General features: G+C 71.5%; 36 protein-coding genes. 22 read left to right on the top strand and 14 right to left on the bottom strand.

What is annotated here, in order from left to right:
* Positions 1-470: 470 nt before the first annotated feature.
* Complete coding sequence (locus Apa02nite_RS23670; protein WP_203826935.1) at positions 471-719, bottom strand: hypothetical protein; 249 nt, start codon at positions 717-719, stop codon at positions 471-473.
* 23 nt (positions 720-742) lie between these two features.
* Between Apa02nite_RS23670 and Apa02nite_RS23665 the strand changes: the two genes are divergently transcribed.
* Positions 743-1,501 carry a hypothetical protein gene (locus Apa02nite_RS23665; protein WP_203826934.1) on the top strand — a complete coding sequence of 253 codons (759 nt, stop codon included), beginning with the start codon at positions 743-745 and terminating at the stop codon, positions 1,499-1,501.
* Between the two features lie 18 nt (positions 1,502-1,519).
* On the opposite strand, the gene Apa02nite_RS23660 is transcribed toward Apa02nite_RS23665, so the two are convergent.
* Together Apa02nite_RS23660 and Apa02nite_RS23655 are read right to left on the bottom strand one after the other, a co-directional pair.
* Positions 1,520-2,023 (bottom strand): NUDIX domain-containing protein, encoded by a 504-nt coding sequence (locus Apa02nite_RS23660; RefSeq protein WP_203826933.1) that lies wholly within the window; start codon positions 2,021-2,023, stop codon positions 1,520-1,522.
* Positions 2,020-2,802 (bottom strand): Rv1486c family protein, encoded by a 783-nt coding sequence (locus tag Apa02nite_RS23655; RefSeq protein ID WP_203826932.1) that lies wholly within the window; start codon positions 2,800-2,802, stop codon positions 2,020-2,022. The genes Apa02nite_RS23660 and Apa02nite_RS23655 overlap by 4 nt, the downstream gene beginning before the upstream one ends.
* Before the next feature lie 89 nt (positions 2,803-2,891).
* On the opposite strand from Apa02nite_RS23655, the gene Apa02nite_RS23650 reads away from it, so the two are divergent.
* Entirely contained in the window at positions 2,892-3,698 is an 807-nt protein-coding gene (locus tag Apa02nite_RS23650) for a DUF3097 domain-containing protein (protein ID WP_203826931.1), read from the top strand.
* Here the strand turns inward: Apa02nite_RS23650 and pdxR are convergent.
* On the bottom strand, positions 3,649-5,172 hold the full coding sequence (pdxR, locus tag Apa02nite_RS23645; RefSeq protein ID WP_239164511.1) for a MocR-like pyridoxine biosynthesis transcription factor PdxR: 1,524 nt from the start codon (positions 5,170-5,172) through the stop codon (positions 3,649-3,651). The two genes, Apa02nite_RS23650 and pdxR, sit on opposite strands and share 50 nt — an antisense overlap.
* On the opposite strand from pdxR, the gene Apa02nite_RS23640 reads away from it, so the two are divergent.
* Positions 5,171-6,064: a DMT family transporter gene (locus Apa02nite_RS23640; RefSeq protein ID WP_239164510.1), complete on the top strand. Its 894-nt coding sequence runs from the start codon at positions 5,171-5,173 to the stop codon at positions 6,062-6,064. The two genes, pdxR and Apa02nite_RS23640, sit on opposite strands and share 2 nt — an antisense overlap.
* 436 nt (positions 6,065-6,500) lie before the next feature.
* On the opposite strand, the gene Apa02nite_RS23635 is transcribed toward Apa02nite_RS23640, so the two are convergent.
* A complete protein-coding gene (locus Apa02nite_RS23635; RefSeq protein WP_203826929.1) occupies positions 6,501-7,811 on the bottom strand; it encodes a serine hydrolase domain-containing protein in 1,311 nt (436 codons plus the stop codon).
* Positions 7,812-7,921: 110 nt separating this feature from the next.
* On the opposite strand from Apa02nite_RS23635, the gene Apa02nite_RS23630 reads away from it, so the two are divergent.
* The 7 genes from Apa02nite_RS23630 (at position 7,922) to Apa02nite_RS23600 (ending at position 14,514) form a co-directional block, all read left to right on the top strand.
* A complete protein-coding gene (locus tag Apa02nite_RS23630) occupies positions 7,922-8,371 on the top strand; it encodes an NfeD family protein (RefSeq protein ID WP_203826928.1) in 450 nt (149 codons plus the stop codon).
* A 48-nt stretch (positions 8,372-8,419) separates the two neighbouring features.
* Positions 8,420-9,538: an SPFH domain-containing protein gene (locus Apa02nite_RS23625; RefSeq protein ID WP_203826927.1), complete on the top strand. Its 1,119-nt coding sequence runs from the start codon at positions 8,420-8,422 to the stop codon at positions 9,536-9,538.
* 167 nt (positions 9,539-9,705) lie between these two features.
* On the top strand, positions 9,706-10,383 hold the full coding sequence (locus Apa02nite_RS23620) for a hypothetical protein (RefSeq protein ID WP_203826926.1): 678 nt from the start codon (positions 9,706-9,708) through the stop codon (positions 10,381-10,383).
* 54 nt (positions 10,384-10,437) lie between these two features.
* Positions 10,438-10,638: a DUF5708 family protein gene (locus Apa02nite_RS23615; protein WP_203826925.1), complete on the top strand. Its 201-nt coding sequence runs from the start codon at positions 10,438-10,440 to the stop codon at positions 10,636-10,638.
* 153 nt (positions 10,639-10,791) lie between these two features.
* Positions 10,792-11,604 (top strand): TrmH family RNA methyltransferase, encoded by an 813-nt coding sequence (locus tag Apa02nite_RS23610; protein WP_198171357.1) that lies wholly within the window; start codon positions 10,792-10,794, stop codon positions 11,602-11,604.
* Complete coding sequence (locus Apa02nite_RS23605) at positions 11,594-12,127, top strand: GNAT family N-acetyltransferase (protein WP_203826924.1); 534 nt, start codon at positions 11,594-11,596, stop codon at positions 12,125-12,127. The genes Apa02nite_RS23610 and Apa02nite_RS23605 overlap by 11 nt, the downstream gene beginning before the upstream one ends.
* 197 nt (positions 12,128-12,324) lie before the next feature.
* Positions 12,325-14,514 carry a hypothetical protein gene (locus Apa02nite_RS23600; protein ID WP_275412511.1) on the top strand — a complete coding sequence of 730 codons (2,190 nt, stop codon included), beginning with the start codon at positions 12,325-12,327 and terminating at the stop codon, positions 14,512-14,514.
* 3 nt (positions 14,515-14,517) lie between these two features.
* Here the strand turns inward: Apa02nite_RS23600 and Apa02nite_RS23595 are convergent, their stop codons facing one another.
* Both Apa02nite_RS23595 and Apa02nite_RS23590 read right to left on the bottom strand, forming a co-directional pair.
* Positions 14,518-14,883: a cupin domain-containing protein gene (locus tag Apa02nite_RS23595; RefSeq protein WP_203826923.1), complete on the bottom strand. Its 366-nt coding sequence runs from the start codon at positions 14,881-14,883 to the stop codon at positions 14,518-14,520.
* A 3-nt stretch (positions 14,884-14,886) separates the two neighbouring features.
* Positions 14,887-16,170: a MurL-like N-terminal domain-containing gene (locus Apa02nite_RS23590; RefSeq protein ID WP_203826937.1), complete on the bottom strand. Its 1,284-nt coding sequence runs from the start codon at positions 16,168-16,170 to the stop codon at positions 14,887-14,889.
* Positions 16,171-16,259: 89 nt separating this feature from the next.
* Between Apa02nite_RS23590 and murD the strand changes: the two genes are divergently transcribed.
* The 8 genes from murD to Apa02nite_RS23550 all read left to right on the top strand — a co-directional run bounded on the left by murD (position 16,260) and on the right by Apa02nite_RS23550 (position 26,097).
* Positions 16,260-17,603, top strand: a complete 1,344-nt coding sequence (gene murD, locus Apa02nite_RS23585; protein WP_203826922.1) for a UDP-N-acetylmuramoyl-L-alanine--D-glutamate ligase — start codon at positions 16,260-16,262, stop codon at positions 17,601-17,603.
* Positions 17,604-18,297: 694 nt separating this feature from the next.
* On the top strand, positions 18,298-19,446 hold the full coding sequence (locus Apa02nite_RS23580) for a MurR/RpiR family transcriptional regulator (RefSeq protein ID WP_203826921.1): 1,149 nt from the start codon (positions 18,298-18,300) through the stop codon (positions 19,444-19,446).
* A 49-nt stretch (positions 19,447-19,495) separates the two neighbouring features.
* Positions 19,496-20,800, top strand: a complete 1,305-nt coding sequence (locus Apa02nite_RS23575; RefSeq protein WP_067708025.1) for an extracellular solute-binding protein — start codon at positions 19,496-19,498, stop codon at positions 20,798-20,800.
* Between the two features lie 81 nt (positions 20,801-20,881).
* Entirely contained in the window at positions 20,882-21,871 is a 990-nt protein-coding gene (locus Apa02nite_RS23570; protein WP_203826920.1) for a carbohydrate ABC transporter permease, read from the top strand.
* The gene (locus Apa02nite_RS23565; RefSeq protein WP_067708016.1) at positions 21,871-22,770 is read left to right on the top strand and encodes a carbohydrate ABC transporter permease; all 900 of its coding nucleotides are present in this window, start codon (positions 21,871-21,873) and stop codon (positions 22,768-22,770) included. The genes Apa02nite_RS23570 and Apa02nite_RS23565 overlap by 1 nt, the downstream gene beginning before the upstream one ends.
* 34 nt (positions 22,771-22,804) lie before the next feature.
* Positions 22,805-24,238, top strand: a complete 1,434-nt coding sequence (gene ngcE / locus Apa02nite_RS23560; RefSeq protein WP_203826919.1) for an N-acetylglucosamine/diacetylchitobiose ABC transporter substrate-binding protein — start codon at positions 22,805-22,807, stop codon at positions 24,236-24,238.
* Between the two features lie 31 nt (positions 24,239-24,269).
* Positions 24,270-25,175 (top strand): carbohydrate ABC transporter permease, encoded by a 906-nt coding sequence (locus tag Apa02nite_RS23555; protein ID WP_203826918.1) that lies wholly within the window; start codon positions 24,270-24,272, stop codon positions 25,173-25,175.
* Positions 25,176-25,191: 16 nt separating this feature from the next.
* The gene (locus Apa02nite_RS23550; RefSeq protein ID WP_203826917.1) at positions 25,192-26,097 is read left to right on the top strand and encodes a carbohydrate ABC transporter permease; all 906 of its coding nucleotides are present in this window, start codon (positions 25,192-25,194) and stop codon (positions 26,095-26,097) included.
* A gap of 3 nt (positions 26,098-26,100) precedes the next feature.
* On the opposite strand, the gene fxsT is transcribed toward Apa02nite_RS23550, so the two are convergent.
* The 5 genes from fxsT to Apa02nite_RS23525 form a co-directional block, all read right to left on the bottom strand.
* Positions 26,101-29,868, bottom strand: coding sequence for an FxSxx-COOH system tetratricopeptide repeat protein (fxsT, locus tag Apa02nite_RS23545; protein ID WP_203826916.1), 3,768 nt, complete (start codon positions 29,866-29,868; stop codon positions 26,101-26,103).
* A complete protein-coding gene (locus Apa02nite_RS23540) occupies positions 29,865-31,904 on the bottom strand; it encodes a VMAP-C domain-containing protein (RefSeq protein ID WP_203826915.1) in 2,040 nt (679 codons plus the stop codon). The genes fxsT and Apa02nite_RS23540 overlap by 4 nt, the downstream gene beginning before the upstream one ends.
* Before the next feature lie 16 nt (positions 31,905-31,920).
* Positions 31,921-32,319, bottom strand: coding sequence for a hypothetical protein (locus tag Apa02nite_RS23535; RefSeq protein ID WP_203826914.1), 399 nt, complete (start codon positions 32,317-32,319; stop codon positions 31,921-31,923).
* A 235-nt stretch (positions 32,320-32,554) separates the two neighbouring features.
* Positions 32,555-34,378 (bottom strand): HEXXH motif domain-containing protein, encoded by a 1,824-nt coding sequence (locus Apa02nite_RS23530; protein WP_203826913.1) that lies wholly within the window; start codon positions 34,376-34,378, stop codon positions 32,555-32,557.
* 58 nt (positions 34,379-34,436) lie between these two features.
* Entirely contained in the window at positions 34,437-34,622 is a 186-nt protein-coding gene (locus tag Apa02nite_RS23525) for a hypothetical protein (RefSeq protein WP_067707996.1), read from the bottom strand.
* A 227-nt stretch (positions 34,623-34,849) separates the two neighbouring features.
* On the opposite strand from Apa02nite_RS23525, the gene Apa02nite_RS23520 reads away from it, so the two are divergent.
* The 3 genes from Apa02nite_RS23520 (at position 34,850) to Apa02nite_RS23510 (ending at position 40,786) form a co-directional block, all read left to right on the top strand.
* Complete coding sequence (locus tag Apa02nite_RS23520; RefSeq protein ID WP_203826912.1) at positions 34,850-36,547, top strand: bifunctional 3'-5' exonuclease/DNA polymerase; 1,698 nt, start codon at positions 34,850-34,852, stop codon at positions 36,545-36,547.
* A 119-nt stretch (positions 36,548-36,666) separates the two neighbouring features.
* Entirely contained in the window at positions 36,667-40,284 is a 3,618-nt protein-coding gene (gene metH, locus Apa02nite_RS23515) for a methionine synthase (protein ID WP_203826911.1), read from the top strand.
* Positions 40,285-40,297: 13 nt separating this feature from the next.
* Positions 40,298-40,786: a gluconokinase gene (locus tag Apa02nite_RS23510; protein ID WP_203826910.1), complete on the top strand. Its 489-nt coding sequence runs from the start codon at positions 40,298-40,300 to the stop codon at positions 40,784-40,786.
* Between the two features lie 44 nt (positions 40,787-40,830).
* Here the strand turns inward: Apa02nite_RS23510 and Apa02nite_RS23505 are convergent, their stop codons facing one another.
* A complete protein-coding gene (locus Apa02nite_RS23505) occupies positions 40,831-41,655 on the bottom strand; it encodes a metal-dependent hydrolase (RefSeq protein ID WP_203826909.1) in 825 nt (274 codons plus the stop codon).
* A 110-nt stretch (positions 41,656-41,765) separates the two neighbouring features.
* On the bottom strand, positions 41,766-42,212 hold the full coding sequence (locus Apa02nite_RS23500; RefSeq protein ID WP_203826908.1) for a DUF1707 SHOCT-like domain-containing protein: 447 nt from the start codon (positions 42,210-42,212) through the stop codon (positions 41,766-41,768).
* 350 nt (positions 42,213-42,562) lie between these two features.
* Here Apa02nite_RS23500 and Apa02nite_RS23495 point away from each other — a divergent pair.
* On the top strand, positions 42,563-44,257 hold a 1,695-nt coding region (locus Apa02nite_RS23495; protein ID WP_239164509.1), incomplete at its 3' end, for a sensor histidine kinase.

Raw genomic sequence — 44,257 nt, 5'->3', positions numbered from 1 at the left:
CCACCGCCCCGAACCCGCCCCACCGCGGGCTGCCGCCGCCCCTTCGGTGCCGAGCGCGGGCCCCTGCCGCCCCTTCGGTGCTGAGTGCGGGCCCCTGCCGCCCCCTCGGTTCCGAGCGTGGGCTGCCGCCGCCCCTTCGGTGCCGAGTGCGGACTTCTACCGCCCCGCCGGCATCGATCACCCACGCCGACCCGCCGAAGGGCCACTGAGCGACCGACCATCCCGGCCCGCGAAGACACGCCCCCCACCCACCTGCACCCGAACACCTCGGGCAAGGCCGCAGACCCCCACCGAGATCACAATGGGCAAGCGGCGCGGCTGGTGCCGGCGGTCTTGATACCACCATGGGCACCAGCTGTGGTGACGACCTCAGGACGAGCTTGCCGCGGCTGGTCCGCAGGGGTGTCTCGAAGGGCCGGAGGCACCCCTGCGGACCAGCCGCGGGCCGGGAGCGCGCCGCGGCCGCGGGGCTAGGACGGGCTGACGGTGGCGGCGGTGAGGAGGACGACGCCCTTCGGGTTGCCGCACTGGACTCGGATCGTCAGCTGTTCCACGCCCTCGACCGCGCCGGTCAGCGGCTTCGGGCTGGTCACCGAGGCGGTCTGCTGGCGTCCGGCCTCGGTGGTGGAGAGCGTGCCGTCCTTCTGCCGGGTGCCGGCCACCGCGAACACGTAGGTCGCCCCGCCCGTGTCGCTATGGTGCCCGTGACCTTCGGTCATTGATCACAGAGGATTCGGTAAGCGTGAGCCACGATAACCCGTTCCCGCAGGATCCGACGACGACGCTTCCACCAGCCAAGACACCCCGGAAGGGCTCGGGGTTCGCCACCTTCCTCGCCCTGGTCGCCGTGCTGCTCGCGGCCGGCGCGGTCGCGCTCGCCTGGCACGCCGGCTCCGTGGCCTCGGACGCCGCCGACAGGGTGGACGCTCTGGCCGCGAAGCAGGTGCCGGCCGCCGGTCAGCCGGCGACCACGCCCGCGGACGCGCCGGCGCAGCCCACGACGACCGCACCGGCCGAGCCCACTACGGAGTCGACTCCGGCCGCGGACGGGTCGCCTCCGGCGCTGACCGAGACGACCCAGTTCACCCAGAAGTACGTGGAGCAGAACCTCGGCGTTCCGTCCGACTGCAACAGCTCCGTCTACATCGACCTGGACGAGCCGAAGGTGCAGGCCGATTCGGCGGTGTCCGAGCTGAGCTACTACAACCCGTGCGACGCGGGGACCACTCCGTACCTCTCCCTGCAGTCCGGGGTGACCGGGACCACCTTCGAGTCGGAGACGTTCCAGCCGGGTGCATGCGTGGGCCAGATCCCGCTCAAGCCGCTCGCCAAGGAGGGTCGTCTGCCGGTCCGTCAGGGCCAGGTGTACTGCCTGATCACGTCGGTCGCCGAGGCGCGGAAGGCCGCGGTGCCCCAGCGGCTGGTGGCCCTCACGGTCGCCGGTGTCGCGAAGGACGGTGCGCTGGCGCTCAAGGCCACCGCCTGGGACGCCCCGAACTGACCAGGTGGCCGGCCGGGGTCAGCCCCGGTCGGCCCGGCCGGCCTCGGCGAACCACCGGTTCGCCACCTGGGTGTGCAGGCTGAAACCCAGCTCGGCCGGCCCGGTGAGCACCTCGAGCCCCAGGGTCTCGCCACCCGCGGGCGCCGTGGGCAGGTCAGCAGCCGGCGGCAGCAGTCCGAAAACGAGCAGCGTGCCATCCGGGGCGCTGTGTGTGTCGAACAGTCGTACCTCTAAAGGGTCTGCTTTAAGCCCGGTCTCCTCGCCCAGCTCGCGCGTCGCAGCGGCCTGCCACGTCTCGCCCACCTCGATGAAGCCGCCCGGCAGGGCGAGCGTGCCCGCCGCCGGGGCAATACCGCGCCGCACCACCAGCAGACCGGAACCGATCGGCTGCAGGGCGACCGCGACCGGGGTCGGATTCCGGTACGTCGTCTCGCCGCACGCCGCGCACCGCCGCGGCCAGGGCTGATCGGGGATGAACCGCGCGCCGCAGAACGTGCAGTGCGCGTGCCGGTCGGGCGTCACGCGTGCAGCGGGGCGTTGCACGCGGCGACCAGCGCCTGCCGGCACGCCGCGGTCAGTGGCCGCAACGCCTCGTCACGCTGCTGCGCCTCGTAGCCGTTGATCGCGCCACCCGGCGCGTTCGTCTCGGCGAGCGCGAGCACCTGGTCGAGCACGCTGGCCCGGGCGAACAGCCGCCGCGAGCGCGGGTCGAAGCCGGGTGGCAGGGTGGCCGTGCTCTCCGGGCGGCGCAGCGCCTGCAACGCGCCGGCCAGCTCGGGTTTCCACTGCGCCACGTCCAGTTTGGCGAGCCTGGCGGTGACCTCGCCGAGCGTCGCGGTCAGCTCGGCCTCGGCCTCGGCCGCGCCGATCTGGAAGCCCGGGCGGTGCTCGGGGGCCGGCAGCACCCGCCAGACCACGGTCTCGAACTCCACTCCGGAGCCGGACGTGTGCCGCCGCACCTCGGGCACCACACCGAACTCGGGGGTGATCAGCGCCTCGCCGGCCAGCAGCGCGGCCCCGGTCAGCGGGCCCGGGCCGGGCAGGCCGCGCGGGTCGCCGGGCACCGGGAGGACCAGCTTGATGTCGTCCGGATGCAGCTTCGCGAAGATCGGCAGGCCCTGGCCGAGCGGCACGTCGGTCCAGGTGCCGGGTGCGTCGGCGACGAGGTGCTCCTCGTCGGCGGCGATCTCGTCGGCCAGGTCGTCGAACGGAACCAGTCCGGCGCGCCAGGCCCGCACCCAGGCCACGAATCGGGTGGACCGGCGGGCGGTGCGGGTGGCCGCATCTGCTGCGGGTGACATGCGAGCAAGGGTACGTGCCATCCCAAGACCTTGTCTCGGCTCGGAGCGTCACCCCGGCGTGTCCGGACGGACGGGTTACCGTGCGATTCATGTATGGGGAGGACGTGCTTTCCGGCAATTGGCGGCGCCGCAAGGTGATTCCGGAGGTGGACGCCGAGCCGGACCTGGTGGTCGAGGACGCCGACTCGGGCTTCTGCGGCGCGGTGATCGGGTTCGAGTTCGGCGCGGTGGTGCTCGAGGACCGGCACGGCAAGCGCCGCAACTTCCCGCTCGCCCCGGCCGCGTTCCTGCTCGACGGGAAGCCGGTCACGCTGCGCCGCCCGGCCGGTCAGGCGGCGCCGGAGCAGCGGAAGATCACCGCTTCGGGTTCGGTCGCGGTCGCCGGGGTGACCGCCCAGGTGGCCAAGGCCAGCCGGATCTGGGTGGAGGGCATCCACGACGCCGCGCTGGTCGAGCGGATCTGGGGCGACGACCTGCGGATCGAGGGTGTGGTGGTGGAGCCGCTGGACGGCATCGACGACCTGGCCGCGGCGGTCCGCGCGTTCCGGCCCGGTCCGCAGCGGCGGCTCGGCGTGCTCGTCGACCACCTGGTGCCGGGCTCGAAGGAGAGCCGGATCGTGGCCGCCGTGGACCACCCGGACGTGTTGATCACCGGGCATCCGTACGTTGACGTGTGGCAGGCCGTGAAGCCCCAGCGGGTGGGCCTGAGCAAGTGGCCGGTCATCCCGCCGGGCCGGCCGTGGAAGGAGGGCGTCTGCGCGGCGATCGGGGTGCGCCAGCCGGCCGACATGTGGCGCCGGATCCTGTCCTCGGTGAACAGCTACAAGGACGTCGAGACCCCGCTGATCAACTCGATGGAGCGCTTGATCGACCATGTAACGGTGCTGCCGGAATAAGAGCCCCGATCCGGGCGGCGGCCTCGGTGAGGCGGTCCGGTGGGTGCGCGGCGTAGCCCAGGACCAGGCCGGGCGGTCCGGGCAGCAGGCGGTGCCAGCTGAGTGGATGGACCAGCACCCCGGCGTCCCGGATCCGCTCGGCGAGTGCCACGTCGTCGCCGTCCGGCAGCTCGACCAGCAGGTGCAGCCCGGCCGCCACGCCGCGGACCCGGGCCTGCGGCAGGTGCGCGCGCAGCCCGGCGAGCAGCGCGTCCCGGCGGGCCCGCTGCCGGGTCCGCACCGAGCGCAGGTGCCGTTCGTAGTCGCCGGAGGCCAGCAGCTCGGCGAGCACCAGCTGGGGGAGCGCGGAGCAGCCCAGGTCGCTCGCGTGCTTCGCGGCGAGCAGGGCGGCCTGCATCCGGCGGGGCGCGATCAGCCAGCCCAGCCGCATCCCCGGCGCCAGGGACTTGGAGACGCTGCCCAGGTAGGCGACCCGTTCCGGCGCGGAGCCCTGCAGGGCGGCGACCGGGGCGCGGTCGTACCGGTGCTCGGCGTCGTAGTCGTCCTCGATCACCAGGTGCTCGCCGGCGCCGGCCCAGTCGAGCAGCTCGCGGCGGCGGTCCGGCCCCAGCACCACGCCGGTCGGGAACTGGTGCGCCGGGGTGAGCAGCACGGTGGACGCGCCGCTCGCCCGTAACGGCGCGACCAGCAGGCCGTTCTCGTCGATCGGGATCGGTTCCGGGCGGACACCCCAGTGCGCCATCTGGTCACGGGCGCCGCGCGAGCCGGGATCCTCGACCGCCCACACCCCCTCGCCTGCGGCGGTGCGGATCTGCGCCAGGAGGGCGAGACCTTGCGCGACGCCGCCGCACACCAGGACGTCGTCCGCTTCGGCCACAACTCCGCGGGTACGACGGAGCCAGGCGACCAGCTCGGCCCTCAGGCGCGGAATGCCACCCGGGTCGCCGTACCCGAGGTCGGCCGCCGTGACCCGGTCCAGCACCGCGCGTTCCGCACGCAGCCACGCGGCCCGGGGGAACGCGGACAGGTCCGGCACGCCGGGGGACAGGTTGAGGTCGATGCCGTCCGGGGTGGAGAGTGGCAGCCGCAGCTCGTGCAGGGTGCGCCGGCGGTCGGCGGGTGGCCGTGGGGCGACCGCGGCGTCCCGGGTCACCACGGTGCCCGACCCGGTCCGCGCCCCGGCCAGCCCCTCGTCGGCCAGCCGCTGGTAGGCCTGCACCACCACGCCCCGGGAGACGCCGAGTTCGGCGGCGAGCAGCCGGGTGGCCGGCAGCCGGGCGCCGGGCGCGAGACGCCCGGCCGTGATCGCGCCGCGCAGCCCGTCGGTGAGCCAGCCGGTCAGCCCCTTGCCCGGTGCGTCCGCCGCGCGCAGCTGCAGGAAGTCCGATCCGCCCTCGGGTCGCAATTGGTCCTCCACATCGCCCCGTGATTGGTCCTCGAACCGGACCATACCCGCCGGGAGCATGAGACGCATGAAGGTGTCATCGATCCTCGCCGGCACGGCCGGCATGGTTTTCGTCGGCGGCAGCGTCGCGGTCTCCGGTCACCTCGCGGACGCGCCGAACCTCACCGTCCAGGCTCTCCGGTACGCGGTGGCCTGCCTGCTGCTGCTCGCCTGGGCCCGCTGGACCCGCACACCACTGCACCGCCCGCGCGGCGCCGAACGGCTCTGGCTGCTCGGGGTGACCGTGGCCGGCCTGCTGGTCTTCAACATCGCCCTGGTGCACGGCGCTCAGCACGCCGAGCCGGCGGTCCTCGGCGTCGCGGTCGCCTGCGTGCCGATCCTGCTCGCCGCCGGTGGCCCGATGCTCGAGGGTCGCGGGCCGGCGCCGCGGGTGCTGGTCGCCGCGGCCGTGGTCACCCTCGGCGCGATCCTGGTCGAGGGCCTCGGCCGTACCGACGCGACCGGGGTGTTCTGGGCCGTGGTGACGTTCGTCTGTGAGGCGCTGTTCACCCTGCTCGCCGTGCCGGTCCTCGGGCGGCACGGCCCGCTCGGGGTCTCGGTGCACACGACCGGGATCGCCACCGGGCTGTTCGGGGTGCTCGGCCTGATCGTCGAGGGCCCGGCCGCGGTCACCCGGCTGCGCCCCGACGACGTGCTGGCCGGCGCGTATCTCGCGGTCGCGGTGACCGCTGTCGCGTTCCTGCTCTGGTACACCTGCGTCACCCGGATCGGGGCCGGCCGCGCCGGGCTGCTGACCGGCGTCGCACCGATCTCGGCCGCGCTGACCGGAATGGCCCTGGGCGCCCCACCCCCGCAACCCCTGGTCTGGCTCGGCATCACCACCGTCACCGCCGGCCTGGCCCTGGGCCTGACCACCCAGCCCGAACTCCCCACGCAAGCCACAGCGCCGACATCCGTGTGAAGTCGCGGTGCGCAGCGCGCCGAAACTCCCCACACAAGCTGCAGTGCCGGCGTGTGTGTGAAGTTGCGGTGCGCTGCGCGCCGAAACTCCCCACGCAAGGTGAAGTGCCGGCGTGTGTGTGAAGTTGCGGTGCGCAGCGCACCGCAACTCCCCACGCAAGGTGGGGAGCGGCGCGAGACCGCTGCCACTCCGGGCCGCAGCGCGCCGCGCGGTCTCTGGCTGGCTCTCAGGGGTGTCTCGGGGGCGTTGACACACCCCTGAGAACCAGCCGGGGTCCGGCGGCGCGGCACGGTCCGGGGTGGCAGCGGTCTGGCGTTTCGCTGCGCGCCGCGGGAGGCGCGTCGCGGTCCGGAGCGGGCGGGCGTGGCGCGGGACCGGCCCGGGGCGTGGCTCGTAGCCTGCGGCGGGGCGCTCGGTAGGCGTACCGGAAAAGGAATTAAGCGAGGTCGCGGGGATCTCGGCTGTAGACGAACGTCGCGATTTCGATCTTGGTGGTGGTGCCGTCCGCGGCTCGGAGGACGGTCAGCACCTCACCCTCGTCGTCGCCCTCGGTGCCGCGCCAGCGGTCCGGTGCCTCGCGGCGGAAGCGGGTTCGGTGACCGATCCTGGTCATCACGAGGCCGTCGCCTTCCGGGGTGATGTCGTATTCGCGGCCCATCCACCACCAGCGGCCGCAGATCTCGGCGGCCTCGCCCAGCGGCTGGGCCGGCGGCTGCCAGGCGGTGACCGGGGCGGCCGGCTCGCTGTCCAGGACGGTGGTCAGCGTGCGCAGGCTGAGGCCCTTGATCCGCTCGTCGCCGGCCAGGCCGTAGGCGTTGGCGAACACCACCACGCCGGTGCGGCTGCGGCGGTGGACCGCGAGGTGGGCGACGTAGCCCGGCATCGAGCCGGCGTGGCCGACGTAGACGCGCTCGCCGACCCGGAACAGCTGCGGGCCCAGGCCGTGCCCGGAGGTCCACGACTCCAGGTCGTCGATGGTCACCGGGCTGCACATCTCGTCGACGGTCTCCCGGGACAGCACGGCCGGCGCCGGGTCGGCCAGGAAACCGGCCCACTTGGCCAGGTCGGTGACCGTGGACCAGAGCTGCCCGGCCGGCGCCATCGCGCCGCTGTCCGGGCGTGGCTCCTCGTGCAGCGCGCCGCCCAGCGAGTGCACCACGTAGCCGCGGGCGAACGGCTCCATCGGGTGGTAGCTGGTCCGCTTCATGCCCAGCGGCTCCAGCACCCGCTTGGCCGCGAGTTCGGTCCAGCTCTGCCCGGTGACCCGGGTGAGCACCGCGCCGAGCAGGCCGTAGGCCAGGTTCGAGTAGCGGTAGCGGCGGAACGGCGGCCCGGTCAGCTTCTCGTAGGTCAGCCCGGCCAGCAGCTGGTTCACGTCACCGCCGGCCCGGCGCTCCCACCACGGGCCGTCCGGCTCGCGCTGCAGGCCGGAGACGTGCCCGAGCAGCTGGCGCAGTGTCACCCCGCCGATCGGGGTGCCCGGCAGGTGCCGGTAGAGCAGGTCGTCGAGGGCGAAGAAGCCCTCGTCCCGCAGCTGCATGACCAGCGTCGCGGTGATCGTCTTGGTGATCGAACCGATCCGGTACTGGGTCTTCGGGTCGGGCGGCGGGTTCTCCCCGGCGCCGGCGAAGTGCAGCACCGCCCGGTCCCGGACGACGGCCAGGGCGAGCGACGGCACCCGGCCGGCGGACTGTGCCCGGGCGGCGATCTCGTCGATCCGCCGGGTGGTCTCCGGAAGCAGTGTCACGGTGGGGGTCCTCCTGCTGTGCGACTGACAGGTCTAACTGCCCGGGGGCGGTTCGGCTACGCGAGACCGTGGCATCGCCGGGAGTGCGCGGACGTGACACGATCGTGGGTGTGGAAGCCGTACTCTGGATCGTTCTCGCCATCGCCCTCGCGATCGCCGAGGCCTTCACCGCGACCATTCTGATCATCTTCTTCGCGGCGGGTGCCGCGGCGGCGGCGCTGGCTGCCGCTCTCGGCGCCAATCTGCTTCTTCAAGTCATCGTGTTCGCGCTGGTCTCCGGCCTCTCGGTGGCCGCGATCCGGCCGGTGATCATGCGGCACGCGCGTTCGGCGCTGGAGACCGGTGACACGCCGTTCGGCATCGAGGCCATGGAGGGCCAGCACGGCACCGTGCTCGAGGACGTCGACGCCGACCACGGCCAGATCCGGATCGACGGCGAGATCTGGCAGGCCCGGTCGTTCGACGGCAAGGAGAGCTTCCCGGCCGGTCATCGGGTCCGGGTGGTCAAGATCCGTGGTGCTACCGCGCTGGTCTGGCACGACGACCTGCCGGACACCTGACCCACCTGTTCGTACACAAAAGGGTTTTGCGTTTTTTAGAGAGGCGCCATGGAAGCTGTCATCGCCATCCTGGTCATAGTCATCGCGATCTTCGCGGTGACCACCATCATCCGATCCATCCGGATCGTCCCGCAGCAGCGGATGGACGTCGTCGAGCGGCTGGGCCGGTACAAGCGGACCCTGAGCCCCGGGCTGAACCTGCTGGTCCCCTTCGTCGACGCGGTGCGCAGCAAGGTCGACATGCGGGAGCAGGTGGTCTCCTTCCCGCCGCAGCCCGTGATCACCTCGGACAACCTGGTCGTCTCGATCGACACGGTGCTGTACTTCAAGGTCGTCGACCCGGTGCGCGCCACCTACGAGATCTCCAACTTCCTCCAGGCGATCGAACAGCTCACCGTCACCACCCTGCGTAACGTGATCGGCTCGCTGGACCTGGAGCGCGCGCTGACCAGCCGCGACCAGATCAACAAGCACCTCTCCAGCGTGCTGGACGAGACCACCGGCCGGTGGGGCATCAAGGTCACCCGCGTCGAGATCAAGGCGATCGAGCCGCCGCCGAGCATCCGCGACTCGATGGAGAAGCAGATGCGCGCCGAGCGGGAGCGTCGCGCGACGATCCTGAACGCCGAGGGCCACAAGGCCGCGCAGATCCTCACCGCGGAGGGTGAGAAGCAGGCCGCGGTGCTCCGCGCCGACGGTGACCGGCAGTCCCGGATCCTGCAGGCCGAGGGCCAGGCCAAGGCCATTCGTACGGTCTTCAACGCGATCCACGAGGCGAACCCGTCGCAGAAGGTGCTGGCCTACCAGTACCTCCAGGCCCTGCCGCAGATCGCGAACGGCACCGCCAACAAGGTGTGGATCGTGCCGACCGAGCTGACCAAGGCCCTCGAGGGCATGGGTGGCGCGCTCGGTGGCCTGGCGAACATGGTCGGCGACCTCCCGACGACGACTGTCGACGCGGCCGCGGTCGAGCGCGAGGCGGCGGAGGCGGCCCGGGCCGCGGCCGTCGAGGCCCAGCGGGTGACCGCCGAGGTGCGTGAGGCCGAGGCGCAGGTCACCAGCGGCGCCACCGGTACCGCCGCGCTGCCGGTGGCCCCGGACGTCGAGCCGCCGACCGAGGCGATCGGCGGAGCCGACTACGACGGGATCAACCAGTCCCGCGCGTGACATCGTTTTTCGGACGGCAGGCCTGCTATCGGGCCTGCCGTCCGGCATTTCTGGGCATTTCCTGAGATGTCCCTCACAAGTTCCTGCTGATTTGGCATGCTTCGTCTCGGATTCCCGACCGGTTCCTCGGCCGCTCGGTGTGTTGCCCCTGCGAGCGAGGCGGAGCCATGAGCATCAGCCATCGTCAGACCGCGAGCGGCCGGCCGTTGCGGGTCGCCCCGGCCTGGGTCGGCGCCGCGACCCCGACCGCCGACTCACCAGCGGACCACTATCTGCTTCCGGTGCGCGACGCCGTCTGGATCTGGTCGGTCCGGCGGTTCGCCCGGCTGGCCCTCTGGGCGCTGCCGGCCGCGGCCGTGCTCTACGGCTGGTTCACCCTGGGCGTGAACGTCCCGCCCGGCCCGCTCCCGGTCGGCCTGCTGGCCGCCTGGCTGGCCGCCGTCTCGCTGATCGCCCTCGCCGGGCTGCTCGCCGGGTCGCGCACCCGGCGGATCGCGCTGACCGGCCTGCTGGTCACCCTGGCCGGGGCCACCCTGCTGGTGCCGCTCGCCGTGCTGCCCGAGGAGATCGCCGGTGAGGCTTTCGCGATGGCTCCCGGCCAGGTGCACACCCTGATCGAGGCGGCCTGCGCGTTCACCGGGACCGGGGTGCTGCTGCTCGGCTGGGCGGTGTTCCGCTCCAAGCTGGTCAACCCGGCCGACGGCGTGCTGCTGATGCTCGCCGCCGTCGCCCTGGGCGCGGGGTCGCACGCGGTGAAGCCGCTGCCGACGGTCGGTGCGCTGCTGATGCTGGCGGCCGGGATGGGCCTGGCGTGGACCGGCGGCCGGCTGGTCCCGCGGTCCTGACCCCCTACTTTGGTCGGAAGCGCCGCTCTCGGCCCGGCCGATACGTTCGAGGGCATGACAGCGAAGCTCCTGGCCGGGTCGGCGACGTTCGTGGTGGGTCTGCTGCTGTGGCTGTTCGCCGGCGACGTCGAGATCCCGGTCTTCACCCTGACCAAGGTCGGCGTGGTGCTGATGGTGGTCGGCGCGCTCGAGATCTGTTACGGGTGGTACTCCGGGCTCTCGAGGGGAGACACACATGGCACGGGTGATCGCTGACATCTCGATGTCACCGGTGCTGCTGGGCGCGGGAACCCCGCTGTTCGCCGCCGGGCCGCCTCATGGTCGCGGCTTCGCCAGATTTCGGTACGGCCGTCGTCACCGGCGACCCACCTGACATAGCTGGTCGAGTGATCTGGTCGACTTGGTGGTGTGCCCGACGTTCAACTGATCACCGACCCGGACGACGAGCGGCTCGGCGACTATCGCGCGCTGACCGACCTCGAGCTGCGCATCAAGTGGGAGCCGCCGAACGGACTGTTCATCGCCGAGGGTGAGCTGGTGCTGCGGCGGGCGCTGCGTGCCGGGTACCGCCCGCGGTCGTACCTGATCGACGTCAAGCGGGTCGCCCAGCTCGACGACGTGCCGGACGGCGCCCCGATCTACGCGGCCACCCCCGACGTGCTGGAACGCGCCACCGGATTCCACGTGCACCGGGGCGTGCTGGCCTCGTTCCACCGCGAGGAGCTGCGCAGCGCCGACGAGGTGCTGGCCACCGCCCGCCGGGTCGCGATCCTGGAGGACGTCAACAACCACACCAACATCGGCGCGGTGTTCCGGGGCGCTGCCGCGCTCGGCATCGACGCCGTGCTGCTGTCGCCGACCTGCGCCGACCCGCTCTACCGGCGCGCCGTCCGGGTGAGCATGGGCGAGGTGTTCGCCGTGCCGTACGCCCGGCTGGAGCCGTGGCCGGACGCGCTGGGCCGGGTGCGGGAGGCCGGGTTCACCGTGCTCGCGCTGACCCCGGACCCGGAGGCGGTGCCGTTGCAGCGCCTGGCGCCGGAGCAGCGGCGCCGGACCGCCCTGCTGCTCGGCGCGGAGGGGCCGGGGCTGTCCCGGCACGCGATGGCCGCGAGTGACGTACCGGTCAAGATTCCGATGCGGCGCAACGTGGACTCGCTCAACGTCGCGGCGGCGGCCGCCGTCGCGTTCTGGGAACTGGGACGGGACGACGATGACATCTGAGCTGGTCACCGAGCGGCTCCGGCTGCGGCAGTGGACCGATGACGATCTGGCCGGCTGGGTCGCGATGAACGCCGATCCGCGGGTCCGGGAGTTCTTCCCCGAGGTGCTCACCGCCGAGCAGGCCGCGGCGTCGCTCGACGCGTTCCGCCGTGACCTGGAGGCGCGCGGCTGGGGGTGGTGGGCCGTCGAGGTGACCGCGACCGGTGAGTTCATCGGCATGGCCGGGCTCGATCCGGTCGACGAGGAGGCGCCGGTGACCGGCGTCGAGGCCGGCTGGCGGCTGGCGGCGACGGCGTGGGGCCACGGGTACGCGACCGAGGCGGCCCGGGCCGTACTCGAATACGGCTTCCACGAGCTGGGCCTGCCCGAGATCCTGGCGATCACGGTGACCGGGAACGCCCGGTCCCGCGCGGTGATGGACCGGCTCGGGATGACCTACGACCCGGCCGCCGACTTCGACGACCTGACCGCCCCGCCGGGCCCGCTGCGCCCGTCGGTGGTGTACCGGCTGACCGCTCTCTAGGGCCGCGGCGAGCGCCCGTGGTGGTTTCGCGGCCGGAACGGGCGGAACCGCAGGCCGGGACGTGCCGATGCTTGCCGAGTGGGTGTCGATGGGCGATCCGTGCGGGAAGATGGGTGCCGGGGCCGGTTCTGCTGTTGCTTCTCGGGGGGTGTCGGTTGTCGTCTGGTCCGGGATCAGATCCGCATCTGCTCGCCCTGTTGCGGGCCATCCGGCTTCGCCAGAGCGCTCCCGACGCGGCCGCCGCCGGTGCCGCCGACGCGGCCGCCGCGCTGTCCGAGATGTCCGCCGGGCGTGCGAAACCCGGGCCTGAGCCGCAGGACGCCGAGCCGGAGCCGCGTGCCACCCCGGAAACCCCGCCCCGGGCGACCGGCTCGCCCGCCGGTGGTTTCCCGCCGGGTACCGGATATCCCGTCCTGCGCTCCGGCTCCGTCGGACCGGCCCCGGCGCCCGGCGGGGGCGCGGCCGCAGGCCGAGGTCCGGCTTCGGGAGACGATGCGGCTGCGGGCCGTGGTGCGGAGAGCGACGGTACGAGTGAGCCCACCACCCCGGCCGGACCACCCGGACCACCCGGGGCCGGAGGGGCCGGCGGCGTCGGCGGCGCCGGTGCGGCGGGCCGCGCGGCGTCGAGTGCGGAGGCCCAGCGCGGCCGGGCGTTCTGGCAGAACGTGCAGAAGGGCGGCCCGGTCACCCGCCCCGAGCAGCCCGGCACCGGCGCGACCGGCTCGGGTGGGACCGGTCAGAGCGCGCCTGGTCAGGGCGGGACCGGCCGGGGCGGGACCGGGCGAGGTGGCGGAGTGGGCCCCGGCGCCGGCTCGGAGCTGCTCTGGCGCGGTGACCAGGGCGCGGCACTGGGCCGCGCCGGGATGGACGCCGGCGACCGGCGACCAGGCGCCACCCCGCAGCCGGGATCACCCGGCCACCCGGCCACCGCCGGCCAGCCGGCGAATTCCGCACGGCCAGGAGACCCGGCACGGCCAGGAGACCCGGCACGGCCAGGAGACCCGGCACGGGCGGGAACCGCCGGGCGGCCGGAGCGGGGCGGGATCGGGCGCGATTACGGCGTACCGATGAATCGGGTCAATCCCATCACCGGGATCAACCCGGCCGGACCAGCGGCGCCGGTCACCGCGATCCCCGGGATAGCGCCGCCGCGCTCGATCGGCCCTACCGGCACCGAGTTCCCCTCGGTGACCCCCGCCGAATACGCGGCGCATGTCGCCCCCCGGACCACCAAGCACACCGGCCCGGCGGACGGCATGGACCCGGGCGACATGATGGCGTTGCGCGACACGCAGCGGCTGCTCAGCACGAGTCTGACCTTCGCCGGTGGGGTGGCCGAGGTGTCCGACCGGCTGTGGACCGCGCTGCTGCAGGCCCAGCCGGACCTGCTGACCGTGCTGCCCGGCACCCCGGCCTCACAGCGCGACCAGCTCGGCCGGGCGATCACCTGGCTCGTGCACCGGCTCGACGATCCGCCCGCGGTGGTGGCCGGGTGTGCGCAGCTGGGCGCGGCGCTGGCCGAGTGCGGCCTGCAGTGGAACCAGCTGCAGCTGGTCGGCGCGGCGCTCGCCGAGGCGATGCGGGCCGGTATGACACCGGGCACCTGGCGGCAGGACTTCGACCAGGCCTGGCGCTGGACGTGGCAGCACGTCTACGAGTGGATCGTGCACGGCGGCACCCTGATCACCTACCAGCCGACGATCTGGGACACCGAGGTGATCGGCCACGAGCTGCGCCGCGACGATCTCGCCGTGGTGCGGCTCCGCCCGTTTCTGCCGCTGCCGTACCGGCCGGGGCAGTTCGCCCGGGTCGAGGTCGACGGCGTGCCCGGGGTCTGGCGGCCGTATTCGCTGGCCGGCGCCCCGCACCGGGACGACGTGATCGAGCTGCACGTGCGGGCCAAGTCCGAGGCCGGGGTGAGCGGCACGCTGGTGCACCACACCCGGGTCGGTGACCGGATCCGGGTCAGCCGCGCCGAGGGCGGGATGGGCCTGCCCGCCGAACCGGGCCGCGGCATGCTGATGATCGCCGGGGACACCGGGGTGGCGCCGATGAAGGCGATGCTCGCCCAGCTGGCCGCGACCCAGGATCCGCGCCCCGCGGTGCTGTTCTGGGGCGTGCGGACCCTCGACGAGCTCTACGACATCGACGACCTGGTGACGATCGCCCGGCAGGCGCCCCGGGCCACCGTCATCCCGGTGGTCTCCGAGGGCGATCCCGGGCCGTACCCGTTCGGGCTGGTCACCGACGCGGTGGCGGCCTACGGCGAGTGGAGCCGGGACGAGGTCTATCTGGCCGGGCCGCCGCTGATGCTGGTGGCCACCAGGATCGCGCTGCGCGAGCTGGGCGTGTCACCGCGGCGGATCCACCACGACATCCCGGAGTGATCTTTACCGGGCGCCTACCGCATAGCCCGCGACCGACGGCCAGCGGACGGTGAGCACGACGGTCTCCTCGGGCGAATACCAGGAGTGGTCGACCCCGTGCCCCCACACCACGTAGTCGCCCTGCTCGGCGAGGACCACGGTGCGCTCCGGGAACTCCATGTGGAAGCAGCCGCTGATCAGCACGAGCAGCGCGGTCCGTTGCTCACCGCGGACCCACTCGGCCCGCCGGTCACCGGCCGGGTGCCGGCCCCATTTGATCTCGACGTCCGCGCTGTGCCGCGGGTCGCCCTCGGGTTTGAAGTGGCCCAGCAGCCAGCCCCGCTCCGCGAGGGCGTCCGGGCCGGCGTTCCCGGTATAGATCAGGTCCATCGGTCAGAGGGCATCGTTCAAGATCTTTTGGTACGCCGGGGGAACGTGGTGCGGCCCGCCCGGCGTGAACACGTTGCTGTGCGAGACGGTGTCCCAGGCCGACGCCGGCACGGCGGCGCGCAGGGCGACCAGCACCGGCGCGTCATCGGTCAGCATCGACAGCGCCACCAGGCACTCCTCGGCCTCGCCGACACACTCGAACGGCTTGTGCCCGTCGACGCCGAGCAGCTCCAGGAAGCCCGGCACCTGTGCCTCGGCGGCGAACAGGTCGTGCCCGAAGATGTGCGCGAGCCGCTCGCGGGGCATGTGCGGGGCCATCGCCAGGAAGACGAACCGGCACTTCGGGCAGTCACCGCACCAGCGCGCCGTGGGGTCGTGCAGCTTGAAAGCCTTGTTACAGCTTGTCACAACGTCATCGTACGCAGTGTGACCGGCGAACAGCTGCGCGATGTGCAGCTCGGAGAGCGTGCGCAGCAGCGAGAAATACGGGTCGACGAGGCCGGTGTGCGCCGCGACGGCGGACCGCAGCAGCCCCTCGGCGAGCACGCCCTTGGACCACTGGTGGTTGACCTCGTGACCGTTCCAGACCAGGTTCGGGTCGGAGGCGGACCGCTCGTTCGACATGATCACCGGGCCCAGCCCGTGCCAGACCGCGGTGGCGACCGCGATCAGCGAGTTGATCGCGGTGACCGGGATGTGGCCGTTCAGCGCGCCGGCCTTGTTCAGCTCGAACAGCAGCGGGTCGAGCTTGCGGCGGGCGGCCAGGGCGGTCAGGCCGGAGGCGGCGTTCACGTTCACGATCACCGGGTTCGGGTTGACCGAGAACGGCACCGGGTCGAGCCCGGCCGCGCGGAGGATCTCCAGCGTGACGATGGAGTCCTTGCCGCCGCCGACCGCGGAGAGCGGCCGTCCGGTGACCTCGACCGGCGTGGCCGGCGCGAGCACACCCGGCGTCTCGACGGTCAGCTCCAGCACGTGCGGGAGCTGGTTGCGGTACGCGTACTCGGCCAGGCCGTCGGTGTAGATCCGGGTGAACCAGGCGGCCACCTCGGGGGCCACCGGCAGCGGCGCGAGCACCCGCGGCGGGGCGCCGACCTTGTAGTAGCTCACCCCGGCGACCACGTGCAGCAGCTCGAGCACCCGGTGCAGGGTCTCGAGGTCGTGACCCTCGGCCGGCACCGGAAGGGTGATCGTCTCGGTGAACCGCAGCGGCTCCGGCCCGTCGAGCAGGTAATCGAACGTGGCGATCCCCGTCGTCGGGTCGAACGCGTACGAGGGGAAGCGCATGACGTCGAACTGCACCCGGAAGCTCCTGTCTTTGGGCCGACGGGCAATATTAGTTCGGTCCCGCGAAAAAACGACTTGGGGAGACGACCGTGCGCCTGGCAGACCTGCGTGACCGATCGGTGGCGGTCTGGGGAACCGGCCGCGAGGGACGAGCCGCGGTGACCGCGATCGCCGCGCACGCCCCGTCCCGGCTGATCGCGGTGAACGACGGAGCCGGCTACCTCGACGACCCCTGGGACGGCACGCTCGCCCCGCTGGCCGGCGGCGAGCACGCCTTCGCGGCGCTGGCCAGCGCGGACGTCGTGGTGCGCTCGCCCGGTGTGCCGTCCACCCACCCGTTCATGGCCGAGCTGCGGTCCCGCGGCGTCACGGTCACCGGCGGCAGCGCCCTCTGGATGGCCGACCACGCCGAGCAGACCGTCGGCGTCACCGGCAGCAAGGGCAAGAGCACCACGTCCAGCCTGATCAGCCACCTGCTGGCGGCGGTCGGGAAGCCCAACGCGTACGGCGGCAACATCGGCGTCCCGCTGCTCGACCTGCCGCCCGCCGAGCTGTACGTGCTGGAGCTCTCCAGCTACCAGTGCGCCGACCTGACCGACTCGCCCCGGGTCGCGGTGGTCACCTCGCTCTTCCCGGAGCACCTGGACGCGCACGGCGGCGAGCGTGAGTACTACCGCGACAAGCTGAACCTCCTGCAGTACGGACCGGAACTGATCGTCGTGAACGGCACCGACGAGCGCCTGCGCGACGAGATCCGTACCGTCCACGACCGCAACGGGTTCCCGCCGGTGCCGGTCGCCGCCGAGGACTCCCGTTTCCGGGTCACCGACGGCGTGTTCTTCTGCAGCGACGAGCCGCTGTTCGAGCGGGCCGCGCTGCGGCTCAAGGGCGGCCACAACGAGCGGAACCTGTGCGTGGCGCTGGCCGTCCTGGACGGCATGGGCGTCGACGTGGTCGGGCTGCGCACCGAGCTGGCCGCGGCGGTCCGGTCCTTCGAGGGGCTGCCGCACCGGCTCACCGAGATCGAGGACCCGTCCGGTCTCACGTTCGTCGACGACACCCTGTCGACGTCGCCGTACGCCACGATGCACGCCGTCGAGGCCTACGAGAACCGTGCACTCACCGTGTTGGTCGGCGGCACCGACCGGGGCCTTGACTACGCTCCGTTGCGAGAATTCCTCGCCTCCCGCGAACTCACCGTGATCGGCATGCCGGACAGCGGCCCGCGGATCCTGGCCGAGCTGGCCGGCCTCCCGAAGGTCACCACGATCACGTCCGAGGATCTCGCCGACGCGGTCCGGCTGGCCCGCGAGGTCACCCCGGCGGGCGGCGTGGTGCTGCTGTCACCGGCCGCGCCGAGCTACGGCCGCTTCCGCAACTTCGAACACCGCTCCGAAGCGTTCATCGAGGCGATCCACGCCACGGAGAAGTAGCCGCGAGGCCGAGGGCGGGCTGCGGCCCGCTGAGGACGAGCCTCCGGGCCTTTCCCCCCAAAACACCGTGAGCACCCGCCAGGTCCGCCCGGCTGGTGCTCACGGTCGTCTCACGGGTGGTGAGGGAGCCGCCAGCACCAGCCGGGCCCGCGAGGCGTCCGCGGCATCCGCGGCGGCTGGTGCTCACGGTCGTCTCGCCGGCGTCGAGGCAGCCGCCGGCGCCAGCCGGTCCGTGTCCCGCTCAGCGGGATCGGGACGTGCGGCGGGGCGGGGTGGCCGGGTGGCACGGGGGTGGGCGGCCGTGGCCGGAGAGGCCTGGTGCTGCGGCGGAGCGGTTCGCCGGCACCCGCCCCGGCCGGCCCGAGAATTTTTTTGATCTTGTTTCGTGCGTAACGGGCAGGTTTCGTGGCGTGACGGTAACCGCCCGATCGGACGATGCGCCAGCAACCGATCGTCCCTGCTCAGGCCACCGAAAGGGCTAGCCCAAAACGGGCGTTACACGGTCATGTGATGGCGGACACATCGTAAGGGTTATTTCCGGATCGATGGCTGTCATCCGACCCCGACGAAACATCAGTTCATTAGCCCAGGTCAGGTAACGGTTTGAAAACTTCGCCCACAGTCTTGACACAAGGGGGCGATTAGTAAGAACTTTTACCGCGACAGTAAACAGTCCTTCCTGAAAGGGTGTCCGATGGCTGAGCCGGAGATGGACGGCACCGCGTCGACCGCGGTCGCCCACTCGCTGGTTCGCGACCAGGCTGCCCCGAGCGGGAGCGACTTCGCTGCTCCGAGCGGGAGCGACAGCGTTTTCCCCAGGGGGAGCGACCCGATCGGCAGTGACTCCGCGTCACACGATCGGCTCGAGCAGGGCCTCTGGGTTCGCGGCGAGCCCCGTCCCCGCGCCGTCAACGGACGTACCGAATCCGCCCGTACCGAAAAATTTGCGAACAGCGATCGGGACCACCCGCCTTCCGACGGTGTCCTGGTCCGGGTCCGGACGCTGCTGCCGGAGTTCACCGGCGCCCTGCAGCGCGTCGCCGAGCAGGTCCTCGCCGACCCCGCAGCGGCCTCCCGGGCCACCATCGTCGAGCTCGCCGAGCGCAGCGGGACCTCGCCGGCCACCGTCACCCGGTTCTGCCGGGCGCTCGGCTTCGACGGCTACGCGGATCTCCGGCTGGGCATCGCCGCCGAGACCGGGCGCGCCCGGTCGGCCGGCTGGACGGTGGACATCGGCCGGGAGATCCAGCCCAACGACCCCCTGGCACGCGTGCTCGGCCAGATCATGGCCGCCGACACCAGGGCCATGCACGACACCGCCTCGCTGCTGGACCTGGCCGAGGTGGAGCGGGCCGCGGTGGCGATCGCCGCCGCTCCGCGGGTGAACATCTTCGGCGCCAGCGGAAGCGCGCTGGTCGGCGAGGAGATGCAGTTCAGTTTGCACCGCATCGGCATCCCGGTGTGGGCCTGGACCGACGTGCACAACGGTCTGGCCAGCGCCGCTCTGTCGAGGTCCGGCGACGTCGCACTCGGTATCTCGCACAGTGGCGAGACCGGCGAGACGATCGAGCTGCTCGCGGAGGCGAGCAGCCGGGGCGCCACCACCATCGCGCTCACCAGTTTCCCCCGTTCCCCGCTGGCCGAGCTCGCCGACATCGTCCTGCTCACCGCCACCCAGGCGACCACCTTCCGGCCGGACGCGCTGTCCGCACGGCATCCGCAGCTGGTGGTCCTCGATCTTCTCTACGTCGCCGTCGCGCAGCGGACGCATGAACGCTCGCACGCCGCTTTCCAGCGCACCGCTCAAGCGGTGCACGGTCACAAAGCGGTGAAAGACGCCTGAACAGCACCATCACCCACCCCTTAGTGAAAAAACCCCTTGTGGAGGAAAAGTGAAGCGCAAGTTCGCGGTCGCCGCGGCGCTCGCTGCGACGCTGGTCGGTACCGCCGCGTGTGGTGGCAACAGCGACGACAGCAGCACCTCGGCCAACGGCGCGGTCGACGGCAAGGGCAAGACCATCAAGGTCTGGCTCATGGTCGACGCCCAGAGCGGCTGGAAGGACGTCGTCGACGACGCCAGCAAGCGGTTCACCACGGCCACCGGCGCCAACGTCACGGTCGAGTACCAGCAGTGGGCGAACGTGCTCACCAAGCTGGACGCCTCGCTGGCCGGCACCGACGTGCCGGACGTGGTGGAGCTCGGCAACACCCAGTTCCCGAAGTACGTCGACGCCGGCGCGTTCGGCGAGCTGGACAAGAAGTCCTTCGAGAACTCGGACACCTGGCTCCCGGGTCTCTCCGGCGCCTGCGAGGCGGACGGCAAGACCTACTGCGTGCCCTACTACGCGGGCGCCCGGGTCCTGATCTACCGCAAGGACCTGTTCGAGAAGGCCGGTGTCACCACCGCGCCGAAGACCTACGACGAGTTCCTCGCGGACGCCGACAAGGTCGCGGCCGGTAACAAGGACTCGAAGTTCGGCGCGATCTACATGCCGGGCCGCTACTGGTACGCCGCGATGTCGTGGGTCAAGGCCAACGGCGGCGACATCGCCAAGAAGGACGGCGACAAGTGGGCCGGCGCGCTCTCCTCGCCGGAGTCGCAGGCCGGTCTGCAGAAGTGGGTCGACCTGGTCAAGAAGTACTCGAAGGCGGACGTCACCAAGGACGAGTCCGACCAGTACCTGGTGTTCAGCCAGGGCAACGCCGGCGCCTTCTACGGCAACGGCTGGGAGCAGGGTTCGGCCGAGGAGGTCCGCAAGGACCCGAACGACCCGGCCTCCGCGCTGGTCCCCACCAAGGTCAAGGGCAAGCTGGCCGCCGCGCCGATGCCGGGCATCCCGTCGCTGCTCGGTGGCTCCAACGTCGGTGTCCCGCTGAAGAGCAAGAACGCCGACCTGGCCGCTCAGTGGATCAAGTACTTCACCGACAGCACCTCGATGAAGGGCCTGGTCAAGGCGAGCGCGCTGCCGAACGCCACCGCGCTGCTGGACGCCGCGGCCTCCGACAACCCGAAGCTCGCGGTCGGCGCCGAGGCGGCCAAGAACAGCTGGGCCGTGCCGGCCTCCGGCAAGTGGGCCGACGTGGAGAAGGCCAACATCCTGCAGAACATGCTGTCGGACATCCTGACCGGCAAGAAGTCGCTCGCGGACGCCACCACGGCGGCTGACGAGCAGATCGCCAAGACGCTCAACGGCTGATCCGGGTCGCGCCGCCCGCCCGTCGCGAGACGGGCGGGCGGCACACCACACCGCACGTAATCCGGTGAGAGAGGAAAGCTGATGTACGCCGTCGACTCCCCGACGACCCCCGCGCACCGCGCGCCCGTCGGACCCGGCGCCAACGAGCCGGCGCCCCGCCGGCGCAAGCGGCGCGGCAAGGGCGATGACGTCGTCCTCCCGTGGGTGCTCTCCGGCCCGGCGCTGCTGCTCCTGGCGATCCTGCTGGCCTACCCGGTCGGCCGGATGCTCGTACTGTCGTTCCAGAAGTTCGAGCTCAAGGAGCTGTGGACCGGCGCCACGCCGAAGTGGGTCGGTTTCGACAACTACACCGCCGTGCTGTCCGACAGCGCCTTCTGGTCGGTCGTGCAGCGTACGGTCCTCTTCACCGCGGCGTCGGTGGTCCTGACGGTGCTGCTGGGCCTGGGCGTGGCACTGCTGATGCGCCGGGTCGGCCGGGTCGTGCGGATGGCCATGATCATTGCGATGATGTTCGTCTGGGCGCTGCCCGCGCTGGTGCAGGCGCAGGTCTTCAAGATGATGACCGACTCCGACGTCGGCGTGCTGAACTACCTGATCGACAAGCTGCCGGGGGTCGAGTTCCAGAACCACTCCTGGTTCTACACGCCGACACAGGGCTGGATCGTGATCACCTCCTGCGTGGTGTGGGCCGGCATCCCGTTCCTGGCGATCACCCTGAACGCCGGTCTGACCCAGGTCCCGAAGGAGCTGATGGAGGCCGCGACGGTCGACGGCGCCAACGGCTGGCAGTCGTTCCGGAACATCACCCTGCCGATCCTCAAGCCGCTGCTCGTGATCGTGACGACGCTGTCGGTGATCTGGAACTTCGGGCTGTTCACCCAGAACTGGGTGATGCGGGACGGTAAACCGGAGCCGGAGTTCCAGACGCTCGCCACGTACTCGTACGTGCAGGCGTTCGGGCAGAACAAGTACGGTCTCGGCTCGGCGATCGCGGTGCTCACCGTGATCCTGCTGCTGGGCGCGATGGCGGTGTACATCCGTCAGATGTTCAAGATCGGTGAGGTGGACTGATGGCCGTCGTTACCGCCACGGCGCCCCGGCGTCGTAAGCCCAACCCGGCCGCCGACGGCACGATGACCGTCGGCCGTACCCGCACCGGCAACCTGGTGGCGAACGCGGCCGGGGTGATCTTCTCGATCGTGATGTTCTTCCCGGTCTACTGGGTGCTCATCACGTCGTTCAAGCCGCAGACCGAGTGGTCCAGCTTCGACCCGACGTTCATCCCGGACGCGCCGACGCTCGACAACTTCAAGTCCGCGTTCAACGCCCCGCTGTTCAAGCAGTCGCTGGTCAACGGCATCGTGATCACCGCGGTCGCGGTGCTGGCGGCGCTCGTGGTCGGCTTCCTGGCCGCCCTGGCCGTCGCCCGGTTCCGGTTCTACGGCCGGCGGGCGATCATCCTGGTGGTCCTGGCGGTTCAGCTGGTACCTTTCATCGCCCTGCTGATCCCGATCTTCCTGATGCTGCAGAAAGCCGAACTGACCGGTAGCAGCATCGTCGGCGTGACCCTGGTGTACGTGGTGCTTCTCCTGCCGTACACCGTGTGGACGCTGCGTGGTTTCATCGCCGGCATCCCCCGGGAGCTGGACGAGGCCGCGATGATCGACGGATGCACGCGGGGACAGGTCTTCTGGCGGATCATCCTGCCGCTGACCGGACCCGGTCTGGTGGCGACCTCGGTCTACGGCTTCATCCAGGCCTGGAACGAGTTCATCATCATCAACACGCTCAACGACCCGGAACACCAGAACCTGATGGCCTGGCTGATGCAGAACCAGACCAGTCGCGGCACCTACTGGGGGCCGCTGATGGCGGGCGCGATCATCACGTCCATCCCCGTCGTCATCTTCTTCCTGGCAGTGCAGCGCAACATCGCTTCCGGCCTCACCGCCGGCGCAGTCAAGGGCTGAACCGTCCCACCTGTCACACCCCGAAAGGACACCGATGTCTGCGATAACGAACTCTGAGCTGGACCGTCGTACCCTGCTGCGCCGCGCTGCCGCGGTCGGCCTCGTCGCCGCACCCGGCGTCAGCTTCCTGAGCGCCTGTGCCGGTGGCTCCGACGCGCCGAGCACCCCGCAGGCGACCGGCGACAAGTCGGCGGACAACCCGCTCGGCATCGACGCGAAGGCCGGCGTCGAGATCGTCATCTTCGACGGTGGCCTCGGCACCAAGTACGCCACCGACGTCGACACCCCGATGTTCAACAAGAAGTGGCCGGACGCGAAGGTCACGTACTCGGCCACCCAGCAGGTCGCCACCACGATCAAGCCGCGGCTGAACTCGGGTTCCGCCCCAGACATGATCAACAACTCCGGCGCCGACATCATGGACTTCGGCGCCATCGTCAAGGCCGGCCAGGCCGCCGACCTGAGCGACCTGTTCGCCGCCCCGTCGCTGGACATCCCCGGCAAGACGGTCGCCGAGACCCTGGTCCCCGGCGCCGTGCAGCAGGGCACCTACGACGGCAAGCCGTTCGCGGTGAACTACTCGTTCACCGTCTTCGGCCTCTGGTACAACAAGAAGCTGTTCGACAAGAACAGCTGGACCATCCCGACCACCTGGGCCGACTTCACCGCCCTGCTCGACAAGATCAAGGCGGCCGGCATCACGCCGTTCGGCTTCGCGGGCGCCAACGCGTCGTACTACATGGTCCGCGCGATCATGACCAGTGCCGCGAAGATCGGCACCGAGCAGGTGCTGAAGGACATCGACAACCTGAAGCCGGGCGCCTGGACGAACGACGCCGTGCTCAAGGCCGCGCAGGCCTGGGGCGAGGTCGGCACCAAGTACATCGACAAGTCCTTCCTCGGCCTCAAGCACACCGAGGTCCAGCTGCAGCAGGACCAGGACAAGCTGGCCTTCTACCCGTGTGGTTCGTGGCTGGAGAACGAGCAGGCCGCCAGCACCCCGGCCGGCTTCGAGTACGCCATGATGGCGTTCCCGAGCGTCACCACCGCTGACCAGCTCCCGGCGGCCGCGATCAACGCCGCGGCCGGCGAGATCTACTTCGCGGCGGCCAAGAGCAAGAACCCGCAGGGTGGCAAGGAGTACCTGCGCACGATGCTGTCGAAGGCGGCGGCGCTGGAGTTCACCAAGCTCACCAAGTCGCTCACGGTGGTGGCCGGTGCGGCCGACGGCCTCACCATCTCGCCCGGTCTGACCAGCGCCAACGACGCGCTGAGCAAGGCCGGCAAGGACATCTTCATGGGCTACCTGTTCGACACCTGGTACAAGAAGCTGGACGACGCCTCCCGCGAGGCCGCCAACCAGCTCATGTTCAAGGGCGGCGACGCGAAGAAGTTCTGCGACACCATGGAGGCTGCCTCGCAGGCCGTCGCCAAGGACTCTGCGGTCACCAAGTTCACCCGTTCCTGATCCGCTTCTTTTTCACACCTAGGTAGGCGTCATGCGGCACGGCAAGTACCCCTTCATCATCGGTTTCCTTGTCGTGCCGCTGGCGCTCTACCTGGTCTTCGTGGTCGGGGCCTATCTACAGATGTTCCAGCTGTCGCTGACCGACTGGTCCGGCTTCGGCGGGTTCAACTACGTAGGCTTCGACAACTTCGTGAAGCTCTGGGACGACCCGGTGGTGTGGACCGCCCTGCGGCACAACCTGTTCCTGCTGATCCTGCTGCCGCTGGTGACCATCGCGCTCGCGCTGTTCTTCGCGTTCCTGCTGAACGTCGGTGGCAAGAGCACCGGCGGCGGCACCCGGGGCGTGTGGGGCTCCAAGGTCTACCGGATCATCTTCTTCTTCCCGCAGCTGCTGGCCCTGGCCATCGTCGGCGTGATCTTCGGCCGGGTGTTCGGCTCGGACCGCAGTGGCATGATCAACGGCTTGTTCCCGGAGTCGTGGACGCCCTGGCTCTTCCTGGCCGACGAGCGCTGGGCGCTGACCTGCATCCTCGCCGTGCTGATCTGGCAGGCGGTCGGCTTCTACGTGGTGCTCTTCTCGGCCGGCATGGGCTCGATCCCGGAGGAGATCTACGAGGCGGCCGCGCTGGACGGGGCCACCAAGATCACGCTGTTCTTCCGGATCACCCTGCCGCTGCTCTGGAGCACCCTGCAGGTCGCCTGGGTCTACCTCGGCATCGCCGCGTTCGACGCGTTCGCACTGGTCAACATCATGTCGGTGAACCAGGGCGGTCCGAACAACTCGACGCAGGTGCTGAGCATGCAGATCTACCTGAACGCCTTCAAGTTCTCGCAGGCCGGTTACGCCTCCGCGCTCGGTGTCGTGCTGTTCTTCCTGACCCTTACGTTCGCCGCGCTGACCCTGCGGGTCACCCGTCGCGACGCCGTCGACGCCTGATCCGCGGAGTGTCACGATGACCGATCTGAAGTCCAACCCGTCCACGGCCGCCGCGACATCGGCGCCGGCCGCCCCGAAGCAGCGGAAGCTCAACCCGCTCAACGGGGTCGCGCACATCGCCCTGTTCCTGTGGGCGCTGGCCACGGCCGGGCCGCTGATCTGGGTGCTGCTCGCCTCGTTCAAGAACAACACCGAGATCTTCCTCGGCAAGCCGTTCGCGATGCCCGAGCACTTCTCGTTCAAGACGTACGCCGACGCCTGGAACGAGGCGCACATCGGGCAGTACTTCCTGAACAGCGTGTTCGTGGTGCTGATCAGCACGGCCGGCACCATGCTGCTGGGCGCGATGGCCGCGTACGTGCTGGCCCGGTACAAGTTCCCCGGCAACCGGGCGATCTACTACCTGTTCGTCTCCGGCCTGGCGTTCCCGACCTTCATGGCGCTCGCGCCGCTGTTCGGCATCATGCAGAGCCTCAACCTGCTGAACACGTACACCGGCCTGATCCTGGTCTACATCGCGTACTCGCTGTCGTTCACGGTCTTCTTCCTGGTGGCGTTCTTCAAGACGCTGCCCGCGGAGATCGACGAGGCGGCGATGGTGGACGGTGCCGGCCACCTGCGGCGGTTCTTCCAGATCATGATGCCGATGGCCAAGTCCGGCCTGATCAGCATCACCATCTTCAACATCGTCGGCCAGTGGAACCAGTACCTGCTGCCGGTCGTGGTCATGCAGGGCGCCGGTGCGGACTCCAAGTGGGTGCTCACCCAGGGCATCGCGAACATCAGCACCTCGGCCGGTTACCACGCCGAGTGGTCCACGCTGTTCGCCGCGCTGACCCTCTCCATCCTGCCGATGATCGTGGTTTACGCGATCTTCCAGCGGCAGATCCAGGCCGGCCTGACCGCGGGCGCGGTCAAGTAGGTCTCAGAGCGGCATCGGGTCGACGTCACAGTTGGCCCGTTCGCCCGCGTTCGCCGCCTCGATCGCCGGGTGATCACGACCCAGCACCCGGTGATAGGCGTCGACGACCTCGCCGAAGAGCCGTTCGTAGTCGTCGTGGTGGCCCAGGTCCCGCAGGTCGAAGGCGAGATTCAGCGCGCACGCCAGCGTCGAGGGGTGCTCGAAGCCGAGGACCGTCCGGGAGCCCTCCAGGGTCTGCGCGTCCAGGTCGTACGCCTGCTGGTGGTCACCGGCCAGGGCCAGGTCACTGCCCAGGTTGGTGGCGCAGGTCAGGGTCAGTACGTGCTGGGAGCCGAGCCGGGCGTGCAACCCGTCGTGGGCGGCCCGGTCGTGCTCCAGGGCCTCCGGGAGCCGCCCGAGCAGCCGGAGCACGATCCCGAGGTTGGTCCGGGCGTAGAGCGTGTACGGATGCTGCTCACCGAGTGTCGTGGCGTACTCGTGCCAGGTCCGCTCGGCGAGCTCCCGGGACCGCACCAGCTCGTCGTTCTCCCGCAGGTCGACGGCGTAGTTCAGCGCGCAGGCGATCGCCTCCGGGTTGAGGTCGCCGAACCGTTCGCGCAGCTCCTTCAGGGTGTCCAGGGCCAGCTTGCGAGCCGGCTCGTGCTTGCCGGCCCGGCGCAGGGAGACGGCCAGGTTCCGGGCGGCCATCAGGGTCTGCGGGTGGGTGTTGCCGAGGATCCGCTGGATGCGCGCATAGAGCTTCTCCTGCCGCTCGTTCGCGGCGATGTACTGCCCCTGCTCCCGCATGTCCAGGGTGAGCCCGTTCTGGGTGAGCAGGGTGAGGTAGTGCGGGGCGCCGTGCACGTCGATCCGGTGCCGCACGGTCTCCATGTCCAGCGCCAGCGCGCCGGCGAAGTCACCCATCAGGCGCAGGCTGATCCCGAGGCTGTGCGCCATCCGCAGGGTGTGCGGCACCTTCGGGCCGAAGACCCGGGCGGAGATCTCGTACGCGTCCCGGTCGAGCCGCAGCGCGCCCTGGAAGTCACCGGCCGCCCGGCGGTCCGCCGCGACCAGGCACATCGCGTCCAGGGTCTCCTCGTCCTCGGGGCCGTTGATCGCGCGGAGCCGCTGCAGGCAGTCCGCGTTGATCCGGGCCGCCTCGGCGAACTCGCCGAGGATCCGCAGCACGAACGCGAGCCAGCGGGCGCACTTGAGCACCTGCGGATCGTCCGGGCCGAGCATCCGGGTCCAGCGCTCGACCGCCTCGGCGGCCCGGGCCCGGCAGGCCTTGTGGTCACCCGAGGAGTACAAGAACTCGATCATGTCGAGGACCCGGCGGCGCGCCCAGGCGTCCTCGCAGCCCACCTGGTCGGAGGCCTGCACGTGGGGGAGCAGCGCGGCGAACCGCGGCCAGTGCTCGGTCTTGCCGAAGTCGCCCAGGTGCACCCCGGCCAGCAACAGGTGCGCGGCGTGCTGCATCCGGCTCCGCTCGCTCGCCGACAGCCGGTCCACCACCACCTCGCGCACCAGCCGGTGCAGCTGGACGGTGAACGTCTCCTCCCGGTAGTCGATCCGGGCCAGGCCGTACTGCTCGATCGCCCGGATCGCGCGGCCGAGCTGGTTCGGGGTCTGCAGCACCTCGTTCATGTCCAGGGCGAACTCGACGTCCCGGACCGCCTGGAAGATCTCCTGGGAGATCGGCTCGGGCGCCATGAACGAGCAGGTCTGCAGCAGCTGCAGCGCGCCCGGGTTGGCCGTGCCGAGGTGCTCCAGCGCCACCGTCCAGGCGGTCGCGACCGCGACCTCGTAGTGCTGGTCCTTGGCCTGGCGGGCCAGTTCGGCGCGTTTCTCGGTGAGCCGGCGCAGGTATTCGCCCACGTCCATCTGGGTCGCCGCCCGCCAGGCCGCGGCCTGGGCGATGGCCAGCGGCAGGTCGTCGAGCAGGTCGGCGATCCGGTCGGCGTCGGTCACGCTCAGCACCGGGTTGCGCCGGCGGAGCAGGGCGATGCTCTCCTCGCGGCTGAAGACGTCGATCTCCAACGTCTCGGAGACGCCGGTCCACCCCCGGTTGCGCGACGTGATCAGCACCTTCCCGGTGCCACCGGTCGGCAGGTAGTCCTGCACGGTCTCCAGCGTCTCCGCGTTATCAAAGATCAAGAGCCAATTTGCGTACGGTGTGCCGGCCGCCAACGAGTCCAGGACGGCGCGGATGGCGGTGTTCGCCTCGGTGCCGGCCGGGATGTTCAGGTGCTCGCCGAGCTCCATCAGCGAGTGCCGGATCTGGCTCTCCTGCTCGGCCGGGACGAACCAGATCACGTCGTAGTCGGTCATGTGCCGGTAGGCGTACTCCGCCGCGATCTGTGACTTGCCGACGCCGCCCATCCCGTGCAGCGAGTGGGAGAGGACCGCGGCCACCCGGTCCTGGCGCAACCGGCGGTCGAGGATGTCGAGCATCTCCTCGCGCCCGGTGAAGTCGTCGTTGCGCGACGGCAGGTTCACCCAGACCGCCGAGCGGGCGTCCGGCTGCAGCAGCGCGTCGATGTCGGCGAGACTGGCGCCCCGCCCGGCGAGCAGGTGCGTACCGGAGCCGGGTCGCAGGCTCGGCGTGCGGACTCCTCCGCCGGGCGGCTCCGGCGACGGCCCGGCCAGCGCCCGTTCCAGCCGGTCCGCCCGCGGCGCGTACGGCCCGGCCAGCGCCCGGAGCACGGCCAGCTCGAACCGCAGGTCCTCGACCGGGGTGTCGGCGATCCGGGTGTCCGGCTGCTCGTCCGGCGCCTGGAGCACGTCCAGCAGGTCCCGGGCCCGCGGGAAGCGGTCGCCGAAGTGCGTAACCACCACCTCGATCACCCGGACGGTGTCCTCCCGGGTCGCGTAGGCCAGCAGTTCCTCCCGCACCCCGGCCCGGAAGCTGGGCTCGCCGTGCGCGCCGGTGACCAGCAGCGGACTGGTGACCACCTCGGCCAGGTGCAGCGGCCGCGACGCGGGCAGCAGCACCCGCTGCAGCACACGCAGGGCGTCCAGGCCGAGCCGTGGCGGCGCCGCCGCGATCAGCGTGGCCAGCCGGAAGGCGAACGCGGACGGCTCGTTGCGGAAGTCCTCGACGAGCCGGTGCGCGCCGGGCGCGCCGGGAGCGGTGGCCGGCACGTCACCGGGACCGTGCGGCCGGTCCGGGTCGGCGATGTGCGCGACCGCGTCGAGCCAGCCACCGGCCGGCCCGCCGACAAGCGACGCCCACCAGCGCAGCCAGCGCGGGCCCAGCTCGAGCAGGGGTACCGCCACCGCGGCCTCGGGCACCGGGTCGTCGAACAGCCGCATCCGTTCGGCCGGCTCCAGGATCAGCAGCTCCGCGTTCGGCGACATGATCCGCGGCGCGGACAGCTGGACCTCCCGCGGCGCCAGCAGCGACCGCTCCCACAGCTCCCGCGGGTACGGGTTCACGATCGCCACCGGGACGCGCCGGCCCCACGCGTTCAGCACCTGGTCGGCCGAGCTCTGCGCCCAGAACCCGGCGAGGCCGTCGCTGACCACCATGATCAGCTCGCCGTCCGGCACCCGGGGTTCGGCGTGCGCCTCCCGGAACGGGCCGAGCAGCTGCCGGTTCACCCGGGGGAAGACGGCGCCGGCCAGGTCCTGGAAGGCCGCCACGGTGGGCGCCCACACGTCCATCGACGGGCTCTCGTCCACCACGATCGCGCAGGTGGACACGTGCGGGGTGAACCGGCGCAGCGCCTCGGCGAGCGCCTCCGGATCCCCGGGCGTGTGCGCGGTGGCGTACGGATCGGATCCGGTCATGAGTCGGCCTGCCGTTCCGTGATCGGCCGGTCCGCGTCGTCCCAGAGCAGGGCGACCGACCGGCCGAAGTGGGCCGGATCGCTCGCGGCCTCGATCCGGATCCGCCGGGTGTTCTCCGGCAGCAGGCCGGTCGGCTCGGCGACCAGCCGCTCCAGCCCCTGCGTGCCGTCCGCCGGCCGCGGCTCGCGCTGATCCCAGAGGATTATCGGCACCCCGGCGCGGAGGGCGGCCCGTAACTCCCCGGTGCCCACCTCGGTCCCCGGCGGCGAGCTGAGCACCACCACCAGGTAGCCGTCGTCGCTGATCAGCTCGGTCGCCCAGTCGTCGAGATCCGCCGGGTCGCCCCGGCCGCGGAACACCCGGCCGGTGAACGGCTGCCGGTCCAGCTGCCGCCACCGCTGTCCCCAGGCCCGGTGGACCCGGGTCTCCCGCATCCGCTCGAGGCTGCGCACCGCCACGGCGTACTCGATGCCGATCGGTTTGGACTCGCCGAGGATCTCCGGGCCCGGGTACCACTGGACCGCCTCGTTCAACAGGGCGGTCGGCAGGACGAACTCGATGTCGGCCCGGTCGGCGGTGTCCCGCCACGCCTCCTCGGCCTTGCCGACCAGGACGGCGGTGGCCGCCGCGAGATCGGCGCGGGGCACGTCGACCGGCTCGCCCGGCCCCGGCACCGGTCGCCACGGTCCCCGGGTGGTCTGCAGGAACGGCGTGATCCGGCAGCGGGTCCGGTCGATGCCGTCCACCGTGATCCGCAGGACCAGCGCGGGCCGCGCCTTGCCGGCCCGGGTGGCCGGGTCCTCCGGCGAGTCCCGCTCGTCCACCGCCTGGTGCCCGAGGCCGGCCCGGGCGGCGGCCCAGCCGCGCAGCTCCCGGCCGGTCGGGCTGTTGGCCATCGCCCGGCCGAGCCGGTCGACGAACCGGAACGCCGGATGCGGCTCGCCGGCCCGGGCGTTGTACCGGGCCAGGTGGTGGTAGACGGCGCCGGGGGTGGAGAAGACCTCCCGGTCCGGTTCCGGCAGGTCGGGGACCGCCGCGTGCCAGACCGCGCGCAGGTCCACATCGGGCGGCACGTCGATCAGCAGCGCGTCCAGCGCCTGCTGCTCGGGCTCCGGCACCAGGGGCAGGGCCCGGCCGCTGACCAGGGCCCGGGGCGCGGCGAGCGGCGGGGTCGCGGCGAGCAGCGCCCGCAGGTAGACGGCGGCGGTGTACGACGCGTACCGGTGCCACCGGTCGTTCTTGCCGGTGGCCGCGTAGTCGGCGACACCGCGGACCATGAACCAGGACCGTTCGTTCGCCGCCGTGCTCGCCGCGATGCCGGAACCCTCCATCTCCACGGCACGCAGGTCCGGGTGCTGCCCGGCCAGCTCGTCCCGGCGGCGCTCGCTCTTCATCAGCACGTCGGCCGACCCGATCGCCCCGTAGTGGATCTGCGGCATGCCCGGCGCCGGCGCCGGTTCCGGCGGTAACGGGTGGGGGATCACCTGGTCGCCGGTGCGGAGCACGTCGGTGTCCGCGGGCGGTCGCGGGTACCGGCCGGCCTGTTCGTGCCGGTCGGGATCGAGCCACTCCTCCCAGGGCCGCCGGCCGGTCTGCTCCTCGGTCAGCCGGAGCTGGCCGGCCGCCCGGAGCAGCCGGTTGGCGAGCGTGCCGCCACTCTGCCGCCCGCGTAGCACCGCGCCGGTGTCGGTCTCCCGGACGTGCCCGTAGTCGATCAGGCCCTCGGTCGCGACCACGATGTCACCGAGGCGGACGTGCCGGTCGGGCTCCGCGGGGCGGGGGACCCCGCCGGCGATCCCGGCCATCAGCACGGTCCGGATGTTGGGGAAGGTGCGCAGCATGTTGGTGCAGCAGGTGGCGGCGAGCCGGGTGCCGTCGCGCGGCATCATCAGCACGGCGACGGTGTGCGGCCGGTCCGGGTCGCTGCTCGGCAGCAGGCCGACCTGGTACGCGTTCTGGTCGTGCGGATCGGCGAAACCGGTGACGTCCTGCACCACGCTCAGCACCGCGGCCGCCTCGACCGGCAGCGCCGTCATGATCCCGAGGGTCACCTCATCCGGCGACGCCGTCCGAGTGTCGTCCGGCTTCGCGGGAGGTTGTGGTGACGTCGACATCGGCCACGCTCCATGATCTGTCCTGGCTCAGATCAGCATTGATTGCTGTCTGCGCAGCGGGAATCAATACCAGCGTAATTTCGGTCGTCACCGCCACCATTGTCAAGATCGATAGATGGCGGCGGCGGGGCCGGGCGATGATCGCGACAATCGCGGGAATGCAGAATTCGATCAGTCCGACATCGCGTCGGAGGATCTGACGGCCGGGTCGCCGGTGGCCTGCTTCGGGGGCGTTCGTCCAGCCGGGCACGGTCGCCGGCGCGGGTGGTCGAATGGTGCGGCGCACGGATTCCAGGATCGGGGAAACGCCGATGCCGGTCTCTTCGCACGTCCGCACGCTCTGCTCCGTCCTCCGTGATCAAAATGCGGAGCCGCCCTTGCCGGGGGAAGGCAAGTATCGCCCATGAAAGGGCCGTCCGTATAGACGGCCCTTTCCGATATGGATTGCTGGAAGTGGCCTTTTTGTCAGAACTGGCGTGCGGCCGCCGCTTTCCGGTGCTCGCCTGCGGCGTGCCACGTGGCCGCCGCTTGTCGGCACTCGCGTGCTGGCCGGCCACGCGGCCGGCGCTTTGTCAGGGCTGGTCGGTGCTTTCGGTGCCGGCCAGCCACGTGACCAGGGCGATCGGGGCAGCGGTCGCCGCGAGCGTGCGGTGCAGGGCCAGCACCAGGTCGGGGCGGCGCAGCAGGACGTCACCGCCGCGGGTGTCGCCGGAGCGGTGCAGGGCCAGCCCGAGCCCGGTCCAGGCGTCCGGCGACTCCGGTGCCTCGGTGATCGCGGCGGCGAAGAGCTCGGCGGCGGTCCCGGCCTGCCCGGCGAACAGCGCCAGATCGGCGTCGCTGAGAGCGGCGCCCCACGAGGTGGTGCGGGCCTCGGCGTAGCGGTCCGGCGCGACCAGCCGCCGCCGGGCCAGGCCCAGCCGCGGACCCGACCAGTGCCGCATCTCCGGATCGGGCAGGACCTCGGCGGGTGCGCCGAGGGCCGGCGCCGGAGTCCCGGCGGACCAGGCCGCGGCCAGCGCGGTGACCTCGGCGTGGTCCGGCCGGCAGTGCCGGATCCGCCAGCCGGCCCGGTGGCTGTCGGCGACGAGCCGGGCCAGGTCGGCCGCCTGCTCGTCCAGTTCGTCGGCGGACCAGCCGTCGATCGCGGCGGCCAGCCGGGCGACGAACCGGCGGCCCCGCTCGGTCAGGGTGCCGTCGGCGGTGGCGACGCCGATCGCTTCCCGGGTCTGCGCGCGGCTGTAGGCGTACTCGAAGTCGTCGAGGCGGGGGTTCGGGGTGCCGGGGGCGCGGCGCTGCGTGCGCCAGAACTCGGTTATCCCAAAAAAGGCGTAAATGCCCTGAAGCAGCCCGCCGGCCGGACGCGGGTCGTCGCGCCACGGTGCGTACAGGCAGGGGTTGCCGGGTCCGGTGGTGAGCGGCACCAGGTGCATCAGCCCGCCGAGCTTGATGTGCATGAACTCGTGCGCCAGTGAGACGGCCAGGGTCGCCGGGTCCGGCGGCAGCGAGCACATGATCGCGCCGAAGGCGTCCCCGGTCGACGCGCTGCGGGTGTCCCAGCCGTCGCCGGCCGGCAGCGGGACGAGCGAGCTCACCCCGGCGGCGAGGGCCTCGGCGGTCGGCCGGTGGTGCTCGATCAGGATCGTCCACGCGTCCTGCAGCAGCTTCACCCAGACCGCGAACGCCGTGTCGGAGAGCCGGGCCGGGCCGACCGGGTTGGCCAGATCGCGCCACGGGTCCAGGTCGTCGAGGTGGACGGTGAACGTGTCGACGTCACCCACGGTGACCTCGCGGAGCGCGAGCCATCCTGGAGCGTCACCGCTTTCCGGTACGTCCACGGTGACCCCGCCGTGCCGCAGGAAGATCCGCCCGCCCTCGGTCCACGCCTCCGCGACGTCCCACGGCGCGCACCCGTCGAAGATCGCCATGCCGTGCCGGGGCACCAGGACGCGCCCGCCGCGCAGCGGGACGCGGGTGCGGTGGGTGAGCCGGGCCAGCGCGGCGGCAGCCAGCGCCACGGTGTTCAGCTGTCCGAAATCGATATGGGCCGGAGCGGTCGTCACGGTGCCGCCGCGATGCCGCCGCAGGGTGAAGGACAACCAGGCGCCCACCTGGGGGTGCTGCAGGACGGCCTGCACCGCCGCCGGCGCCTGCTCCTGGATGCGCTCCAGCGCCGACCAGGCCTCCGCGACCGAGGGCAGCGGCCCGGTGGAGAGCGGGTCCTCGGCGGCCGCGCCGAGCAGGGCCCGGAGCAGCACCATCCGGCGGCTCCGCTGGCCGTCCTGGAGCCGGGCGATCACCTCGGTGCCACCACCACCGGCCGCGAGCTGCTCGAAGAGGTCGTCGGCGAGCTGGATCCGGGTCGGGCCGGACGTCGCCGGCTCGTTCTCGATGGCCAAGTTCTCCTCCTCGTCGGCGGATGCCGGGGCTGGCGGATGTGGTGGTCAGGAGGGGCGGTCAGTCAGCCCGTCCGGGTGGGCCCGAGCCGCCGAGATTGGCACGAGGCCTTTCGACCTGTTTCAAGACCGATCGCACCGCGTCGGCGAGCTCGCGGCTCTGGTCCGCGCGGAGGTCACTGAGGCTGTAACCAGCCAGCGAGACCATGTCGGTCTCGATGAAGGTGGCACGCGGCTGCGTGGTCATCGATGAAGTCTTAACTCTCGGCTGAGGGGCGGACGTTTTGTTGCGGTTGGCACGCTGAAACCGGGGCGTTCGTGTGACCTTGCTCATCGTGGAGGGGGCCAGCCTAGCGACCCCTCATGACGATGGTGCGACCACCCGAGCGCGGAATGGCCTGATTCCGTGATCCCGGCCGTACAAATAACGACTTAGACCCCGATTCGGTGCGATTGTTGACAAGTGCCTAGCGCATGGACGTTCGGAAAATTGTCACACCCAGGTATGACAATGGCCGGGTGTTGACATTGGCAGTTCAGGACCCGGATGGCCGGGGTGGCCGGCTCGCGGACCTGTCCGCCGGCGGGCCGCCGCGGCACGTCGCCGACCTCGCTGCCGCCGTCGCCCGCCTCGAGGCCGCCGAGCAGCCCCGCTGGGTCTGGCCGGCCACCACCGACATCTACCCGGCGCTGTTGCGCTCGGGGGTCAGAGTCACTCGCTGTCACGACCTGGAGCTCACCGAGGCGCTCCTGCTCGGCCATGCCGGTCACTGGGGTGAGCCGCGCGGGCTGACTGCGGCCCGTGCCCGGGTGCACGGCCTGCCGGTCGCACCCGATCCGTTGCGGCGCGAGGCCGAGCCGCCGGGCTTCGCCCAGTCGGCCCTCTTCGAGGCGTCGGCGTCGTCGTCCGGCGGCGGGTTCGACGAGGTCGAGGCCGCCATCGAGGTGTACGCGGACCAGCAGCGCCGCCTCGCCGCGACCGAGCACCCGGGCCGGTTCCGGATGCTGGTGGCCGCCGAGTCAGCCGGTGCGCTGATCGCCGTGGAGATGGGTCAGGCCGGGCTGCCCTGGCGCGCGGATCTGCACGACGAGCTGCTGCGGGAGCTGCTCGGCCAGCCCCAGCCGGTCGGCCCGCCCCGCCGTCTCGCCGAGCTGACCGCGATCATCAACGACGCGTTCGGGGTCCGTGGCCTGCACCCCGACTCGCCGGCTGAGGTGGTCCGCGCGTTCGCCCGGGCCGGCATCCAGGTGCCGAACACCCGGCGCTGGGTGCTGAGCCAGGTCGAGCACCCGGCGGTCGCACCGCTGCTGGAGTTCAAGGAGCTCTACCGGATCTGGACAGCGCACGGCTGGACCTGGCTCGACGCCTGGGTGCGCGACGGCCGGTTCCGCCCGGAGTTCCTGCCCGGCGGGGTGGTCTCCGGCCGCTGGGCCGCCCGCGGCGGCGGCGCCCTGCAGGTGCCCAAGGTGGTCCGCCGCGCGGTGGTCGCCGACCCGGGCTGGCGGTTCGTGGTGGCCGACGCCGGCCAGCTCGAGCCCCGGGTGCTGGCCGCGGTCTCCGGTGACGTCCGGCTGGCCCGGGCCGCCGCGGAGGGCGATCTGTACGCCGCCCTCGCCACCGACTCGTTCGACGGCGACCGGGCCAAAGCCAAGATCGCCCTGCTCGGCGCGATGTACGGGCAGACCGGCGGCGACGCCATCCCGGCGCTGGCCGTGCTCCGGCGGCACTACCCGACCGCTTTCGACTACGTGGAGCGCGCCGCCCGGACCGGCGAGTCGGGTGGCCTGGTCCGTTCCTGGCTCGGCCGCACCTGCCCGCCGCCGGCCGGCGCGGCCCGCGAGTCGGGCCGGGAACCACCCGAAGAGGTGGCGCCACCACCCGGACGCGCGAGGGGACGCTTCACGCGGAACTTTGTCATTCAGGCCACAGCCGCCGAGTGGGCCCTGGTCCTGCTCGCCATGTTGCGCACCGCGCTGGCCGGCACGAAGGCGGAACTCGTCCTGTTCGTGCACGACGAGGTGGTGGTGCACTGTCCCGCTGGGCAGGCCGAACAGGTGTGTGACGCGGTCCGGGAGTGCGCCGCCACGGCCGGTCGGATGCTTTTCGGCGCCACCGAGGTGCGGTTCCCGCTGGATGTCTCAGTGGTTGGTTCGTACGCCGACGCGAAGTGATGAGGTGAGTATCCTTAGCAGTCCGGCCGAGAGGCGCTGCAGCGGGCCACCCGTCACGCTCGACCGGTGATCATCTCCCGAACAAGGGCGCCTCCGACTTCCCTCGGAGGTGTGTATCCGTGACCGATAACGTCACCGAGCTGCGCGATCTGTTCGCCGAGCGGGTCCTGGTCCTTGACGGCGCCTGGGGCACGATGCTGCAGGGCGCCCGGCTGACCCCGGCCGACTACCGCGCCGAGTTGATCCCGGCCGACCACGTGCAGGACGTCACCGGCGACCCCGACCTGCTCAACCTGACCCGGCCGGACGTGATCCTGGACGTCCACCGGCAGTACCTCGCGGCCGGCGCCGACATCACCACCACGAACACGTTCACCGCGACCACCATCGCGCAGGCCGACTACGGCCTGGAGCACCTGGTGCGCGAGATGAACGTGCAGGGCGCCCGGCTGGCCCGGCAGGCCGCCGACGAGGCCGCCGAGCGGGACGGCCGCCCGCGGTTCGTGGCCGGCTGCGTCGGGCCGCTGAACGTGACGTTGTCACTGTCGCCCAAGGTCGACGACCCGGCGTACCGTGCGGTGACGTTCGACCAGGTGAAGACGTCGTACGCGGAGCAGATCGCGGCGCTCGCCGAAGGCGGCGTCGACCTCCTGATGATCGAGACGATCTTCGACACGCTGAACGCGAAGGCGGCGATCGCCGCCGCCCGCGAGGTCGCCCCGCAGCTGCCGCTCTGGGTCTCGGTCACCATCGTCGACCTGTCCGGCCGGACCCTGTCCGGGCAGACCGTCGAGGCCTTCTGGCGCTCGATCGAGCGGGCCGAGCCGCTGGTCGTCGGGCTGAACTGCGCGCTCGGCGCGGCCGAGGTCCGCCCGCACGTGGCCGAGCTGGCCCGCCTGTCGAACACGTTCGTCGCCGCGCACCCGAACGCCGGCCTGCCCAACGCGTTCGGCGGTTACGACCAGACCCCGGAGCAGACCGGCGAGCTGATCGGCGAGTTCGCCGCATCCGGCCTGGTCAACATCGTCGGCGGCTGCTGCGGCACCACCCCGGCGCACATCGCCTCGATCGCCGCCGCGGTGGCCGCGTCCGCACCACGGGTGATCGACGCGCCCGCGCCGGCCACCCGGTTCAGCGGCCTGGAGCCGTTCGAGATCGGCCCGGACACCGGCTTCGTCATGATCGGCGAGCGGACCAACGTGACCGGTTCGGCCAAGTTCCGCCGGCTGATCGAGGCCGACGACCACCAGGGCGCGGTCGCGGTGGCCATGGAGCAGGTCCGCGGCGGCGCCAACCTGCTCGACGTGAACATGGACGCCGACCTGCTGGACAGCGAGCAGGCCATGGTCACCTTCCTGAACCTGATCGCCACCGAGCCCGAGGTGGCCCGGATCCCGATCATGATCGACAGCTCGAAGTGGAACGTGCTCGAGGCCGGTCTCAAGTGCGTGCAGGGCAAGGGCGTGGTCAACTCGATCAGCCTGAAGGAGGGCGAGGAGCCGTTCCTGGCCCAGGCCCGCCGGATCCGCGACTTCGGCGCCGGCGTGGTGGTGATGGCCTTCGACGAGCAGGGCCAGGCCGACACCACCGAGCGCAAGGTCGCCATCTGCGGCCGGGCCTACGACCTGCTGGTCGGGGACGGCTTCGAGCCGACCGACATCATCTTCGACCCGAACGTGCTCGCGGTGGCCACCGGCATCGCCGAGCACAACGGGTACGCGAAGAACTTCATCGACGCCCTCCCGCTGATCAAGCAGCGCTGCCCCGGCGCGCGGACCAGCGGCGGCATCTCCAACCTGTCGTTCGCGTTCCGCGGCAACGACGTGGTCCGCGAGGCCATGCACTCGGCGTTCCTGCTGCACGCGGTCCGGGCCGGCCTGGACATGGGCATCGTCAACGCCGGTCAGCTCGCGGTCTACCAGGACATCCCGGCCGAGCTGCTGGAGCTGGTCGAGGACGTGATCTTCGACCGCCGGGAGGACGCCACCGACCGGCTGGTCACGTTCGCCTCCACGGTCACCGGCAGCGGCGCCAAGCGCGAGGTGGACCTGTCCTGGCGGGAGGCGACGGTCGAGAAGCGGCTGTCGTACGCGCTGGTGCACGGCATCGTCGACTTCATCGAGTCGGACACCGAGGAGGCCCGGCTCAAGCTGCCCCGGCCGCTCGACGTGATCGAGGGCCCGCTGATGGACGGGATGAGCGTCGTCGGCGACCTGTTCGGGGCCGGCAAGATGTTCCTGCCCCAGGTGGTCAAGAGCGCGCGGGTGATGAAGCGCTCGGTGGCGTACCTGCTGCCGTACATGGAGAAGGAGAAGGCCGGCGAGTCCCGTGGCCAGGGCAAGGTGGTCCTCGCCACGGTGAAGGGCGACGTCCACGACATCGGCAAGAACATCGTCGGGGTGGTGCTCGGCTGCAACAACTACGAGGTGATCGACCTCGGCGTGATGGTGCCGACCGCGAAGATCCTGGACGTCGCGGTCGCCGAGGGCGCCGACGTGATCGGCCTGTCCGGGCTGATCACCCCGTCGCTGGACGAGATGGTCGCGGTCGGTGCCGAGATGCAGCGGCGCGGGCTCAAGCTGCCGCTGCTGATCGGCGGCGCGACCACGTCGAAGCAGCACACCGCGGTCCGGATCGCGCCGGCGTACGACGGGTCCACCGTCCACGTGCTGGACGCCTCCCGGGTCGTCGGGGTGGTCTCCGACCTGCTCGACGCCGACCGCTCGGTGACGCTCGACGAGGCCAACCGTGTTGACCAGGACCGGCTGCGTGAGCTGCACGAGCAGCGGTTGAGCGTGCCGCTGCTGACCGTCGCCCAGGCGCGGGCCAACCGGGAGAGCGTCGACTTCGGCGAGTTGCCGACGCCGTCCTTCACCGGCGTACGCGAGGTGCACCCGCCGATCGCCGAGCTGCGCGACCTGATCGACTGGCAGTTCCTGTTCCTGGCCTGGGAGATGAAGGGCAAGTACCCGGCGATCCTCAAGGAGCCGGTCGCCCAGGAGCTGTTCGACGACGCCAACACGATGCTCGACAAGATCATCGCGGACGGCTCGTTCCAGGCCCGCGGCCTGTACGGCTTCTGGCCGGCGCATGCCGACGGCGACGACATCCGGCTGGACAACGGGCACGCCTTCCCGATGCTGCGCCAGCAGACCGTCAAGCCGGCCGGCCGCGACAACCGCTGCCTGGCCGACTACATCGCCCCGCTGTCCCCCGAGGGCGAGAGCCGGGACCACCTCGGCGGCTTCGCGGTGGCGATCCACGGCGCCGACAAACTCGCCAAGAAGTACGAGGCCGAGCACGACGACTACCGCGCCATCATGGTCAAGGCGCTGGCCGACCGGCTGGCCGAGGCGTTCGCGGAATACCTGCACCTCAAGGCCCGCCGCGCCTGGTTCGAGCCGGACGCCCAGCCGAAGCTGTCCGACCTGCACGCCGAGCGGTTCCGCGGCATCCGCCCCGCGCTCGGCTACCCGGCCTGCCCCGACCACAGCGAGAAGAAGGACCTGTTCCAGCTGCTCGACACCGGCCGGATCGGGGTCACCCTGACCGAGTCGTTCGCGATGAGCCCGGCCGCCGCGGTCAGCGGCCTGATCTTCGCCCACCCCGAGGCGAAGTACTTCACCGTCGGCCGATTGGGTAAGGACCAGGTCGAGGACTACGCGGCGCGGCGTGGCGTCCCGCTCTCCGAGGTGGAACGCTGGCTGCGCCCGAACCTGGCGTACTCGATCGACTGACGGGGAGACACGGATGGTTCCGATCGTGGTGATGGGCGTGTCCGGCTGTGGCAAGAGCACGGTCGGCAAGGCCCTGGCCGAGCGGCTCGACGTGCCGTACGGAGAGGCGGACGACTTCCATCCGGCCGCCAACGTGGCCAAGATGCACGCCGGGGTGCCGCTCAACGACGACGACCGCAAGCCGTGGCTGGAATTGATCGCCGAGCAGATCGGGTCCGCGGCCGACAGCCGGCTGGTGATCTCCTGCTCGGCGCTCAAGCGGGCGTACCGGGACGTGCTCCGCGGTCCCGACCCGAGCGTGTTCTTCGTCCATCTGGTGCTCACCCCGGAGGTGGCGCTGGCCCGGGTGAGAGCCCGCTCAGGGCATTTCATGCCGGGCACCCTGGTCGAGTCCCAGTTCGCCACGCTGGAGCCGCTGGAGCCCGATGAGAACGGTGTCGCGGTCGACGCCACACTCCCGGTCGACCAGATCGTCGAGAAGGTGCTGAGCCGCCTCCCATGAGAAAAGGCCGCCCCTCGGGGCGGCCTTTTCGTGCAGCGTGGGTGTTACTTGGACGCCCAGATGTCCAGGTTCAGGCGCTCCAGCAGGACCGGCGCGTAGAGGCCGAGGATGGAGACGAACGAGATCACCGTGAACGTGGTGGTCAGGATGACCGTCTCGGTCTTGCCGCCGACCTTCACCGCGAACTGGTTCGGGATCCCGACCATCCGCCACATCCGGCCGCGGCCGGTCGGGATCGGCCAGAAGATCGGTACGCCGTTCTTGGTGATCATGTCGCCGAGCAGGTGCACCACACACCCGGCGCCGACCGCGAAGCCGAGCAGCGGATACCCCCGGTCGCCGGGCAGGTTCGCGGCGGTGAACCAGGCGGCACCGGCCGAGCAGAGGGTGACGATCACCCAGCCGGCCTTCTCCGCCCACTTGTCGAACAGGCCGCGCAGCGCCAGGCCGGCCATGAAGAAGATGATGCCGACCACCGCCCACTTGCCGTAGTGCGCGGCCAGCGCGGTGGTGCCCCAGCCGATCAGCGCGGCGAACGGCAGCGTGTGGGTGAAGGTGCGGTGCCCGTGGTCCCGTTTCGGGTCCCGGCTCTGCCGGGTGGCCGTGTAGATGCCCAGCGAGATCTTCTCGACCACCTCGGACACGAACAGCGAGACCACGCCGAACGTGCGGGCGACAGTGGCACCACCCTGGTTGGTGGTCACCTTCCCGGAAAGATCCAGGTCGGGCAGCAGCGCGCCACCGGCGCACATCGCGGTGCCCACCGCTAGCATCAGCGGAGACTGCTCATAACCGGCGAACTGGTTCACTGCCCAGCTGCCGGCCAGCCAAGCGGCCGCCCCTGACAGCGCGTGCGACGGACCCATCATGTGTGTCGTCCCTCCCCGAACAAACTGCGACACTGTCGCAGTTTGCCGAACGAAGATCAACGACCGTCGCGTCCATCAGGGAGTGGAGTCGGCCACCCGACACTCGCCGTTCAGGGCCGGGCGTGCATCTCGTGGCTGTAGCGGAACTGGTAGCGGCCCCATCGAGCGTGCCGGATGAGCCCCATCACCAGGAAGAACAGTGGAATCGCCGGCCAGAAGAACTGCGCTCCGGAGAGGACCCACAGCGCGGTCAGCAGTCCGGCGGCGATCAGGATGAAACTGGCGTGCCGCTGCAGGGACCGGCGTGTCGCGGCGCGCCGGTGCGGCATCCGGGACAGCGCCTGCCGCCCGCCGTGCGGCAGATCCACGGTCAGCGTCGTCAGCTCGTCGCGGTAGGTCGCCCCGTAGGCGCCGGCCAGCCGCTGTTCGCCCTCGTCGAGACCGAGGCGGCCCTCGGTCATCGCGGCCCGCAGGATCTCGGCGACCTCTTCGCGCTCGGTGTCGGAGGTCCGCAGCCGGGTGGCCGGACCGGACCGGATGGCGGTATCGGGATGCATGATGTCCTCCTCGGCGGTTCGTCTCTCCAGGTTCGCCGCCGGGCGCCGCTGCCGCGTCGGCCCGGCGGAGCATTCAGGCGGAGTGTTTCTCGCCGCTTCCGGTCTTCTTCCGGTACGCCCGGGGGAGCAGAAGACCCCCTTGGGTACGACCGGGGGCGTACGTGACGGTTCAGCCCGTGCTCCGATGCCGTCGGGTGGTGTGGTGACGTAGTTTCGGCTGCATGAGGGATCGCGGCCGGGACGAGCGGCGGTGGCCGGGCCGTGGCCGCCGTGACGACGGCTGCTGGCCTCCCAGGGGCCGCGCCTCGTCTCCTCCCTCGGCCGCTTTTTCTGCGTCCTCTTTCTCGGAGGTGCCGTTCGATGGCGGTTACCCGGATCGGCCCGGCGCGCCCTGGCGGCACCGGATCCGGGACGCGCACCACGGCTGGCCGCCCGGCGCTGTGGCGATCACCGCCGTCGCTCACATGGCCGGCACGACGAACCTGGCCGAGCACGGCTCGCTGTACCGGCCCTGGGACGGTCTCACCACCCTGCTCCTGCTGATCGGCCCGATCGCGCTGTTCTGGCGCCGGCGGGCGCCGATCCCGGTCCTGGTGATCGCCTCGGCCGCGGCGATCACCCTCGCCTCGCAGGCCGCCCCGCACGTGGTCTATGCCGCGGCACCGGCGGTGGCGCTGTGGACGCTGGCCCGGCAGGGTCGCCGCAACACCGCGCTGATCGGCGCGGCGGCCGCCTGGGCCGCCTGGCTCGGGGTCACCCTGGGTCTGGCCGGGCCGCTCGGGCTGCACAGCGGGGTGAGCCCGAAAACCGGGCAGGCCTGCCTCGCCGCGGCCGGGCTGGGCCTGGTCATCCTGCTCGGTGGCGCCGCCCGGATCCGCGCGGAAAACTACGCCGAGCAGGCCCGCACCCGCGCGGAGCAGGCCCGGGCCCGTGCCGAGCAGGAGCGCCGGCAGGCCTCCGAGGAGCGGCTGCGCATCGCCCAGGAGCTGCACGACGTGCTCGGCCACCACCTGTCGCTGATCAACGTGCAGGCCGGTGTCGGGCTGCACCTGATGGACCAGCGCCCGGAACAGGCCCGGGAGGCGCTGACCGCGATCAAGAGCGCGAGCGCGGAGGCGTTGCGCGAGGTGCGCGCGGTGCTCGGCGTGCTGCGCACCCAGGGCGAGGCCGCTCCCCGCCAGCCGGCCCTCGGCATCAACCTGCTGAGCGAGCTGACCGCGGCCGCCGGGATCCCGGTCCGCACCACGATCACCGGCGCTCCACGCGAGCTGCCGGCCGAGGTCGACCGCGCGGCGTACCGGATCGTCCAGGAAGCCCTGACCAACGTCCGCCGCCACCACGCCGGCCCCCAGCCTGAAGCCGACGTAGCGGTCGGTTACCTCCCGGCCGCCCTGTACCTGTCGATCCGCAACGGCGGCCCCACCGCCACGGACGCACCACCCCCACCCACCCCGGAAGCCGACCGCGGCACCGGAATCGCCGGCATGCGCGCCCGAGCCGAGAGCCTGGGCGGCCGCCTGGAGGCCGGCCACCCCCCAACCGGCGGCTTCCTGGTCACGGTCATCCTCCCCACCGGCCGCCCTTCCACCAGCACCCCCACCCCACCCTCTCCCTCTTCCACCAGCACCCCATCCGCTTCCCCCGCAGCCCCATCCGCTTCCCCCGCAGCCCCACCCGTTTCCCCGTCAGTCCCACCCGTTTCCCCCGCAGCCCCACCTGCGCCGCCGAGCCCAGCCTCGGGTCCACCGCCCGCTGAGCCTGCCGCGCCGGTCCCGGCCGGCCCAGGCCCGCAGGCTCATGACCCCGCCGATGGCGCGGCGTTCTTCCCGGCCGCGCCCGACCCGCAAGGCCCGCCGTCAGACCGGGCTTCGTCCGTTTCGTCGTTCGCCGAGTCAGCCGCGTCAGGCCTGACTGTTCCCGGCCCGCTGACTGGTGATCTCGCGGATGATGCGGTGGTCTTTCCTGCCGCGCCTGCCGCGCCTGCCGCGCCTGCCGCGCCTGCCGCGCCTGCCGCGCCTGCCGCGCCTGCCGCGCCTGCCGCGCCT

The sequence above is a fragment of the Actinoplanes palleronii genome (genome assembly GCF_016862315.1).
GTDB classification, from domain to species: domain Bacteria; phylum Actinomycetota; class Actinomycetes; order Mycobacteriales; family Micromonosporaceae; genus Actinoplanes; species Actinoplanes palleronii.
The sequence above is the reverse complement of the archived record's forward strand: the minus strand, read 5'-3'. Positions and strand labels throughout refer to the sequence as shown.

Bases quoted from the DNA above. Each gene is read 5' to 3' on its own strand.
- Apa02nite_RS23500 (WP_203826908.1), bottom strand. From the start codon at position 42,212: ATGCATCCCGATACCGCCATCCGGTCCGGTCCGGCCACCCGGCTGCGG.
- Apa02nite_RS23510 (WP_203826910.1), top strand. From the start codon at position 40,298: ATGGTTCCGATCGTGGTGATGGGCGTGTCCGGCTGTGGCAAGAGCACG.
- Apa02nite_RS23565 (WP_067708016.1), top strand. From the start codon at position 21,871: ATGGCCGTCGTTACCGCCACGGCGCCCCGGCGTCGTAAGCCCAACCCG.
- ngcE (WP_203826919.1), top strand. From the start codon at position 22,805: ATGTCTGCGATAACGAACTCTGAGCTGGACCGTCGTACCCTGCTGCGC.
- Apa02nite_RS23640 (WP_239164510.1), top strand. From the start codon at position 5,171: ATGAAGGTGTCATCGATCCTCGCCGGCACGGCCGGCATGGTTTTCGTC.
- Apa02nite_RS23540 (WP_203826915.1), bottom strand. From the start codon at position 31,904: ATGACGGCGCTGCCGGTCGAGGCGGCCGCGGTGCTGAGCGTGGTGCAG.
- Apa02nite_RS23650 (WP_203826931.1), top strand. From the start codon at position 2,892: ATGTATGGGGAGGACGTGCTTTCCGGCAATTGGCGGCGCCGCAAGGTG.
- Apa02nite_RS23505 (WP_203826909.1), bottom strand. From the start codon at position 41,655: ATGATGGGTCCGTCGCACGCGCTGTCAGGGGCGGCCGCTTGGCTGGCC.
- Apa02nite_RS23520 (WP_203826912.1), top strand. From the start codon at position 34,850: ATGGACGTTCGGAAAATTGTCACACCCAGGTATGACAATGGCCGGGTG.
- Apa02nite_RS23570 (WP_203826920.1), top strand. From the start codon at position 20,882: ATGTACGCCGTCGACTCCCCGACGACCCCCGCGCACCGCGCGCCCGTC.
- fxsT (WP_203826916.1), bottom strand. From the start codon at position 29,868: ATGACCGGATCCGATCCGTACGCCACCGCGCACACGCCCGGGGATCCG.
- pdxR (WP_239164511.1), bottom strand. From the start codon at position 5,172: ATGCGTCTCATGCTCCCGGCGGGTATGGTCCGGTTCGAGGACCAATCA.
- Apa02nite_RS23555 (WP_203826918.1), top strand. From the start codon at position 24,270: ATGCGGCACGGCAAGTACCCCTTCATCATCGGTTTCCTTGTCGTGCCG.
- Apa02nite_RS23620 (WP_203826926.1), top strand. From the start codon at position 9,706: ATGAGCATCAGCCATCGTCAGACCGCGAGCGGCCGGCCGTTGCGGGTC.
- Apa02nite_RS23625 (WP_203826927.1), top strand. From the start codon at position 8,420: ATGGAAGCTGTCATCGCCATCCTGGTCATAGTCATCGCGATCTTCGCG.
- Apa02nite_RS23615 (WP_203826925.1), top strand. From the start codon at position 10,438: ATGACAGCGAAGCTCCTGGCCGGGTCGGCGACGTTCGTGGTGGGTCTG.
- Apa02nite_RS23550 (WP_203826917.1), top strand. From the start codon at position 25,192: ATGACCGATCTGAAGTCCAACCCGTCCACGGCCGCCGCGACATCGGCG.
- Apa02nite_RS23525 (WP_067707996.1), bottom strand. From the start codon at position 34,622: ATGACCACGCAGCCGCGTGCCACCTTCATCGAGACCGACATGGTCTCG.
- Apa02nite_RS23670 (WP_203826935.1), bottom strand. From the start codon at position 719: ATGACCGAAGGTCACGGGCACCATAGCGACACGGGCGGGGCGACCTAC.
- Apa02nite_RS23580 (WP_203826921.1), top strand. From the start codon at position 18,298: ATGGCTGAGCCGGAGATGGACGGCACCGCGTCGACCGCGGTCGCCCAC.
- Apa02nite_RS23655 (WP_203826932.1), bottom strand. From the start codon at position 2,802: ATGTCACCCGCAGCAGATGCGGCCACCCGCACCGCCCGCCGGTCCACC.
- Apa02nite_RS23595 (WP_203826923.1), bottom strand. From the start codon at position 14,883: ATGGACCTGATCTATACCGGGAACGCCGGCCCGGACGCCCTCGCGGAG.
- Apa02nite_RS23605 (WP_203826924.1), top strand. From the start codon at position 11,594: ATGACATCTGAGCTGGTCACCGAGCGGCTCCGGCTGCGGCAGTGGACC.
- Apa02nite_RS23590 (WP_203826937.1), bottom strand. From the start codon at position 16,170: ATGCGCTTCCCCTCGTACGCGTTCGACCCGACGACGGGGATCGCCACG.